Annotated in this window: 47 protein-coding genes (2 of these 47 cut by a window edge); 29 read left to right on the top strand and 18 right to left on the bottom strand. The window is 69.4% G+C overall.

Annotation, left to right across the window (positions count from 1 at the left end; genetic code table 11):
- Together hisC and cmk are read left to right on the top strand one after the other, a co-directional pair.
- Positions 1-1,073, top strand: partial view of a histidinol-phosphate transaminase gene (hisC, locus tag ACJ8AN_RS07620; protein ID WP_407754580.1) — the 3' portion only. It extends 22 nt beyond the left edge of the window; only the last 1,073 of its 1,095 coding nucleotides appear in the window; the start codon falls outside the window, past its left edge; the stop codon is at positions 1,071-1,073.
- The gene (gene cmk / locus ACJ8AN_RS07625) at positions 1,070-1,759 is read left to right on the top strand and encodes a (d)CMP kinase (RefSeq protein WP_407754581.1); all 690 of its coding nucleotides are present in this window, start codon (positions 1,070-1,072) and stop codon (positions 1,757-1,759) included. The genes hisC and cmk overlap by 4 nt, the downstream gene beginning before the upstream one ends.
- 21 nt (positions 1,760-1,780) lie before the next feature.
- On the opposite strand, the gene ACJ8AN_RS07630 is transcribed toward cmk, so the two are convergent.
- Together ACJ8AN_RS07630 and ACJ8AN_RS07635 are read right to left on the bottom strand one after the other, a co-directional pair.
- Entirely contained in the window at positions 1,781-2,272 is a 492-nt protein-coding gene (locus tag ACJ8AN_RS07630) for a GAF domain-containing protein (protein WP_407754582.1), read from the bottom strand.
- A 106-nt stretch (positions 2,273-2,378) separates the two neighbouring features.
- On the bottom strand, positions 2,379-4,082 hold the full coding sequence (locus ACJ8AN_RS07635; RefSeq protein WP_407754583.1) for a serine/threonine protein kinase: 1,704 nt from the start codon (positions 4,080-4,082) through the stop codon (positions 2,379-2,381).
- A gap of 211 nt (positions 4,083-4,293) precedes the next feature.
- On the opposite strand from ACJ8AN_RS07635, the gene ACJ8AN_RS07640 reads away from it, so the two are divergent.
- Positions 4,294-6,258, top strand: a complete 1,965-nt coding sequence (locus tag ACJ8AN_RS07640; RefSeq protein WP_407754584.1) for an ABC-F family ATP-binding cassette domain-containing protein — start codon at positions 4,294-4,296, stop codon at positions 6,256-6,258.
- A gap of 30 nt (positions 6,259-6,288) precedes the next feature.
- Here the strand turns inward: ACJ8AN_RS07640 and ACJ8AN_RS07645 are convergent, their stop codons facing one another.
- Positions 6,289-7,245, bottom strand: coding sequence for a hypothetical protein (locus ACJ8AN_RS07645; protein ID WP_407754585.1), 957 nt, complete (start codon positions 7,243-7,245; stop codon positions 6,289-6,291).
- 189 nt (positions 7,246-7,434) lie between these two features.
- Between ACJ8AN_RS07645 and ACJ8AN_RS07650 the strand changes: the two genes are divergently transcribed.
- Complete coding sequence (locus tag ACJ8AN_RS07650; RefSeq protein WP_407754586.1) at positions 7,435-8,667, top strand: dipeptidase; 1,233 nt, start codon at positions 7,435-7,437, stop codon at positions 8,665-8,667.
- 20 nt (positions 8,668-8,687) lie between these two features.
- On the opposite strand, the gene lnt is transcribed toward ACJ8AN_RS07650, so the two are convergent.
- Positions 8,688-10,337: an apolipoprotein N-acyltransferase gene (gene lnt, locus ACJ8AN_RS07655; protein WP_407754587.1), complete on the bottom strand. Its 1,650-nt coding sequence runs from the start codon at positions 10,335-10,337 to the stop codon at positions 8,688-8,690.
- Positions 10,334-10,951: a hypothetical protein gene (locus ACJ8AN_RS07660; protein ID WP_407754588.1), complete on the bottom strand. Its 618-nt coding sequence runs from the start codon at positions 10,949-10,951 to the stop codon at positions 10,334-10,336. The genes lnt and ACJ8AN_RS07660 overlap by 4 nt, the downstream gene beginning before the upstream one ends.
- Positions 10,952-11,054: 103 nt before the next feature.
- Between ACJ8AN_RS07660 and ACJ8AN_RS07665 the strand changes: the two genes are divergently transcribed.
- Positions 11,055-11,957 (top strand): hypothetical protein, encoded by a 903-nt coding sequence (locus ACJ8AN_RS07665; RefSeq protein ID WP_407754589.1) that lies wholly within the window; start codon positions 11,055-11,057, stop codon positions 11,955-11,957.
- A 12-nt stretch (positions 11,958-11,969) separates the two neighbouring features.
- Here ACJ8AN_RS07665 and ACJ8AN_RS07670 read toward each other — a convergent pair whose 3' ends face one another.
- Positions 11,970-13,055 carry an SGNH/GDSL hydrolase family protein gene (locus ACJ8AN_RS07670; protein WP_407754590.1) on the bottom strand — a complete coding sequence of 362 codons (1,086 nt, stop codon included), beginning with the start codon at positions 13,053-13,055 and terminating at the stop codon, positions 11,970-11,972.
- Positions 13,056-13,399: 344 nt separating this feature from the next.
- The gene (locus tag ACJ8AN_RS07675) at positions 13,400-15,649 is read right to left on the bottom strand and encodes an ATP-binding protein (protein WP_407754591.1); all 2,250 of its coding nucleotides are present in this window, start codon (positions 15,647-15,649) and stop codon (positions 13,400-13,402) included.
- A gap of 102 nt (positions 15,650-15,751) precedes the next feature.
- Here ACJ8AN_RS07675 and ACJ8AN_RS07680 point away from each other — a divergent pair, with 102 nt between their 5' ends.
- From ACJ8AN_RS07680 to ACJ8AN_RS07725, 10 genes are all read left to right on the top strand, one after another.
- Complete coding sequence (locus ACJ8AN_RS07680) at positions 15,752-18,160, top strand: transglycosylase SLT domain-containing protein (protein ID WP_407754592.1); 2,409 nt, start codon at positions 15,752-15,754, stop codon at positions 18,158-18,160.
- A 69-nt stretch (positions 18,161-18,229) separates the two neighbouring features.
- The gene (selA, locus tag ACJ8AN_RS07685; RefSeq protein ID WP_407754593.1) at positions 18,230-19,627 is read left to right on the top strand and encodes an L-seryl-tRNA(Sec) selenium transferase; all 1,398 of its coding nucleotides are present in this window, start codon (positions 18,230-18,232) and stop codon (positions 19,625-19,627) included.
- A complete protein-coding gene (locus ACJ8AN_RS07690) occupies positions 19,621-20,220 on the top strand; it encodes an HNH endonuclease (RefSeq protein WP_407754594.1) in 600 nt (199 codons plus the stop codon). Before selA ends, ACJ8AN_RS07690 begins: the two co-directional genes overlap by 7 nt.
- A 176-nt stretch (positions 20,221-20,396) precedes the next feature.
- On the top strand, positions 20,397-22,211 hold the full coding sequence (locus ACJ8AN_RS07695) for a hypothetical protein (RefSeq protein ID WP_407754595.1): 1,815 nt from the start codon (positions 20,397-20,399) through the stop codon (positions 22,209-22,211).
- A gap of 193 nt (positions 22,212-22,404) precedes the next feature.
- Entirely contained in the window at positions 22,405-23,289 is an 885-nt protein-coding gene (locus tag ACJ8AN_RS07700; protein ID WP_407754688.1) for a P-loop NTPase, read from the top strand.
- Positions 23,289-24,593, top strand: coding sequence for a helix-turn-helix domain-containing protein (locus tag ACJ8AN_RS07705; RefSeq protein WP_407754596.1), 1,305 nt, complete (start codon positions 23,289-23,291; stop codon positions 24,591-24,593). Before ACJ8AN_RS07700 ends, ACJ8AN_RS07705 begins: the two co-directional genes overlap by 1 nt.
- Positions 24,594-24,683: 90 nt before the next feature.
- Complete coding sequence (locus ACJ8AN_RS07710; RefSeq protein WP_043395375.1) at positions 24,684-24,947, top strand: hypothetical protein; 264 nt, start codon at positions 24,684-24,686, stop codon at positions 24,945-24,947.
- Positions 24,941-25,888 carry an RluA family pseudouridine synthase gene (locus ACJ8AN_RS07715; protein WP_407754689.1) on the top strand — a complete coding sequence of 316 codons (948 nt, stop codon included), beginning with the start codon at positions 24,941-24,943 and terminating at the stop codon, positions 25,886-25,888. Before ACJ8AN_RS07710 ends, ACJ8AN_RS07715 begins: the two co-directional genes overlap by 7 nt.
- Before the next feature lie 185 nt (positions 25,889-26,073).
- Positions 26,074-26,400, top strand: coding sequence for a quaternary ammonium compound efflux SMR transporter SugE (gene sugE, locus ACJ8AN_RS07720; protein ID WP_407754597.1), 327 nt, complete (start codon positions 26,074-26,076; stop codon positions 26,398-26,400).
- A gap of 40 nt (positions 26,401-26,440) precedes the next feature.
- Entirely contained in the window at positions 26,441-27,469 is a 1,029-nt protein-coding gene (locus ACJ8AN_RS07725) for an NAD(P)/FAD-dependent oxidoreductase (RefSeq protein WP_407754598.1), read from the top strand.
- Positions 27,470-27,484: 15 nt separating this feature from the next.
- On the opposite strand, the gene ACJ8AN_RS07730 is transcribed toward ACJ8AN_RS07725, so the two are convergent.
- From ACJ8AN_RS07730 to ACJ8AN_RS07775, 10 genes are all read right to left on the bottom strand, one after another.
- On the bottom strand, positions 27,485-28,798 hold the full coding sequence (locus ACJ8AN_RS07730) for an HD-GYP domain-containing protein (RefSeq protein ID WP_407754599.1): 1,314 nt from the start codon (positions 28,796-28,798) through the stop codon (positions 27,485-27,487).
- A 5-nt stretch (positions 28,799-28,803) separates the two neighbouring features.
- Entirely contained in the window at positions 28,804-30,567 is a 1,764-nt protein-coding gene (locus ACJ8AN_RS07735; protein WP_407754600.1) for a HEAT repeat domain-containing protein, read from the bottom strand.
- 163 nt (positions 30,568-30,730) lie between these two features.
- Positions 30,731-31,276, bottom strand: a complete 546-nt coding sequence (locus tag ACJ8AN_RS07740; protein WP_407754601.1) for a hypothetical protein — start codon at positions 31,274-31,276, stop codon at positions 30,731-30,733.
- Between the two features lie 362 nt (positions 31,277-31,638).
- Positions 31,639-34,104 carry an OPT family oligopeptide transporter gene (locus ACJ8AN_RS07745; protein ID WP_407754602.1) on the bottom strand — a complete coding sequence of 822 codons (2,466 nt, stop codon included), beginning with the start codon at positions 34,102-34,104 and terminating at the stop codon, positions 31,639-31,641.
- A gap of 127 nt (positions 34,105-34,231) precedes the next feature.
- Positions 34,232-35,122, bottom strand: a complete 891-nt coding sequence (locus ACJ8AN_RS07750) for an RNA polymerase factor sigma-32 (RefSeq protein ID WP_407754603.1) — start codon at positions 35,120-35,122, stop codon at positions 34,232-34,234.
- Positions 35,123-35,554: 432 nt separating this feature from the next.
- On the bottom strand, positions 35,555-37,585 hold the full coding sequence (locus ACJ8AN_RS07755) for a DUF3488 and DUF4129 domain-containing transglutaminase family protein (protein ID WP_407754604.1): 2,031 nt from the start codon (positions 37,583-37,585) through the stop codon (positions 35,555-35,557).
- The gene (locus tag ACJ8AN_RS07760) at positions 37,582-38,544 is read right to left on the bottom strand and encodes a DUF58 domain-containing protein (RefSeq protein WP_407754605.1); all 963 of its coding nucleotides are present in this window, start codon (positions 38,542-38,544) and stop codon (positions 37,582-37,584) included. The genes ACJ8AN_RS07755 and ACJ8AN_RS07760 overlap by 4 nt, the downstream gene beginning before the upstream one ends.
- The gene (locus ACJ8AN_RS07765; RefSeq protein WP_407754606.1) at positions 38,541-39,524 is read right to left on the bottom strand and encodes an AAA family ATPase; all 984 of its coding nucleotides are present in this window, start codon (positions 39,522-39,524) and stop codon (positions 38,541-38,543) included. Before ACJ8AN_RS07765 ends, ACJ8AN_RS07760 begins: the two co-directional genes overlap by 4 nt.
- A 72-nt stretch (positions 39,525-39,596) precedes the next feature.
- Positions 39,597-39,920 (bottom strand): STAS domain-containing protein, encoded by a 324-nt coding sequence (locus ACJ8AN_RS07770; protein WP_407754607.1) that lies wholly within the window; start codon positions 39,918-39,920, stop codon positions 39,597-39,599.
- A gap of 200 nt (positions 39,921-40,120) precedes the next feature.
- Positions 40,121-40,834, bottom strand: a complete 714-nt coding sequence (locus ACJ8AN_RS07775) for a lytic transglycosylase domain-containing protein (protein WP_407754608.1) — start codon at positions 40,832-40,834, stop codon at positions 40,121-40,123.
- Positions 40,835-41,112: 278 nt separating this feature from the next.
- Here ACJ8AN_RS07775 and ACJ8AN_RS07780 point away from each other — a divergent pair, with 278 nt between their 5' ends.
- The 14 genes from ACJ8AN_RS07780 (at position 41,113) to cglE (ending at position 57,378) form a co-directional block, all read left to right on the top strand.
- Entirely contained in the window at positions 41,113-41,256 is a 144-nt protein-coding gene (locus tag ACJ8AN_RS07780; protein WP_407754609.1) for a lmo0937 family membrane protein, read from the top strand.
- The gene (locus ACJ8AN_RS07785) at positions 41,253-41,816 is read left to right on the top strand and encodes a hypothetical protein (RefSeq protein WP_407754610.1); all 564 of its coding nucleotides are present in this window, start codon (positions 41,253-41,255) and stop codon (positions 41,814-41,816) included. The genes ACJ8AN_RS07780 and ACJ8AN_RS07785 overlap by 4 nt, the downstream gene beginning before the upstream one ends.
- A gap of 45 nt (positions 41,817-41,861) precedes the next feature.
- A complete protein-coding gene (locus tag ACJ8AN_RS07790) occupies positions 41,862-42,944 on the top strand; it encodes a HupE/UreJ family protein (protein WP_407754611.1) in 1,083 nt (360 codons plus the stop codon).
- An 82-nt stretch (positions 42,945-43,026) separates the two neighbouring features.
- Complete coding sequence (locus ACJ8AN_RS07795) at positions 43,027-43,482, top strand: hypothetical protein (protein WP_407754612.1); 456 nt, start codon at positions 43,027-43,029, stop codon at positions 43,480-43,482.
- A 32-nt stretch (positions 43,483-43,514) separates the two neighbouring features.
- Positions 43,515-44,288, top strand: coding sequence for a hypothetical protein (locus ACJ8AN_RS07800; RefSeq protein ID WP_407754613.1), 774 nt, complete (start codon positions 43,515-43,517; stop codon positions 44,286-44,288).
- A 143-nt stretch (positions 44,289-44,431) separates the two neighbouring features.
- The gene (gene rplC / locus ACJ8AN_RS07805; protein ID WP_407754614.1) at positions 44,432-45,106 is read left to right on the top strand and encodes a 50S ribosomal protein L3; all 675 of its coding nucleotides are present in this window, start codon (positions 44,432-44,434) and stop codon (positions 45,104-45,106) included.
- Positions 45,107-45,378: 272 nt separating this feature from the next.
- On the top strand, positions 45,379-46,194 hold the full coding sequence (locus ACJ8AN_RS07810) for an outer membrane beta-barrel domain-containing protein (protein WP_407754615.1): 816 nt from the start codon (positions 45,379-45,381) through the stop codon (positions 46,192-46,194).
- A gap of 14 nt (positions 46,195-46,208) precedes the next feature.
- On the top strand, positions 46,209-47,327 hold the full coding sequence (locus ACJ8AN_RS07815; protein WP_407754616.1) for an outer membrane beta-barrel domain-containing protein: 1,119 nt from the start codon (positions 46,209-46,211) through the stop codon (positions 47,325-47,327).
- 10 nt (positions 47,328-47,337) lie between these two features.
- The gene (locus ACJ8AN_RS07820; protein WP_407754617.1) at positions 47,338-48,888 is read left to right on the top strand and encodes a tetratricopeptide repeat protein; all 1,551 of its coding nucleotides are present in this window, start codon (positions 47,338-47,340) and stop codon (positions 48,886-48,888) included.
- Positions 48,889-49,131: 243 nt separating this feature from the next.
- Entirely contained in the window at positions 49,132-52,851 is a 3,720-nt protein-coding gene (locus ACJ8AN_RS07825; protein ID WP_407754618.1) for a tetratricopeptide repeat protein, read from the top strand.
- 47 nt (positions 52,852-52,898) lie between these two features.
- Positions 52,899-54,302 carry a tetratricopeptide repeat protein gene (locus ACJ8AN_RS07830; RefSeq protein WP_407754619.1) on the top strand — a complete coding sequence of 468 codons (1,404 nt, stop codon included), beginning with the start codon at positions 52,899-52,901 and terminating at the stop codon, positions 54,300-54,302.
- 177 nt (positions 54,303-54,479) lie between these two features.
- Positions 54,480-54,767: a hypothetical protein gene (locus ACJ8AN_RS07835; protein ID WP_407754620.1), complete on the top strand. Its 288-nt coding sequence runs from the start codon at positions 54,480-54,482 to the stop codon at positions 54,765-54,767.
- Positions 54,768-54,809: 42 nt separating this feature from the next.
- Positions 54,810-56,699 carry an AgmX/PglI C-terminal domain-containing protein gene (locus tag ACJ8AN_RS07840; protein WP_407754621.1) on the top strand — a complete coding sequence of 630 codons (1,890 nt, stop codon included), beginning with the start codon at positions 54,810-54,812 and terminating at the stop codon, positions 56,697-56,699.
- An 82-nt stretch (positions 56,700-56,781) separates the two neighbouring features.
- Positions 56,782-57,378, top strand: a complete 597-nt coding sequence (gene cglE / locus ACJ8AN_RS07845; protein WP_407754622.1) for an adventurous gliding motility protein CglE — start codon at positions 56,782-56,784, stop codon at positions 57,376-57,378.
- A gap of 80 nt (positions 57,379-57,458) precedes the next feature.
- Here cglE and ACJ8AN_RS07850 read toward each other — a convergent pair whose 3' ends face one another.
- Positions 57,459-57,671 carry the final stretch of an Rpn family recombination-promoting nuclease/putative transposase gene (locus tag ACJ8AN_RS07850; protein ID WP_407754623.1) on the bottom strand. The gene runs 840 nt beyond the window's last position, so 213 of the gene's 1,053 nt are visible here — the last part of the coding sequence; its start codon lies off the right edge, out of view; the stop codon is at positions 57,459-57,461.

Consider the following 57,671-nt stretch of genomic DNA (forward strand, 5'->3'; position numbering starts at 1 on the left):
ACATCGAGACGCTCAAGCCCTATGTCCCGGGCAAACCCATCGAAGAGACGGAGCGGGAGTACGGTCTCACCGGCGTCATCAAGCTGGCGTCCAACGAGAATCCGCTGGGGCCCTCGCCCAAGGCCATCGAGGCCATGCGCGAGGCGGCCCAGAAGGTCCACCTCTACCCGGACGCGAGCAGCTTCACGCTCGTGCGCCGGCTGGCCGAGCACCTCGGGGTGAAGCCCGAGGAGGTGGTGCTGGGCAGTGGCTCCAATGAGCTGATCGAGCTGCTCATCCGCACCTTCACGCTGCCCGAGGACGAGGTGCTGCTGTGCAAGGGCTCGTTCCCGGCCTACCGCATCTCCGTGCAGGCCCACGGCCGTCCCTTCGCCGAGGTGCCCATGCGCGAGGGGCACCGGTATGACCTGGAGGCGATGGCGAAGGCGATCACCCCGCGCACGCGGATGATCTTCATCGCCAACCCGGACAACCCCACGGGCACGACGTTCGGCCGGCAGGAGTGGGAGGCCTTCCTGGCGAAGGTGCCCGAGCACGTGCTGGTGGTCCACGACGAGGCCTACTTCGAGTTCGTGGACTGGTCCGAGTACTTCAGCGCGGTGGAGTACTTCCGCAAGTACCCCAACGTGGTGGCGCTGCGCACGTTCAGCAAGATCTACGGGCTGGCGGGCATCCGGCTGGGCTACGGGGTGATGGACGCGCGGCTGGTGGCGTACCTGCAGCGCACGCGGATGCCCTTCAACCTGACGATTCCCGCGCAGATGGGCGGGCTGGCGGCGCTGGACGACACGGAGCATGTGCGGAGCACGCGCGAGCTCAACAGCGAGGGGCTGCGCTACTTCGAGACGGAGCTGCCGAAGCTGGGCGCGCGCCTGACGAAGAGCCACGCCAACTTCGTGCTGGCGGACTTCGGCCGTCCAGGGCCGGAGCTGTACGAGAAGCTGCTGCGCAAGGGGGTCATCGTCCGGCCGGTGGCGGGCAACGGCTACCCCACGTCGCTGCGGATTTCCGTGGGCACGCGCGAGGAGAACGCGCGGTGCGTGGCGGCGCTGAAGGAGGTCCTCGCCTCATGAGCAAGCGCCCCTTCATCGTGGCCATCGACGGCCCGGCGGGAGCGGGCAAGTCGACCGTGTCGAAGGTGCTGGCGCGGCGGCTGGGCTTCGCGCTGGTGGACACGGGAGCCATCTACCGCTGCGTGGCGCTGAAGGTGCGGCGGGAGGCCATCGCGTTCGACGACGACGTGAAGCTGGACGAGCTGCTGGGCCGGGTGCACGTGTCCTTCCAGGTGGAGGGCGAGGACAACCACGTGTTCCTGGATGGAGAGGACGTCTCGGGGGAGATCCGCACGCCGGAGAACTCGATGGCGGCCTCGCAGGTGTCGAGCCGGCCAGTGGTGCGCGCGGGTCTGCTGTCCCTGCAGCGGCGGCTGGCGCTGGAGACGCCCAAGGGAGCCATCCTGGAGGGCCGCGACATCGGGACGGTGGTGTTCCCGGACGCGGACGCGAAGTTCTTCCTGGAGGCCAACCCGGAGATTCGCGCGCGGCGCCGCTACGAGGAGCTCTTCCAGAAGGGCGTGGAGCGCTCGCTGGAGGACGTGCTGGCGGATCAGATCAAACGCGACCAGGACGACGCCTCGCGAGCGGTGGCGCCGCTCAAGCCCGCGGACGATGCCATCCGGCTGGACTCGAGCACCATCCCGCTGTCGGAGGTGGTGCACCGCCTGGAGCAGGAAATCCTCACGAGGATGTCCAAGCGGTAGCGAGGGCTCACAGCGGCGTGACTACTTCCGCCGCGAGAACCACCCCATCAGGTCCTCGAGAGCGCGGCGATCCACGTCGTCGAAGGTGGCCTTGTGCTCGGAGTCGATGTCGAGCACGGCGATGAGCTCGCGGTTGGGGCCGAAGACGGGGACGACGATTTCCGAGACCGAGCGGCCGTCGCAGGTGATGTGACCGGGGAACGCGTGCACGTCCTCGACGACGACGGTCTCGCCCTTGGCGGCGGAGGTGCCGCAGACGCCCTTGCCAAAGCGGATCTCCAGGCACCCGAGCGTCCCCTGGTAGGGGCCGACGCGCAGCAGCTTGCCGGGCTCCACGACGCGGTAGAAGCCGGTCCACAGGTGACCGAAGGCGTGGTGGAGGAGGCAGCTCATGGTGGCCATGGCGGCCACGTCGTCGTTGAGGCCCTCCAGGACGGCCTCGGCGTGCTTCTTGAGCTCGGCATAGGCCTCGGCCTTGGGCATACCGCGCAGATCCAGGGTGACTTCAGCCATGGTGTGTAGTCCTCGAAACGGGGCCGGCGCGAGGTCGCGCCGACGTGCCGCGCATGTTTAACCTGAACCCGATTCCGCCGCGAGACCGGGAGGCGCCACCCCGGGGCTACTCGAAGATGGGGACGGAGTCGTCCTTGTCCTTGCCCTGTTTCGAGGGGCGCGAGGGCCGCGAGGAGGGCTCGGCCGGAGCGGCCTTCACGGGCTCCAGGGTGACGCTCACGTCCTGCGAGTCCGCCACCACGCCACTGAAGTCCAGCTTGTGCTTCAGCACCTGGTGCTCGGGGAGCTGGAAGGTGAGCTCATGGAGCTCGTTGCGGCGCAGCTTGCGGGCGAACGGCGTCGTGCCGATCTGCGTGTCCCCATCGAAGACGGAGGCGCCCGGCGGGCTCGAGCGGACCTGCACGAGGAGCATGTTGTCCACGGCGGGCTCGGCGGGCTGCCGCGGCTCGGGGGCGGGCTCCTTCTTCACCTCCACCACGGGAGCGGGGGGCTGGGCCGGGGTGGAGGGGCGAAGGGCGACGAACGCGCCTCCCGCGGCGATGAGCGCCAGCGGAATGGCCACGAGCGCGAGCTTCTTGCCCGACAAGCCGCCACTCCGCGTCTCCTCCGCGAGGGACTCGGTCTGCTGCGTCATCGTGGCCCCGGGACGCGGAGCCGGACCCGCTGGGCGAACGCCCGAAGCGGCCCCGCTGCCACCGCGAGCGGCACTCGGGCTGGACGGCTGGGAACCGCGGGACGCGGACTGCGCGCTCCGGGCCGCCGAGGGCTGGGAGGGTGCACCCGCGCGGGCCGCCGAGGGCTGAGAACCCCCGGTCCGCCCCGCCGGCGCGGGAGAACGGGCGCGCGAGTTGCTCGGAGACGAACGGCCCGGCTTGGACACACTGCGCTGGCTCGGCTTGCTGCCGCTGCCCGCGTCGGCGACCGAGTTGGTGGGGTGCGCGTCGAGCTGCTCGTCCGACAGTCCGTCCACCGCGTCCAGCATGGCGTCCACGAACTCCTGGGCGCTCTGGAAACGGTCCTCCTTCTCGCGGGCGAGGGCCTTCTGGAAGAAGTCCTCGAGCGCCTGGGGCACGGGCGCGCCCTGGCGCTTGGCGCCCACCGTGGGCGGAGGCTGCGTCAGCGCGGCGGTGAGCGCCTTGCGCACCGTATTGGCCCCGTACGGCGAGGTGCCCGTGAGGCAGTAGTAGAGGACGCCGCCCATCGAATACAGGTCGGAGCGGTGGTCCACGTGCTCGCCACCGGCCTGCTCGGGCGGCATGTACTGCGGCGTGCCGAGCACCTGGCCGGTGGAGGTGAGCTGCTGCTCGTCCTCCTGCTCGAGCGCCTTCACCAGGCCGAAGTCCAGCACCTTGACGAAGTCCCGCCCGTCGAGCTGCTGCACCATGATGTTGTGCGGCTTGATGTCGCGGTGGACGGCGCCCTGCTCGTGCGCGTGGGCCAGCCCGCGGCAGGCCTGCTCGATGACCTCCACCGCGCGGCGCAGGGACATGGGGCCGTCGCGCTTGACCATCTCGCGCAGGCTCTCGCCCTCGAGCAGCTCCATGACGTAATAGCAGGTGCCGTCCTGGGCCCGGCCGAAGTCGTAGATGGTGATGACGTTGGGGTGGCGCAGGCGGCTGGCGATCTCCGCCTCGCGCCGGAAGCGCTCGAAGAACTGGGGCGCGGCCGCCAGCGAGGGGTTGAGCGTCTTGACCGCCACCGGCCGGTGCACGGACGTCTGGGTGGCGCGGAAGACCATGCCCATGCCGCCCTGGCCGAGCACGTCTTCGATTTTGTAACGGCCATCGAGCACCTGGCCGATGAGCGCCATCTGGGAGGCGCTGCAGAGATGATCGGGACCTTCGGCGCTACCGCAGTGCGGGCAGGGGGGAGCCATCAGGGCGGCGAGTATAGGCAACCCGGGAGGCGGCGGGCAGGGGGACTGACGGGGGGCCTCCCCGGACTCCGGGTATGGGAGGGAGCAGGCGGGCATCTCCGTCGTTCCCGGAAGGCCCCCGGACTGTTACACCCCCGGACCCGACATGAGCCTCGTCATCGCCCAGGACATCTGCCTCTCCTACGGGAAGAAGGTTCTCTTCGACAACGAAAGCTTCACCCTCAGCCCCAAGGACCGCATCGGCCTGGTGGGCGCCAACGGCACGGGCAAGAGCTCGTTGATGAAGATCCTCGCCGGGGCGCAGCACGCTGACTCGGGGAGCCTCACCTACCGGCGCAAGGCGCGCATCGGCTACCTGCCCCAGGAGCTGGCGGGCCTGCCCGAGGGCTCGGTGGTGGACGCGGTGATGAGCACCGTGCCCGGCCGCGACTCGCTGGAGGCGCGCCTGCGGGAGACCGAGGAGGCGCTCGGCAAGGCGGCCACCGAGGAGGAGCAGCTCGAGCTGGCCCAGACGCTGGCGGACCTGCACACGGAGCTGGATCACTTCGAGGAGCACTACGGCCGGCACCACGCCGAGCGCATCCTCAAGGGCCTCGGCTTCCGCGAGGCGGACCTGGCCAAGCCCACCGGGGCGCTGAGTGGCGGCTGGCGCATGCGCGCGGCGCTCGCGGGCCTGCTGCTCCAGGACCCGGACCTGCTGCTGATGGACGAGCCCACCAACCACCTGGACGTGCCGACGCTGGCGTGGTTCGACGGCTTCCTCAAGCGCTCGAACAAGGCGCTGGTGCTCATCTCGCACGACCGCGACTTCCTCAACCGGCAGGTGGGCCGCATCCTGTCGCTGGAGGTGGAGGGACTGCGCTCGTACGTGGGCAACTACGACACGTACAAGCGCCAGCGCGCCGAGGAGATGGAGCAGCTCAAGGCCCAGTCCGAGCGCGTCGAGGCGCGCAAGGCGGAGCTGCAGGCGTTCATCGACCGCTTCGGCGCGAAGGCCACCAAGGCGCGGCAGGCGCAGAGCCGCGCGAAGATGCTGGAGAAGATGGAGGACGTGCAGGTGCTCGAGGAGCGGGCCACCATGCGCTTCCGCTTCCCGGAGGTGGAGCGCTCGGGGCGTGACGTGGTGACGCTCGAGGGCATCCAGAAGCGCTACGGGGACGCGGTGGTGTACTCGGGGCTGGACGCGCGGGTGGAGCGCGGGCAGCGCATCGCCGTGGTGGGCGCCAACGGCGCGGGCAAGACGACGCTCCTGAAGATCATCGCGGGCGAGCTCGTGCCGGATGGCGGCACGGTGAAGCTCGGGCACAACGTGGTGATGGGGTATTACGCGCAGCACCACGCGGACAAGCTGAACAAGCACAACACCATCATCGAGGAGGTGCGCCCGCTCGCGGCCGACAAGCCGGAGAGCTTCTTGCGCGGGGTGCTCGGCGCGTTCCTGTTCTCGGGAGACGACGTGAACAAGCCCGTGGGCGTGCTCAGCGGTGGAGAGCGGGCGCGCGTGGCGCTCGCGAAGCTGCTGCTGGTGCCCTCCAACCTGCTGCTGATGGACGAGCCGACGAACCACCTGGACCTGGACTCGACGGAGATGCTCATTGAAGCACTCCAGGGGTATGGGGGGACGCTGGTGTTCGTGTCGCACAACCGGAGCTTCGTGAACGGGCTGTCGACGCACGTCTGGGACGTGGTGGGCGGGAAGGTGGAGTCGCACCCGGGCAACCTGGACGAGTACCTCTACCACCAGGAGCAGCGGCGGCTGGCGGCGGAGGCCACGGGGCAGGGGGACAAGTCGTCGTCGGACAAGGCGTCCACGGCGGGGATGACGGAGAAGGATCGCAAGCGGATGGAGGCCGAGGCGCGGCAGAAGCGCAGCGTCGTGGAGGGTCCCATCAAGAAGGAGATCGCGAAGCTGGAGGAGGCGATCTCCAAGCTGGAGGCGGCGCAGAAGGAGCGCGAGGCGCAGCTCGCGGATCCGGTGCTCTACAACGACTTCGCGAAGGCCAAGCCGCTGATGGACACGCACCGCGCGGGCAAGGAGGAGCTGGAGCAGCTCTACGCGCGGTGGGAGGCCGCCCAGGAGAAGCTCGCCGAGGCCTCCGCCTCGCTCTGAGTCAGCCGGGCGCCTCCCGCCCGCGAAGTTCTACCGGTGATGCCGACCACCCCCGTGGCCACCGCCATGGCCACCCCCGTGGCCGCCTCCATTGTTTCCACCGTGGCCACCCCCGCCACCCTCGTGGTTGCCTCCGTGGCCACCCCAACCGCCCCCGTGGTTCTCATGGACGGGGCTCGCGTCGTGGTAGCGGGGGCCGCCGCGGTAATGCGGACGGTACGGGGCGGGTGCTCGCCAGCTTCCGTAGTAGCGGTGCACCATCGGGTAGCGCCGCCAGGTGTGGAAGAAGTAGTTGGGGTGCCCCCAGCGCACGGCGATGCCCGCGTGCCGGTACACCGGAACGACGACCCGCACCGAGCCGCGCAGCCCCCAGCCCCCATCCACGAAGATCCACGAGGGGCCTCGCCGCACCCATCTCGGTGCGATGAAGACCATGTTGGGCTCGGGAGGAGCCACCCAACTGCCCTCGACCCAGTCCCACGCGGCGCCGTTCCAGTACCAGTAACCGGGCGCCCACGTGAGGTTCGAGGCGGGCGCGGGCGGCGGAGTCTCCGCCCGGAGCTGGGGCGGCGCCTGGGTCGTCGCGACCTCCTCGCCGCTCACGTCGATGGGAATCTCCACCTCCGTCGAGCCATTGCGCGCCCAGCCACCGGAGATCCAGCGCCAGGCGTCTCCGTCCTGCTCCCAGTAGCCGTTGACGAACTGATAGCCCTGCATCCGAGCGATCCACGCCCCGGGCTTGAAGCGCCACTCGCCGCCGTCCCAGTACCAATGTCCCGAGGTCCACACCGCATCGGCGAAGGGGCGCGGCGTCGGCGTCTCCGCGGGCAGGGCCGGAGGCGGGGAGGGCGCCATGGGCTCCAGGTCCTCCGCATCCGCGTTCTCGGCGTAGTACTCGGAATCCTGCGCTGGGACCGGGGCCGTCTGCGCCTGCACCACCGGGGTCGCCAGACCAAAAACCAGACACACCAACCATCGAGGAGTCATCGAAGTCATCTCCCTCAACCAGGGCTCCATTCGAGGACGTTCATGGGCCCGGTTTATTCATGCCACCCTTCCTCACCGCCTGGAGGTTCAGGACAGGGGACCCGGCCCACCGCTCGTCTAGCCGCCTGCCGAGATGGCATGGGTCCGCGCTGGTGCGCTAAGCGGGGGGCCATGAGATCAACCCCCGCTTTGCTCAGCCTCGTCCTGCTCGCGGCCTCGGCCTGCACCCACGGCACGAACGTCCCGCAGACCCCTTCCTCCACGGACCTCGCCGAGCGTGGCCGCGCGCTCGCGAAGCGCTTCGTCATCGCCGATGGCCATGTCGACGTGCCCTACCGCCTCCACGAGAAGCTGGGGCCGGATGGTGAGCCCACCGAGGATATTTCTCAGCGCACCGCCGAGGGCGACTTCGACTACCCGCGCGCCCTGGAGGGCGGGCTCGATGTGCCCTTCATGTCCATCTACATCCCCGCCGACCTTCAGCAGAAGCCCGGGGCTTCGAAGGCGCTGGCGGACGCGCTGATCGACATGATGGAGAAGATCGCCGCCCGTTCCCCCGACAAGTTCGCCATGGCCCGCTCGCTCGAGGAGGCCCGGCGCAACGCGCAGGCGGGCAAGATCTCCTTCGCGCTCGGCATCGAGAACGGCTCCGCCATCGAGGACAAGCTGGAGAACGTCGCCCACTTCCAGCAGCGCGGCGTGCGCTACATCACCCTCACGCACTCCAAGGACAATCAGATCAGCGATTCCTCCTTCAACGAGGGCAAGCCCACCTGGAATGGCCTCAGCCCCTTCGGCAGGCAGGTCGTGGCCGAGATGAACCGCGTGGGCATCATGGTGGATGTCGCGCACCTCTCGGATGACGCCATCCGCCAGGCGGTGGAGCTGAGCCAGGTGCCCGTCATCGCCTCGCACTCCTCGTGCCGGCACTTCACGCCCGGCTTCGCGCGCAACATCAGCGACGAGCTCATCCGCGCCGTGGCCGCCAGGGGTGGGGTGGTGATGATCAACTTCGGCTCCGCCTTCCTCATCCAGGCCACGCACACCTACGAGCAGGAGCTCACCAGGAATGCCCAGGCCTACCAGGAGCAGCACGGGCTGACCCGCGAGAGCCCCGAGATGAAGACGTTCGTTCAGTCCTATCTGCGCGAGCATCCGGCGCCCCTGGCCCGGGTGGAGGACGTGGCCGATCACATCGATCACGTGGTGAAGCTGGTGGGCATCGACCACGTGGGGCTCGGCTCGGACTTCGATGGCGTGGGCCCCTCGCTGCCCATCGGACTCAAGGACGTGTCCCAGTACCCGAACCTCTTCCGCATCCTGCTCGAGCGCGGCTACAGCGAGGCGGACCTCGAGAAGATCGCCTCGGGCAACGTCTTCCGCGTGTGGCAGCAGGTCGAGGCCCACGCCGCGAGCCACTGAGCCGAGCGCCAGGCGGAACGTCAGGCGGATGCCGTCCGGGCCGCCTTGCGCCGCGACCGCAGCGAGGGCCCGAGGAGCAGTACCCCGCTCAGCAGCAGCGCGGTGGGCCGGAGCCAGTCACCCCAGGCCACCATGAGCGAGAACAGGTGCGGGCTCGGGGGGACCGTCATGGCCACGCTGCCCCGGTGGTCGTCGGGTACCTCGGTGAGCACCTCGCCCGTGGGGCTGATGAGCGCGGAGATGCCCGAGTTGGTGACGCGCACCTGCGGCAGCCGCGTCTCGATGCTGCGAAACACCGCCTGCATCAGGTGCTGCTTCGGCGCCGGCGTCCCCGAGAACCACGAGTCATTGGACAGCGTGACGATGAGCTCGGCGCCCCGGCGCGCCTCCTCGGCGACGTAGCCGGGGAAGATGGACTCGTAGCAGATGAGCGGCGCGATGGTGAGCGAGCGGCCCTCGCGCAGCGGGAGCGACAAGGCCCGCGGCCCGGGCCCGCGCTTCCAGTAGCCCGTCCAGGGCATCCACTCGCGCAGCTTCGGCGAGTCGATCAGCTCGGGGACCCACTCGGTGAGCGGGAAGAGCATCGTCTTGCGGTACGCCGAGCGCGCCAGCGTCCCGTCCTTGCCCAGGCCCAGGAACATGGCGGCGTTGTACTCGCGCTCCTGCTCCAGGTCGTACGTGCCGAAGAGGAGCGGGACGCGGCTGCGCGAGACGAAGTCGCTGATCTCCGCGTCGAACTCGGCGCCGGCCTCGCTCTTGGGCGTGCCGAAGGTGGTCGGGTACACCGTCTCGGGCCAGACGAGCAGATCCACCTTGCGGTTCTGGAGCAGCTCGGCCGAGAGCTTGTAGTGCGTGTCCAGGATCATCCGGACCACGTCGTACGTGCCCAGCTCCGCCGCGAGCTTCTCGTACCTGGTGATGTTCGCCTGCACGACGCCCACCACGAGCGCCGGCTGCTTCGCCTCGTGCGCGGCCACCTGCTGGAGGCGGAGCTGCCCGTACCCGAGCCCGCCCAGCACGAGCACCGCCAGCACGGCCAGGGGCGCCAGCGCGCGCCGCGTTCCCTCGCGGAGTCCATGGGCCGCGAGTGCCTTCCCGGCCGCGAGAATGCACTCATTGGCGATGATGATGACGAACGTGAGCCCGTGCGTGCCGGCGATGTCCGCGCCCTGGCGTAGGCGCTCGGAGCCGTAGAAGCCCTGCCCGAGCGTGACGGCGAAGAGCTTGGGGCACAGCCACTCGGTGCCCACGTACACGAGCGCGCCCGTGAGGGTGATGCGCCAGAAGGCCCAGGGGCCCTCCGGGACGGTGCGCCGCAGGTGGCAGCGCGCCATCGCGAAGGTGATGAACTGCAACTCCATGAAGGGCGCCAGGAGCAGGAAGCCGAGCCAGCACACCGCCATGGGTGCCTGCGAGTAGCTCTGGATGGACCCGGGGAACCACCCGAAGACGGTCCCGGTGAAGCCGATGCCCAGCGCCGCGCCCGCGAGCACGGCCTCGCGCTTGGAGGAGACGTGGTCCAGCGCCAGCAACCAGGGCACGAGCGCCACCCAGCCGACGGCCACCCAGCGTGCATCGAAGAGGCTGAAGAGCCACACCAGTCCCGTGGTGCCCGCGATGCCGAGCAGCAGGAGCGCCAGATGTCGCGCGCGTGCGGCACGTGGGCTCATGGAATGGGCTCCACACCCTCGGGACCCTCGGGCACCTCGAGGATCTCGATGGGCATGCCCGGGGGCGCCAGCTCGGGCGGGACGACGCGGTTCGAGGGCAGCTCGACGGGCTGGCCATTCGAGTCCACCGGCTTGTAGTCCGGATGGAACATGAGGATGGGCTTCACGCGCTCACCGTTGTCGGTGGTCTGGTAGTGGCGCACGTAGCCGGGAGGCAGCGGGAAGTCCTCGGGCACGATGATGCCCTGCTTGATGGGCTTGGTGCCCGGGCGGAACAGGTTGATGCCCTCGGCGGGTGCGGCCTCCCGTGGCGCGGGTGCCTCCTCGGGCGCGGGCTGTGGTGCGGCTTGCTGGGGCACGGGCTGGGCGGGCCGGGGAGCGATGACGGGCGTGGGAGTGGGGGAGTGCTCGGCGAGCCTCACGGGCGGAGGCGCCTCGGAGACCGGCACGGGGTCCGGCGAGGACACGAGCCAGGCACTCAGGAGCAGGCAGACGACGGTGAAGCCGAGCGCCAGCCCGACGATCCACATGCCGCCGCCCGCGCGCTTCTTCTGGATGTGCGTGACGCCGTCGCGGTCGATGCGCCGCTCGGGATTGGGAGGCTGCGAACCCATTGTGGCCCCTGTTCGTTCTCGGGCCTCGTATGCTACGGGCCCCCTGCTGCCCGGGCAATCCGCCGGGGTACCTGGTGGAAGACTCCTGCTCCCAGTGAATCCCATGCACGCTGCCGATGCGCCCGCCGAGACCTCCGCCGCTGGTCAGGCCGTTGCCCCGAGCTTCCACGTCCGTGCCTACGCGCTGGCGCCGCGGCTCCTCAGTGCCGTGTTCCAGGGGGTGATCGCCGCGGACCTGCTGCTGGCCTCGTACCTCGTGTTCAGCTTCACCTTCACCGGCGCGGCGAATCCCACGCCGCCCGTCCTGGCGGGGTGGCTCGTGGGGCTCGCGCTCGTCCTGTACGGCCTCCTCCAGCTCACCCGCTGGCTCTCCGCCGCGACCTTCTCCGTCGAGCCCTCGCGGTTCGTGCTGGAGCGCCGCGGCGATCGCTTCGAGATTCCCGTGAGCTCGGTGGAGTCCATCCGCGTCTGGCGGCTGCTGTTGCCGGGAGCGGGCCTGTCGTTGCGGATGAAGTCGGGGCGCACCTTCCAGTACTCCCCGCAGGTGGCGGATCCCCGGCCCCTGCTGGAGGCCATTGCCCGCGAGAACCCCACGCTCCCGGTGGAGACGCGGCATCCGCTCGCCGCCTTCGCGCACGCACGGGCCACGAGCTTCCACCGGCGCTGGTACTTCCGGGTGCTCGAGCTCGTGCTGTTCCCGCTGGTGACGGGCACCATCGTGTTCCAGCTCAACCAGCGCATCACCTTTGGTGGGCCGTTCGCGCAGTACCACATGCAGGGGCTCGGGCCGTACCTGCGCAGCTTCTTCACCTATTGGGCCGCGCTCACGTCGGCGCTCGTGCTGTTCGCCACGCCGTGGCGGGTGCTCGCCGAGCTGGTGTCGCTCGTGGGGGCGTGGATCTCCCCGCCGCACGCGCGGGGCGTGCGGCGGTTCGCGGAGATCGCCTGGCTGCTGCTCTACTTCGGGGGCTTCGCCGCGATCATGGCGCAGTTCATCGACTGGTGAGGCGCCCGAGGCTCACGGGGTGGTGGGATCGAGGGTGGAGATCGTCCAGCCCATCTTCTCGTGGCCCGACTTGTTCCACTCGGGGTTCTGGCCGTTGACGATCTGGGCGTTGAGGAAGCTCGCGGCGCCCGAGCCCGAGCCATTGCCGGTGAACCAGTTCAGGCCGATGGTGGACGAGGAGTAGTAGGTGGGGTGGGTGTTGTCCGACTGGATGTAGTCGTAGCTGACGGCCGAGCCGGCGAAGTGGCTGTTGGCGTCGCGCAGGGTGGAGAAGAGGGTGCTGGTGATGCGGGTGACGTAGTCGGCCTCGGTCTCGCCCGAGCGGTAGCGGAGGGCGTCGCGGTCGAGCTGCCCGTCACCGTTGGAGTCGTAGTCGGCGCCCATGAACTCGGCGAACGAGTCGGCGCACTTGAAGCCGTACTTCTCCGCGAGGTTGCAGGTGCGCCAGTTGCTCTTGGCGAGGTAGGGGATGAATTTGGTGCGCGTGTTGATCTTCGTGCCGGTGGTGGAGTCCGTGCAGTTGGTGAGCACGTTGTCCGCGTCGAAGCCGGGATAGTAGATGGTGGAGACGACCTTCACCTTGGCCGTGGTCGCGTACTGGTTGATGGCCTGCATGGCCTTCTCCGTGTACGAGGTGCAGTTGGCCAGGGCGGTGTCGAGGCCCGCGTAGCTGCAGGTGCCCGTCTGATCCTGGAAGGCCGAGCGCGCCTGGAGATAGTCGTTGCCGCACATCTCGAAGGTCACCACGCGGGTGTTGCTCGACTGCATGTACGAGCGCTCGGAGATGATCTTGTTGTTGTAGATGTCGCTGGCCACGGCGCCGGACTTGGTGCGGCGGATGACCTCCATGTTGGCGTTCCACTTCGTGGACAGGTACTCGCCGTCCACGAGCGGGGCGGCGCGCTTGCCGACGCTGAAGAGGTCGCCGTTGTAGCCGGCGTAGATGGAGTCACCGTAGGCCACGACCCGGTAGGTCGAGGTCGCGCCCGAGCGGGTGATGGTCCACGAGGTGCTCTGGTTGATGGTGCTGGCGGCGGCATTTCCGCCCACGAGGGCAGCGGCGGCCACGGCACAGGACAGCAGGGAACGAGAGGACATGCGCTTCTCCTTTTCACTCCCCATCACGGTCTGTGAGGGAATGGGGGAAACCCAGGTTACTTGTGGTCAAACAAATATCGATGAAAAATGGGAATACAGGTTTATCCTGAGGGGTGAGGAAGTGAGAAAATCTGCGTCTCGAAGGTGTTACGCAACCCGAGTGCAGCCGTGAAGCGACGCGATACGTCGGGTGGTGGACGTCGCGAGGGCTCAGCGCACGAGCGGGGTGAGCCGGGGTTCCACCGGGCTGGCGCCGACGGGAGCGCAGCTGCCGCACCACGTCCGCCTCGGTGGGAGGGGGAGGGGGAGAGTACCCCCGTCAGTTCTCACTCGCCCAGGTGGTTTCAGCTCGCGCGGCGCTTTTTCTCGCGCTTCGGCTTGCGCTCGGGTTTCGGCGGCGGGGTGGGTTCCGGTGCACCGCCTTCCGGCGGCACGGCCTCGGCGGGCCTGGTGGCGGGGAAGGGCGTCCCATCCACGATGACCGGCTCGGGCAACTGCACGGGCTCGGACGGAGGCGCGGGCAGGCGGATGATGAACGTGGCGCCCTCTCCCGGCTTGCTCTGCACCGACAGCGTCCCGCCGTGGTTCTTCACGATGCGCTGGCAGATGGCCAGCCCCAGCCCCGTGCCCTTCTGCTTCGTCGTGTAGAAGGGCACGAAGATGTGCTGCTGCTCCTCCTGCGGAATCCCCGGGCCCGTGTCCGTCACGTGCAGCTCCACGGACGCGTCTCCCGCGGACCGGAAGTCCGTGAAGCGATCCGGCCGCAGCGTCTTCACCGTGATGACTCCCCCGGCGTCGCCCATCGCCTGCATCGCGTTCTGCACCAGGTTGATGAGCACCTGCTTGAGCTGCTCGGCGTCCGCCTCCACGCGCGGCAGGGACTCCTCCTGCTCCACCTCGAGCCCGATGCTCGAGGGCAGCTCGTTCTGGATGAGCCGCACCGTGCGCGTCACCACCTCGTTCAAATCCGTGGGGCCGAAGGTCTGCTTCAGCGGGCGCGAGTAGTCGAGGAACGCCGACACCACCCCGTTGAGGCGGTTGACCTCCTCGACGATGACCTCCACGAACTCGCCCTCCTCACCGGGCAGCCGCTTGGGATCCAGGCACTGCGCCGCGCCCTTGATGGCACCCAGCGGGTTGCGGATTTCATGCGCCAGGCCCGCCGCCATCTCGCCCAGCGCCGCCAGGCGGTCGCGCTCGCGGATCTTCTCGTACAGCTTCGAGTTCTCCAGCGCCGTCGCCAGCCGCTCGGCCACCTCCAGGATGAGGGCGATCTCGTCCGAGGCATAGGCCTCTGGCACTCGCTCGTCCCACAGGTTGAGGAAGCCGATGACCCGGTCATTGCCCAGCAGCGGCACGGTGATGCCGGCCTTCATCTGCAGGAGCGCCGCGCGCGTGTCGTTGAGCCGCTTGAGCTCGTCGCGGAAGCGCTTGCCCTCCACGGCCTGCTGCCGCATCACCGCGCTGCGCCGCTCCACGTTCTCCAGCAGCACCGCCTTCTGTCCCGAGGCCACCGCGAACAGCACGCCGCGCGCCGCGCCCGTGTCCAGGAAGCTCACCGGCACCGGCCCTCGCGCGTCCAGCAGCCGGTAGCCCGGCCGGTCCTCCGCGAGCAGGTACAGCGAGGCGTGGGTGATGCGTCCCGACTCGTGCAGCGCGTCCAGCACCATCCGCGCCAGCTCGGAGATCTCGATGATGCCCGCCATCCTCGCGCGCGCGTTGCCGAGCACCCGCAGCAGCTCGAAGCGCTCGCGGAAGAAGATGGCCACCACCTGCTCCTCCACCTTCACCCGCAGGGGCTCCAGGAGGATGAGCACCACGAAGGCCGCCACCACCGTGTTGAAGACGAAGAGCGAGGTGTTGTTCTCGTCCACCCACACCGTGAGCAGGGTGAAGACGGCGGCCAGGATGGTGGCCAGCACCGTCTGCGAGGCGATCTTCCCCAGCAGCTCGTGCAGGTCCATCAGCCGCAGCCGCAGCAGCGTCTGGGCCAGGAAGAAGAGGTAGAGCGTGGTGAAGACCGGGCCCAGGGTGGGGAAGGGCAGCCCGTAGCGCTCCAGCAGGTCGAGCGCGGTGAAGAGGATGGCCGCCCCCGCGCCGGTGGCCAGGTACGTCAGGCGCAACCGTTCGATGCGCGACTCGGTGGTGCTCACCCGTCGGAGCAGCAACGAGACCGAGGCCAGCAGGGCGCCGAGCACCCAGGCGCCCATGGCCACCCGGGCCCAACGGTTCTGTGCCAGAGGCGACACCGCAACCGCCAGACCGAAGATGGCCGAGAGGACAGCGAGCCGCCGGCCGAGCAGGTGAGTACCCTTGCTCACCCCCAGGAATTCGAGGAAGAAGGCGACTGCCGCGCCCGGAACCAGCGAAGCCAGTAGAATGGCGGCACCCACCGCCACTCGCGTCACCCACGGGTACTCTCCGCGCGCGAACAGGCTGTGGAAGAAGCTGGAGAGGTAGTACCCGCCCACCGTCAACGCGAAGACGGAGTAGAGCGTGAGCACCCTGGGGCGTTGCGCCCTCAACAACATGGAAACCCCGAGCGCCAGCCCGATGATGGATGCGAGGAGCGCGCTCTGTGTCCGGATGTCCATGCGTGGTGGACAGTCTAACCTCCGTTCGTTCGTGGAAATTTTTTCCCTGCTTCCAGTTGTCTCTGAGGCTGCCCGGGCGCATCACCTGAGCACCCTTCCCCCATGAAAGCCTTCGTTCCCCTGCTCGCCGCCGCCGCCGCCGCCACCTCGCTGGCCTTCGCCCAGGCGCCGCTCTCCGAGGAGCCCTCCGCGGCTCCCCAGGCCCTGACGGGCAGCGCCCCGTCCGAGGCCCAGCTCTCTCCGCCTCCCGACTCGGAGAAGGTCCTCGTGCCCCCCGGGTACGTGGAGGTGCTCAATCCGGCGTTCCCGGATCCGCCGCCTCCCGCGCCCGCGCAGCCCAGGCTCTTCAAGGGCCGCGGCTACGGCCTGGACGACCTGTCCCCGTACTTCGGCCAGGGCAAGCTCAAGGAGGCCAAGGAGGCCTTCGACAAGGGCTTCTACTCGCGCGCCCGCGAGCTGCTGGAGAAGGAGGGAGGCGCGCTGCCCGTGCGCTACCTGCGCGCCCTGAGCGCCGTGCGCGCCGGGGACGACAAGCGCGCCGCCGAGGAGATGACCTCCCTGGCCGAGGACTACCCCGCGCTGCGCGACCGCTGCCTCACCCATGCGGGCGTGGCCCTCGAGTCGCTCGGGCGCTTCGCCGATTCGGCCGTGCTGCTCGCCCAGGTGCCCGACTCCTCCCGGCTGTACGCCGATGCCCGCCTGGCGCTCGGCCGCGTGCTGCGCAAGGCCAAGGACACCGAGGCCGCGCTCGCCGCGCTCGAGCCGCTGGTCAGCCGCGCCTCGCCGTCCTGGGGCCGCAACGTGGCGGCCGAGGCCCTCATGGCCAGCGCCGACATCGCCGCTGAGAAGAAGGACAAGACGCGCGAGCGCGAGTTCCTCTGGCGCCTGTGGGCCGGCCATCCGCTCACGCCCCTGGCCCAGCAGGCCGAGAAGCGCCTCAAGGGCCAGCAGGCGCCGCTGGACATGAAGGTGGTGCGCGGCGAGCAGCTCATCGAGCTCAACCGCAACAGCCAGGGCCTCCAGGTGCTCGAGCCGCTGCTGCCCAAGCTCAAGCTGCCGGACGCGCTCGCCTGCCGCGCGCACTTCGCCTACGGCAAGGGCATGCGCAAGGAGCGTCAGCACTCGAAGGCCATCTCCACGCTCACCCCCGTGGTGGAGAAGTGCCAGGACAAGGACTTGCTGCCGCGCGCCCTCTACGTGCTCGGCTCCTCGCGCTCCATCGTGGACCAGGAGAAGGGCCCCGAGACGTACGAGCGGCTCGCCCGTGAGTTCCCGGAGCACTCCTTCGCCGACGACGCGCTCTTCTACGCCGCGGACCTCTACGTGAAGACGGGCCGCCTGGAGCTGGCCTCGCAGCGGCTCGAGGAAGTCGCGAAGCTCTACCCCCAGGGCGACTTCCTCGGCGAGGCGCTCTTCAAGGACTTCTGGATCTCCCGCACGCTGAAGGCCGCGGACGGTGGGCTGCCCATGCTCGAGGAGATCGAGAAGCGCTTCGCCGACGCGGACGAGACGTACGACTTCGAGCGCGCACGGTACTGGAGGGCGCGCACCCTCCAGGACAAGGGCGACGCGAAGACCGCCGCGGAGCTCTTCGAGAACCTCGCGGTGGAGCACCCGGCCACCTATTACGGGCTGATGGCGCGCACGATGCTCGGCGAGCTGGAGCCGGCGCGCATGCAGCGCGTGGCGTCGAAAATCGACTTCACCCAGCAGGAGCGCCGCGCGCCCTGGCCGATGCACGCGGGGGCGATGGAGAAGGATCCGCACTTCACCGCCGCCGTGGAGCTCTTGCGCCTGGGCTTCCCCGAGGCCGTGTCCTCGGAGCTGCTCGCCGTCAACCGCACCAACCTGCCGTCGGAGAACGTCCGGTTGCTCGTGCTCATGCTGGCGCTGTCCGGCGACGAGCGCGGAGCGCATGCGGTGGCCCGCGTGGCGCTGCGCCGCGACCTGAGCGGCCGCATCACCCCGGAGACCCGGCCGGTGTGGGAGGTGGCGTATCCCAATGCCTTCCGCGAGCTCATCGAGAAGCACACCGCCGCGGCCGGTGTGGAGCCGGATCTGCTCCAGGCGCTGATGCGCGAGGAGAGCGCGTTGGACCCGAAGGCGCTCTCGTGGGCGGGCGCGCTGGGCCTCACCCAGCTCATGCCCTCCACGGCGCAGGCGGTGGCGCGGCAGCTCAAGCTCAAGAAGGTGACGACCCAGTCGCTGCTGGAGCCAGAGACGAACATCAAGCTGGGCGCGCACTACCTGGGCTCGCTGGTGAAGCGCTTCTCCGGGCACACCCCGTTCGCGGTGGGCAGCTACAACGCCGGCCCGCTGGCCATCGACCGGTGGCGCTCGGACAGGCCGGGGATGCCGCTGGACGCGTGGGTGGAAGAGGTGCCCATCGCGGAGACGCGCGGCTACATCAAGCGCGTGCTGCGCTCCTACAACACCTACCAGCTCCTCTACGGCCGTCCCGCCAAGGCGCCCGCCGTCCAGGCGGCCAGCCTTCAGGCGGCCAGCCGGTGATGTGAACCAGGAGTAAAGGGCAGGCGGGCTGGCTGGCGTGAGCGCCCCCGCCCCCTTACACTGGGGGCCGTGGGTACACCCTCGGCGAATGACGGAGGGAAGAACGCGCTGCTGCGAGCGCTCCCCTCCATCGAGCAGCTCCTGCGCCGTCCCTCCCTGGAGGCACGGCTGTTGGGAATCCCCCGGGCCCGGGCCGTGGCGGCATTGCGGCTCGCGGTGGACCGGGTACGCGGGCGGCTGCTGCGCGGCGAGCCCCGGCCCTTCGAGGACTCGGACGTGGATGAGGCGCTGCGCACCCTGGCGACGCCCCACCTGCGGCCCGTGCTCAATGCTACCGGCGTGGTGCTGCACACCAACCTCGGCCGGGCTCCGCTGGCTCCCGAGGCCGTGGCGCGTGTGGCCGCCGTGGCGCGCGGCTACTCCAACCTCGAGTACGACCTGGACGAGGGTGAGCGCGGCAGCCGCTATGCCCCCGTCGTGGAGCTGCTCACCCAGCTCACCGGGGCCGAGGACGCGCTCGTGGTGAACAACTGCGCGGGCGCGGCGCTGCTGGTGCTCGCCACGCTGGCGGCGGGCCGCGAGGCGATTGTCTCGCGCGGGGAGTTGGTGGAGATCGGCGGCGGCTTCCGGGTGCCGGACGTGATGGCGCAGTCCGGGGCGCGCCTGATGGAGGTGGGCACCACCAACCGCACCCGGCGTTCGGACTACGAGTCGGCGCTCACGCCGGACACCGGCGTGCTGATGAAGGTTCACCGCTCCAACTTCGCGCTGGTGGGCTTCACGGAGGAGGTGGAGGTGAAGGAGCTGGCCGGGCTCGGCCGCGCGCGCGGGGTGCCGGTGTTCGTGGACCTGGGCTCGGGGGCGCTGGTGCCGCTCACTGGCGAGGGCCTCACCGAGGAGCCCACCGTACCGGCCACCGTGGCCGCGGGCGCCGACGTGGTGGCCTTCTCCGGCGACAAGCTGCTCGGAGGGCCCCAGGCCGGCATCATCGTGGGCCGCGCCGCGCTGATGGCCCGCATCAAGAAGCACCCCCTCACGCGGGCATTGCGCATCGACAAGATGACGGTGGCGGCCCTGGAGGCCACGCTGGAGCTCTACCGGGACGGGCGGCCGGAGGCGGTGCCCACGTACCGGATGCTCACCTGGTCCCCGGAGGTGTTGAGCGCCCGTGCCGAGCGGCTGCTCGCCCTCCTGACAGTGAAGGGAATCAAGGCCCGGGTGGCCCCTACTTCGGGGCAGGTAGGCGGGGGAGCGATGCCCCTGGCCCGGTTGCCTTCCTTCGCCTGCATCCTCACTGTTGGTGAGCCAGCAGCCGTCCTGGAATGTCTTCGGGGGGCGGAAGTTCCGGTGATCGGGCGGATCTCGGACGGCGAGGTGGTTATGGACGTCCGGTGCCTGGCAGAGGAGGACATTGGCCCGGTCGCTGAAGCCGTTGCTACGGCCTCACAGGGAAGGCAGCCATGTTGAACAGCGCCGTTCTCGTCCTGAACCGGAACTATCAGCCGGTGCACGTCACCTCGGTGAAGCGAGCCGTCTCGCTGCTGTACCTCGGGGTGGCAAAGGCGATCGACTCGCAGTACCGCCTCTATGAGTTCGAGGACTGGGCCGCGTTGAGCGCCGCGGCCCCGCACGACAGCATCAGCACCATCGATCGGCGCATCCGCGTGCCCCGGGTGGTGGTGCTCTCCGCCTACGAGTACCTGCCGCGCGGCCGGGTGCGCTTCTCGCGCCTCAACATCTACGCGCGCGACCACGACACCTGCCAGTACTGCGCCCGGCAGCTCCCGCGCTCGGAGCTGAACCTGGATCACGTGGTGCCTCGCTCCCAGGGGGGCAAGACGAGCTGGGAGAACGTGGTGTGCTCGTGCGTGCCCTGCAACCTGCGCAAGGGCGGGCGTACGCCGGAGCAGGCGGGGATCAAGCTGCTGCGCGTGCCCGTGCGGCCCCGCTGGACGCCCTTCTTCCGCGGGGCCTCGCGCCGCATCACCTACCGCGAGTGGTTGCCCTTCCTGAACCTGGCCGACGCCTCGTACTGGAACGTCGAGCTGCTCGACGACTGACGGCCCCGGCTCCCCGGGGCTGTAGCTTTGCAGAGGACCTGTATTTCGTGGCCGTAACGGTCCTCGACGAGTCTCCCTTCGCCCGTGGCAGTATCGCGGTGCGTGTTCGGCATGGCCGGATCCTCGTCCCCTGGGGGGGGTGAGCCGGGGCCGGCCGTCACCCAAGGGAGTCACTCGTGATCAGAGGAAATCGGTTGCTGCTGCTGGGAGTCCTGGCAGTGGTTTTCAGTGTCAACGCCTGTGACTGCGGTCCGCAGCACACCGGGGATGACGCCGGCGTCGTGGACGACGGCGGCACCACGACTCCGGGTGACGATGGCGGCGGCAACACGACTCCGGACGCGAGCACCGATGGCGGGGTGATCAACCCGGGCGAGCCGGACGGCGGGGTGAACAACAACCTGCCGGACGGTGGCACCAGTGGGCTGGAGCTGGATGGTGGCCCGGGCTCCTACTGCGTGGCCGCGGGGGCCGTGTGCTCTCGCACCCAGGGCGCCGCCTGCTGTACGGGCGTGTGCGGGACGGACGGCCTGTGTCCCCAGCAGAACAACCTGTGCCACAGCGCCGGTACCACGTGCACGGTGGGCACCGAGTGCTGCAGCAACTCGTGCATCGGCGGCAAGTGCGCCACCACCCTGTGCCAGGACGTGGGCGCCACGTGCTCCACCGCCGAGCAGTGCTGCACCAGGACGTGCACTGGCGGCAAGTGCGCCCCGGTCCCGAACACCTCGTCCACGTGCGACGTGCTCGGCCAGTCCTGCTCGGCCTCGGCCGAGTGCTGCTCGCAGAACTGCCAGAACGGCGTCTGCACCCGCTCCTACACCTGCGCCGCCAACGGCGACATCTGCACCCGGAACGTGGAGTGCTGCGGTAACGCCTGCTCCGTGAATGATGGGGGCGTCGGCCGTTGCCTGAACGTGACCGGCGGTGGTGGCGGTGGCTGCACCCAGGACGGCAACCCGTGCTCCGGCGGCTCCGGCTGCTGCTCGCGCACCTGCGTGGACCTTGGCTACGGCGGGACCGTCTGCCAGCCCGTGGGAGGCTGCAAGCTGACGGGCAACTTCTGCACCGGTGACCCCTTCTGCTGCGGCGCCGACGCCTTCAGCAAGGTCCATTGCTCGGACGGCCGCTGCGACAACGGCGTGAGCTGCAACGGCACGGGCAACATCTGTGGCGCGGGCAAGCTGCCCGACGGCGGCGTCATCAACATCAACGCCTCGCAGAACTGCTGCGACGGCCAGAAGGACGTCTGCAAGGTGGACTCCTCCGGCGTGCCGCGCTGCTTCGGCGGCGGCAGCACCAAGTGCCCCGACGGTTACACCTCGACGGACCCCAACTGCTGCATCAAGACGGGCAACAGCTGCCAGTTCACGGATCAGTGCTGCACCGGCTCGCTGTGCATTCCGGACTCGACGGGCGTGCTGAAGTGTCAGGTTCCGGGCACGGGCAGCGGCGCGGATGGCGGCACGGGCGGTACGTGCGGCGCGCTGGGCACGTCGTGCGATGGGGACGCGGGCACCAGCTGCTGCCCGGGCACCGAGTGCCTCGCCACCTCGGAGCTGACCAAGGCCTGCCAGGTGCCCTTCACCCCGGGACCGGGGACCACGGATGGCGGCACGGCGGCGGACGGCGGGACGGGCGGTACCTCGGACGGTGGCTCGGGCGGCACCTGCTCGGCCAACGGTGCCACCTGCACCAGCGGCTCGCAGTGCTGCTCGGCCATCTGCTCCGGAAGCAAGTGCACCGCTCCGGCCGCCTGCCAGCCCCAGACGGGCGTCTGCACCACCAACGCGGACTGCTGCACGGGCCTGAGCTGCAGCGTCCCCCTGGGCAGCAACGTGGGCACCTGCGAGATGGGGTCTACCTGCTCGTCCAGCGGCCAGGCGTGCACGCAGGGCAACCCGTGCTGCACCGGCCTGTCGTGCCGCAATGGCTCGGGACTGGCGTGTGATGGAACCTCCGCGTGCGTCTGCGTGGTGCCCATCAACTGACCGTTTTGGCCAGGGAGTCGACGCGGAGCCCAGGACGGGTTTTGATACGGGTGCTTTGAGCTCCCCCAGTCCCGCTACCGCGTCGCAGCCCGCCCGTTCGTCCTCGCCCGCCCAACCCGCGGGCGGGGCCGCGCGCCCGGACCCCGATTCCCTGGGGCTCGGCGCGCGGGTCCGCCCCCACCGCATCATCGCGGTGGGCGGCGGTAAGGGTGGTATCGGCAAGTCGCTCGTCTCCGCCAACCTCGGTGTCGCGCTGGCCACGAGAGGCCAACGTGTGCTCCTGGTCGATGCGGACCTCGGCGGCGCCAACCTCCACACCTGTCTCGGCGTCGGCCAACCCACGGCCACCCTGTCGGACTTCATGCTGCGTCCCAAGGCGCGGCTGGAGGACGTCATCGTCCCCACGGGGGTGCCCAACCTGTCGCTGATCGCCGGCGCGCTCGACGTGCTGGACGCGGCCAACATCAAGTACGCCCAGAAGCAACGGCTGCTGCGCAGCCTGCAGACCCAGACGGTGGACTACCTCATCCTCGACCTGGGCGCGGGCTCGAGCTTCAACACGCTCGACTTCTTCATCATCGCCGACCACGGCTTGCTGGTGCTGCTGCCCGAGCCCACCTCGGTGGAGAACGCCTACCGCTTCGTCAAGGCCGCCTTCTACCGCCGGCTCCAGCAGGTGGAGTCGCAGTACGGGATAGAGCGGCTCGTGGAGAAGGCCCTGTCCACCCGCGAAGGCGCCGTGCGCACGCCCTTCGAAATCATCCAGCACGTGCGCCAGAGCAACGCCGCGCTCGCCGAGCGGCTCGAGAAGGAGCTGGCCGCCTTCCGCGTGAAGCTGGTGCTCAACCAGGCGCGCTCCGATGGGGACCTGAACGTGGGCGCCGCGGTGGTGTCCGCGTGGAAGAGGTTCTTCGGTCTGGAGATGGATGACCTCGGGGCCATCCGCTACGACGACGAGGCCTGGCGCGCGGTGCGCAGACGCCGGCCCATCGTCATCGACAAGCCCGAATCTCCAGCCGCCTTGGGTATCCAGAGCATCGCCGATCGCCTGTTGGCGCTCGACGGGGTGACGGGGTGATGTCCGCCATGAAGCACTTCGAGCAACAGTCCTATTACGAGCTTCTGGAGGTGCCCGTCACCGCCTCGGAAGACCAGATTCTCGACGCCTACGCGCGCGCGATGGAGACGTACTCGCCCGACTCCATCGCCGTGTACACGCTGGTGGACCCCGAGCAGCTGGAGGCCCTGCGCCAGCGGCTCACCCAGGCCATGGAGGTGCTCTGCGCCCTGGACCTGCGCCTGGAGTACGACCGGAAGATGGGCGTCACGCGCTCGGCCGAGGAGGTGGCCCGTCTGCGGGCGGAGTCCCTCAAGCGCGCCGCCGGCTCCGAGCCCGAGGCGAAGTCCACGCCGGACGCGCCGCCCGCGGCCGAGGTGAAGCCGCCCGTGGCCCAGGAGCCGGTGGAAGCGCGGCCGGTGGCCCTGGTGCAGCCTCCGGTGGTGGAGGCCCAGCCCGCCGTCCAGGAGCCGCCCGCGGTGGAAGCGCAGCCGGTGGCCCAGGCGCAGCCGGAGGAGCCGCCTCGGGTGGAAGCCCAGGCGCTTTCCGCCGCCGAGGAGGAGCCGCTGGACGAGGTGGTGGTGACCGAGGTGGAGCCGGTGTCCGAGGTGGAGCCGGTGTCCGAGGCGGTGCCGATCCCCGAGCCGGAGCTGTCGGCCGAGGCGAATCCTCCCGAGCCGCGGGCCCCCGTGACCCCGCCGCCGCCCCCGCTGGAGGAGCACGCGCCCGAGCCCGCCGTCCCGGTGGTGCCCATGGCGGCGAAGCCCGCCGGCTCCCGGCCTCTGAGCCGCTCCCTCACGCCGATGCCCGGCACCATGAGGCCGGCCGCCCATGCCCGGCCCACCGCTCCGGTGGCCCGCCATGGCGTGTCCGTGCCGCCCCCGTTGCCGCCGCGCAATGGCACCCGGTCGCCCTTGCGCGCGCCCAACGGGCAGCAGCAGCTCGGCGAGGCTCCCGTGCTCGCCCAGGCCTCGGCCATCGCCACCGCCGAGTCGGCGCTCGCCCAGGTGTCGGTCATGGCGCGCGACTCGCGCACCCGGCTCAAGGCGGTGGTGGACATCCCGTCCGACGCCGAGTTCAACGGTGAGCTGCTGCGCCGCGTGCGCGAGGGCCGCAACCTGTCGTTGCAGATGCTCGCGGACCGCACCCGCATCTCCTCGCGGCACGTGGAGAGCATCGAGGCGGACCGCTACGACACGCTCCCCGCGGCCGTCTACCTGCGCGGCATGTTGATGAGCATCGCCCGCGAGCTGGGGTTGGATCCGCTGCGGGTTTCCCGCAGCTACATGGGCCTGGTCGCGAACGGCGAGAAAGCCCGGCGCTGAGACGGCACTGAGCAGTCGGGGGCCCCCGGGGTGTGCATCTCCTGTCAACGAAGTTGACACCCCCGGGGGGGCTGCTTAGAAAGGTCCAGGATGACTGAAGAAGAAAAGATCAAGGCCATGCGGCTGGCCCGCGCGATTGCCTCGGATATCTCGCTCTACAACGAGCAGAAGATCATCAAGGGCATCGAGCAGGACAACCTCTTCGAGGTCCTCAAGGAGGAGCTCGAGGAGGGCCGCGAGCTCTACAAGAGCCGCGTGAGCCAGGAGATCTTCCAGAAGATGAATTTCTTCGAGCGGGCCATCAACGACATCGTCCTGCGCTCCAAGGCGCACGTGAAGTCGAAGATCTGGTGACCCCCGACGCGCGCGAGCACCGTGCCCCGCCCGAGGCCCGTGGCGAGCGGCTGGATCAATACCTCACGCGCACGTTTCCGGATCTGACGCGCTCGCGGATTCAGGGCCTCATCGAGGCCGGTCACGCGAGTGTCGACGGCAAGCCCGCCAAGGTCGCGCTGCGGCTCAAGGGCGGCGAGCTGCTCACCCTCACCATTCCCGCTCCGGTGGCGGCCGTGCCGGTGGCCGAGGAGCTGCCGCTGACGGTGCTGCACGAGGACCGTGAGCTGGTGGTGGTGGACAAGGCGGCGGGGATGGTGGTGCACCCGGGAGCGGGCCATGCGTCGGGGACGCTGGTCAACGCGCTGCTGCACCGGGTGAAGGATCTGGCCGGAGTGGGCGGCGAGCTGCGCCCGGGCATCGTGCACCGCCTGGACAAGGACACCACGGGCTGCATGGTGGTGGCCAAGCACGAGAAGTCCCTGGTGGCGCTGCAGAAGGCCTTCAAGACGCGCGAGGTGGAGAAGACGTACCTGGCGCTGGTGCACGGGGCGCCCAAGGCCGCCGAGGCGCGCATCGAGACGCTCTACGGCCGCCACCCGGTGAACCGGCAGCGCTTCACCGGCAAGGTGAAGGAGGGCAAGCCGGCCATCACCGTGTACCGGGTGCTCGAGACGTTCGACGGCGCGGCGCTGGTGGAGGTGGACCTGCTCACGGGCCGCACGCACCAGATTCGCGCGCACCTGGCGGAGGCGGGCCACCCGCTGCTGTGCGACAGCATGTACGGCGCGGGGCGCAAGGCGAAGGGCAGGGCGGACGAGGCGCAGGAGGTGCTGGGCCGCCAGGCGCTGCACGCGTGGAAGCTGGCCTTCCCGCACCCGCGCACGGGCAAGGTGCTGCACGTGGAGGCGCCGCTGCCCGCGGACTTCAAGGCGGCGTTGAAGGTGCTGCGAGGCCGCTAAGCCAGGTGGGGTAGGTTTCTGTCAGGGTGCTCTTGCTGCCAGGAGCGAGGCCCCTTCCGGTCGCGTTTCGTCCCGACTGGTACGACCATCGGACCAGTTGCGGGAAAACGCGCCCGGAGCCTCCACCCGCCAGGAGTTGTTTTGGATGGCTTGCCGGCTCGGGCGGGCCGTGGGGAGTGCATGTCATGGCGTGGGTACTGCTCGTCATCGCGGGGTTGCTGGAGATGTGCTGGGCCGTGGGGCTCAAGTACACCGAGGGCTTCACGCGCCCCCTTCCCACCGTGCTGACGGTGCTGGCGATCATCGCGAGCATGGTGCTGCTGGCGTTGGCGGCCCGGAGCCTGCCCATCGGCACGGCCTACGCGGTCTGGGTGGGCATCGGCGCCCTGGGCGCGGCCGTGCTGGGCATCTTCCTGTTCAACGAGCCCGTTACGCCCGCGCGCGTCTTCTTCCTCGCGCTGCTGCTGACGGCCATCATCGGCTTGAAGCTCACGAGCGGCGTGCAGTCGTGAGCCGTGCGCCCGCCGGGCCGCTCCGTTATGGAGGGCGGCCATGGCCTCCTCCCAGCCCTCGGATTCCTCCCGCCACTCGAGCACCGTGACGCCGCCCCGGGTGGCGGTCATCGGAGCGGGCCTGTCGGGCCTCACACTGGCGCGCTTCCTCACCGAGACGGGCTTTCCGGTGAAGGTGTTCGACAAGGGCCGGAGCCCCGCGGGCCGCATGTCCACGCGCCGCGGGGACGGAGGCACCTACGACCATGGGGCCCAGTACTTCACCGCGCGCGACCCTGGCTTCCAGCGCATGGTGCGCACGTGGGTGGAGCGGGGCATCGCCGCCGAGTGGCGCGGGCGCTTCGGCTCCCTGGAGGACGGCACGGTAACGCCCGGGAGCGAGGATCCCGTGCGCTACGTGGGGGTGCCCGGCATGAGCGCGGTGGCGCAGGGGCTCGCCTCGGGCGTGGACGTGCGCTGTGGCGTGCGGGTGGAGCACGTCCGGCGCGAGGGCGCTGCCTGGGCACTCGCGTCCGACGCGGGCGAGGCGCTCGGTACCTTCGAGGTGGTGGTGGCCGCCGTTCCCGCGCCGCAGGCCGTGCCGCTGCTCTCCGGAGCGCCCGGATTGGCGGCTCGCGCGGCCGGGGTCGTCATGGAGCCGTGCTGGGCGGTGATGATGGAGCTCGAGGCTCCCGTGCCCCTCCCACTCGATGGGGTGTTCGTCCAAGGCTCGCCGCTGTCCTGGGCCGCGCGAGACAGCAGCAAGCCGGGCCGCTCCGCCGGGGAGCGCTGGGTGCTGCATGCGGCGCCGGAGTTCACCCGCGAGCACCTGGAGGAGGCTCCCGAGGCCGTGGCGCCGCTGCTCGTCGAGGCGTTCTCTCGTGCGGCCCGCCTGGAGCTACGCCCTCGGGAAGCAGTGGCCCACCGCTGGCGCTACGCCCGGGCGGAACCTCCGCTCACCGAGGGGGCGCTCTTCGACGCGGAGCGGGGGCTGGGGGCTTGTGGCGACTGGTGCGCGGGCTCGCGGGTCGAGGGCGCCTGGTTGAGTGGCGTGGCCCTCTCCCGGAAGATCGCGCTGCTGCAACGCTGAACAACGGCGACGGGCTCAGAGCCCGCCCAGCGTCACCGTCTGCTGCCGCTTGCTGAGCACCTTCACCGGCTGGATGGCCATCACGCGCATGAAGACCTGGAGCAGCTCCGGATCGAACTTGTTGCGCATCTCCGTCCACATCAGCATCAGCGCCACCTCGGGGCCGTAGGCGTCGCGGAAGGGCCGCCTCGAGGTCAGTGCGTCGTACGTGTCGCAGATGGCGATGATCTTCGCGTACACCCCGAGGTTCGTCTTCGGGATGATCATCTCGATGTTGCCGCGCCCGTCGCGCACCGCGGTGCCGAAGTCCGCCTTGTGCTCGAACGTCGTCACCACGCGCAGCAGCGTCGAGCGCGAGAAGCCCTTCTCCATCAGGATGTTGCGGATGGACACGAGCGGCGCCTTCTGGATGAGCGCCTTCTCGTCCGCGCTCAGCGCCCCCTTCTTGGTGGCCAGCTCCTCGGGGATGGTGGCCATGCCCGCGTCGTGGAAGAGCGCGATGTAGCCCAGGTCCCGCAGCTGCGCCTTCGTCAGCCCCAGCTCCTGCCCGAACACGATGCTCATCAGGCACACGTTCACCTGATGGAACACGAGGTACTCCGCCTCGCGCTTCATCGTCGTCATGCCCAGGAAGTGCGTCGTCTGCTCGAAGGAGATGTCCACGAAGTCCTGGACGATCCGCAGCGCCTTCGAGGTGTTCAGCGGCTTGCCCTGCTGCACGGACTCCAGGTACTTCGCCAGGAAGAAGACCGCGCGCGCGTAGACCGTCATCGCGTACTTCTTGCGGTCCACCTTCTGATCATCCGGGTTGGCCAGCTCGTCGTTCTTGAGCTTCTCGCGCAGCCGCGAGAACTTGGCCACCTTCATGTTGAGCAGCTTGCGGCCCGACAGCCCATCCTCCTCGGCCGACGACGACTGCTCCTTGCTGAAGATCCAGATGAAGTTCTTCAGGTCCGGCACCGTGACGGGCTTGTTCAGCGAGATGCCGCCCACGTCCTTGGCCCGCATCTCCCCCAAGAGGTAGCGCTGGTTGTCGATGGAGTTGAGGTCCACCTTCACCAGCATGTTGTTGAGGTAGAACGAGTCCTTCACGCCCACCAGCTCCAGCCGGCCTTCCTTGGAGATGATCTGGTTGACGATGTCCTGGAGCTGCAGCAGCGGCTTCTCGAAGACGGCGTTCTCCGGGTCGTACATCTTCACCGAGCGGATCAGCATGTACAGGCCCGACACGAGCCCGCGCGCCAGCGTCTGCAGCTTCTCCGAGTAGCCGCGGCCGAACTCGCCGACGTTCTCTTCCTGGCCCTGGTTCACCTTCAGGTTGTCCAGCATGGCTTTCACGCCTCCTCGGTGGTGGCCGTCTCGCCGAACAGCGTCTTCTTCGTCTGGTACATGGCCTTGCGCGCGGCGTTGAGCACCTCGATGGGTTGGCTCTTGTCCTCGGACACGCCCTGCAGCGCCTTGTACCCCTGGATGGAGCCCGCCCCCGCCAGCCCGGCGACGGCCAGCAGCTTGTCCTCCAGCACCTTCTTCTTGTTGAGCAGCGTGGGCTTCACCGCGAGCATCTGTAGCAGCAGGGAGATCGCCCCCGGCAGCGCCGTGGAGCCGAGCGCGGTGTAGTAGGCCGAGCGCTCCTCGAGGCTCTTCTTCTCGAAGTTCGGATCCTTCATCAGGCGGATGAGGTCCACGTAGGCCTTGTCGCGGTCGATCTCCGGCAGCAGCCGCGCCGCGAGCATGCGCACCTGGGTGGCCGGGTCGTTGAGCGCCTCGACAATGAGCTTGCGCGCCTCGGGGGTGCGGCCGCGGGCGATGATGTTCATCACCTCCAGCTTCACCGCGAGGTTCTTGTTGAGCAGCACCAGGCCGAACATCTTCACCCGGTCCGGGTGGTTGCTCTTCTCCAGGATGTAGACCATGTCGCGCACCGTCTGCGGGCGCTCGGACTCGAGGCGCTGCACGAAGGGCTGCGGGTTCTCCTGGGCGAAGCGCGCCAGCACGTCGCACACCAGGACGCGGTTGTCCGGGATTTCAATCGTCTCCAGCGCGTTGAGCAGGGTGACGATGGTGGAGGCGTCCAGCGCCTGGAGGTAGCGGGAGATGTCCACCGGCAGCTTCGGGCGCGTCGTCTTGAGCGACTCCGCCACGCGCATCACGCGCTGCTCCTCGCCCATCTTCAGCACGAAGTGCTCGAGCAGCCGGGTGATGCTGTCCCCCGGATCGCGCTGCGCCATGGCGCGCATCTTGAGGACCATCTGGTTGATGGTGCCGTAGTCGTCCTGGAGGAGCATCGCGTCCAGCAGCTGCAGGAAGACCTCTTCGAGCAGCGCCGTGTCGTCCACGCCGCCTTCAATCACCTGGAAGATGGCGCTCACCAGCTTGGGGAAGAGCCGCGAGTGCTCCTCCTCCATGATTTCCCGCTGGAGCCGGGCCTTGAGATCGTCGGAGGCGTAGTTGCCCCCCACCACCAGGCCGCGCATCTGCTCCACGCCCTCGAGCTGCGAGTCCAGGTCGTCCGCGCTCACGCGCGCGAAGCGCAGGAAGTCGTCCGAGCCCGTCTTCAGGCGCGAGTAGAGGTAGCCCACCACCTTGTCCACCTCGACCTCGACCTCGGACTCGGCGACCTCGTCCATCTTGAAGCCCTCGACGACCACGTACTCGAGGTGCTCCAGACTGGCTCTCCACAGCTGCGCCAGCACGTCCTCGGCGCCACGGTCCGGATCGGACAGGGCGATGAGGGTGAACGTCACCAGCTCCCCGAGCCCGAGCCCCGGCCGGAAGATGAGCTGGCGGATGCCGTCCCGGTAGAACTTGTAGGGAAGGGGCGTGTCCTCGGAGAAGATGGGCTCGCCGTTCAGGATGAAGTTCTGCTGCTCCACCTTGAGCGACAGCGGGCCGTGCTTGTCCGTGTACGCGGCGATGGCCTCGTGGGCACGGCCGAGGAACTCGGGGAAGCGCGCCTCGTTGTGCCGGTACATGCCGATCTGCTTGATGCCCTTGAGCAGATGGAACGTGAAGTTGCGCGCCGCCTCCACCTTCTCCTGGACGGCGGGATCCATCGCGGATTCCTGGGAGGGGGTGCTGGCGGTTTGAGGCTGTGCCATGACGTCCTTGATGGGCGAGCCGGGGGAGGGGGGAGTTCAGTCTACCCCGTTTCTTCCCGTTTCGCCTCCCTGGGAGGTACTGGAAACCCCCTAGGACTGTCCGGCCCGGGCGGGGAGGGGCGACCCGGGATGTAGGGTCCGGGCGCCCCTCCTCGGCTGTCGGTCAGGTGCCGGTCTGGCGCAGCGGGGCGAGCGCCGAGGAGGCGTTGAGCTGCTTCTGCCCGGGCTGGGATTCCGTCATCAACCGCTGGACGATGGCGCACACGCGGCGGCCCTGCTGCTCGTTGATGTTCTGGCCCTCGATGACCGAGCGCTTGAACTCGATGCCGCTGAGCACGCCCGCGTTCTCGATGACGCCCAGGCTGAGCGTCTTGTTGAGGAAGTAGTAGAGCGGGCCGACGATGAGGCCGAGGCCCATGAAGGGCGCGAGCATCAGGCCGATCGCCAGCGCGGTCTGCCACGGCTTGGCGTAGCCGAAGTACGCGGAGCTCAGGCTGGACAGCGGAATGACGCGCTGCTGGAAGCCCGCCAGCGAGCCCGCCTCGAAGTAGACCGTCTCACGGTCGATGCGCAGCGTCGTGGTCGCGTCGATGCCCATCACCGACAGCAGCCAGGAGATGAAGCCCTCCTGCCGGCCCACGATGGAAACGTAGATGCCATCCGCGTCCGGAGTCTCGGTCGCGGTCCACGACTTGATGACGAGTGCCATGAAATCCCCCTCTCGCCCACGGGAGCGTGAGCGCGGGGCTCCCATAACCGTCCCGTCCGGCATGTGTCAAATACAGGTCAATCTGCTTCAACGGGGCCAGCGTCGAGGAGTGCCACATCCTGCTGCGCTACCTGGCGCTGTACGCGGAGCAGAAGCGGTTCCTCGGAGAGCACGAGCGGTACGCGGACTTCCTGCGCAAGTGCGAGCGACACTTCCGGGGCTATGCCGACTACCTCTCGTCCCCCGGGCAATACGCGAGCTACGAGGATTACATCGCGAAGCGAATGGGCGGGGAGGAGTGAGGCTCCACGTCTCCAGGCGCGAGGCGCACGGCCCCTGGAGGCGTTGGAAGCCCGAGTGAGCTACTTCGCGGGCGGGGCCGCCTGTGCGCCGCTTTCGCCCTTGAGGCCCGTGTAGAGCAGCAGGGCGGTGAGGACGGCGAAGAAGCCCAGGCCCCACACGTCCGACTCCCGCAGGAAGCGTGAGAAGGGCGTGTCACCGAGCAGCTCGGGAATGTCGATGGCGCGCGTCCAGGCGCCGATCTCCAGGATGGCCAGGAGCACTCCCGCGATGGCGCCGCCGGCGATGTAGCCCGAGGAGAGCAGGGTGCCGGGGGAGAACTCGGCCTCGGCGGCGGTGCCTCCGCGCGCCTTATCAATCACATAGCGCACCATGCCGCCCACGAAGATGGGCGCGCTGCTGGAGATGGGCAGGTACACGCCCACCGCGAACGGCAGCGAGGACACGCCACACAGCTCCAGCATCAGCGAGATGAACACGCCCACCAGCACCAGATCCCACGGCAGCTTCTGCGTGAGGATGCCGTCGATGATGAGCGCGAACAGCTGTGCCTTGGGGGCGGGGAAGCGCGTGCGCGTCTGTCCCTCGTAGCTGGTGACGCGGCCACCGATGCCCGGGTCCACCAGGTAGTGGATGCTCCCCGCGTCATCCAACAGGTACGTCCCCGTGGGCACCGGCGTCTCCGCGCCCCGGACGTAACCCACGCGCCAGAGGCGCTCCGGGCCCGCCGTCACCGCGCCCAGCTCGGCCACCTTCACCGTCTGCCCCGAGCCCACGTGCAGGCTCACCGCCCCCACGCCCTCCGCCGACAGCTCCTTCCAGCCGTGCAGCTCGAGCCCACCACCCGGCGCCGGCACCACCTCCAGGCCTTGCGACCACAAGGGGCCCTTCTGCTCGGCGAGCTTCACGCCGCGCGCCGCCAGTTGCTGCTCCGACACGGCCCACGCATAGGTGTGCTGCGTGCGCGTCTTGTCGCTCAGCACGCTCACCTTCTGGCCCGGGTGGGACTCGGGGATGATGGCGGTGAAGGCCTGGTTGAGCACCACCAGCACCAGCCCGATGAAGATCGCGCTGGTGAGCACGCCCACGAAGAGCGCCACCTGCTGTCGCCTCGGCGTGCCGCCCACCAGGAAGGCCGTCTTCAAATCCTGCGCGGTGGTGCCTCCGTTGGAGGCGGCAATCCCCACGATGGCCGCCGTGGTGAGCGCCATGAAGCGATCCTCGGAGCTCGTCCACCCCAGCCCCAGGTACACCAGGCAGGTGATGAGCAGCGTGGCCACCACCATGCCCGAGATGGGATTGGACGAGGAGCCAATCTCTCCCGTGATGCGCGCGCTCACCGTCACGAAGAAGAAGCCGCACACCACGATGAGCACCGCGGAGATGAAGTTGACGTGCAGCGGCGGCGCCAGCCAGATGGCCAGCACGAGCAGCGCGCTGCCCCCCAACACCACGGTGATGGGCAGATCCTGCTCGGTGCGCAGCATCACCGGCGCGGGCCCCTTGCGCCTCGAGGCCAGGAAGGTGTCCAGCCCGCGCCGGAAGGCGTTGACGATGGTGGGCAGCGAGCGGATGAGGCTGATGAGCCCTCCGGTGGCCACCGCTCCCGCGCCGATGTACAGCACGTACGCGTCGCGCACCGTGTCCGGATCCATGTCCCGGATGAGCACGCCCTCGGGTTGCAGCAGGGGGTGCTCCAGCCCGCTGCCGAAGAAGGTGATGAGCGGGATGAGGATGAGGTAGCTGAGCACGCCGCCCGCGAAGGTGATGGCCGCCACCTGCGGGCCGATGATGTAGCCCACGCCGAGCAGCTCCGGGCTCACCTCCATGGACAGCGAGCCACCCGTATAGCCCACGCGCCGCACCGCCCCGGCCGCCGTCGTCCTCACCCAGCTCAGCGCCACCCCGACGATGTCCTTGAAGAGGTGCATGCCCTGGTAGGCGATTTTGTAGAGGCCTCCCACCGCGAAGCCGAGGATGACCGTGCGCGCGTTCGTCCCCCCCTCCTCGCCGACGACGAGCACGTCCGCCGCGGCGGTGCCCTCGGGGTAGGTGAGCTTGCCGTGCTCGTGGACGATGAGGCCCTCGCGCAGGGGAATCATCATCAACACGCCCAGCACGCCGCCCAGCGACGCCACCAGGAAGGCGTGGACCAGGTCGATGTCGTAGCCCAGCAGCAGCAGGGCGGGCAGCGCGGCGGCGACTCCGAACGCGAGCGACTCGCCGGCCGAGCCCACCGTCTGCACGATGGTGTTCTCCAGGATGTTGGAGCGGCCCAGGGCCCGGAAGAGGGCGATGGACAGCACCGCCACCGGAATGGAGGCCGACACCGTCAGGCCCACCTTCACCGCGAGGTACACCGACGAGGCCCCGAAGACGATGCCCAGTACGGAACCCAACACCAGCCCGCGCACGGTGAGCTCCGGGCGCGACTCGGTGGCGGGGATATAGGGCTTGTGGACGGGGGCCGGGGTGGCCTGGGCGACGGGGACGCGGTCCTCGGAGATCGGCGGTTGGCCGTGGGACACGGGGGTTCTCCTCGCTGCGTGCGGGAACCCGGCCCTTGTAGCAAAAAAACCGAGGCGCCCCACTCCTCATCGGAGTGAAGCGCCTCGGCGAGAGCGTCCCCCCGGACGCACCAGACATATCTAAGCACTACTGCGCGGCAGCGGAAGTATCTGGATCCACTTCGGCCATCAGCGCGGCCAGTTCCGCCTTCAGCTTGTCCTTGGCGCGGATCTCCAGCTGGCGGGCGCGCTCGCGCGAGAAGCCGAAGTGTTCACCCAGCTCCTTGAGCGTCATCGGGCGCTCGTTCATCACGCGCTGTTCGATGATGAACCGCTCGCGGGGATCCAGCCGCATCAGGGCCGTGCGCACCCGGGCGTTGATGAGGCCCGCCTCTTCCTTGTCGGCGAACTCGTCGTCCTGTGGCGCGCTCGCGCTCACCACGAAGTCCACGTGGCTGTTGCCGCCGTCCTCGCCCATCGGCGCGTCCAGCGACAAGTCCCGCCCGCCCATGCGCTGCTCCATCTCGCGCACCTCGCCGGGCTTCACGTGCAGCTTCTTGGCGATCTCATCCACGTTCACCACCGAACCGTCCGCGTCGCCGAGCTTCTCCAGCTCGCGGCGCGTGCGAGCCAGGCTGAAGAACAGCTTGCGCTGGGCTTGCGTGGTCCCGAGCTTCACCAGGCTCCAGCTCTTGAGGATGTAGTTCTGGATGTACGCGCGGATCCACCACACGGCGTAGGAGATGAGGCGGATGCCCTTGTCCGGGTCGAACTTCTGCACCGCCTTCATCAGGCCGATGTTCCCCTCCTGGATGAGGTCGGACATCTTGATGCCGTAGGAGCGGTACTCGTAGGCGACCTTCACCACGAAGCGCAGGTTGCTCGTCACCAGGCGGTGGCCCGCGGCCAGATCGCCCTTGATGAAACGTCGGGCCAGGGCCTGCTCCTCATCCACCGAGAGCAGGGCGTACTGGTTGATCTCCGAGAGGTACATCGCCAGCGAGCCCGAGTTGGAGGATTGCTCAGTAGAGAGCTGCATGGATTCTCCCGAGTGGCCTCGCGCCGAGGCCGGTGAGAAGTGATTTGGGTCCGCGTGACAACGGGATGGAGGGTGCCTAGAGCAACGCATGTGCCACCCTCGCACGCGGGATTTCACCAGTCGCAACGCATACTTGGCCGATGCGACCGCACTGCGGTGGACGGAAGCCCGTAAGCGTTACAGGCCCGGATCGGCTCCACCTGTCGACGGAGGAAGTAAATAATTCGCCTCAGTCCTCAAATGGCCTCCTGGTGCCCTGCTCGCCATTGAACTGACGGCCAAGGACTTCGAGGGAGGAGGTGGATCGTCTCCCTTCGTCCCAACGGGTAATGGGCGCGCCACCCATCCTCACCCTCCTCGAAGGGAGGGGGGCGAGTGTCGCGCCGGAGGGCGGGCAGGGAGACGGGGCCTCGCTGGGACGCGAGGAAGGACTCAGGAGGCGCGGGCTCTCGGGGTCTGCTGCTTGTGCACGGCGATCGCCTGCTCGAGCTGCTTCAACAAGCGGGCGGACTCACCGGGCTCCAGCGGACGCTGGCCGAAGCGGGCCTCGAGGTAGCGGCGCGTGAGGGGGGAGACCGCGGGCGCCAGCGGATGCGCCTCGCGGGTGAGCCGCGCGGACACGTCCTCGAGCAGCTCGCCGTCCTGGGGGCGCAGGCCCACCGCCGCGAGCCGGCGCTCCACCGCGTCCACGAAGCGCGTGGCCTCCCGGGTCCGCGCCCGGGGCTTGCGCCGCGAGTAGGCGAGCCACCCGCGGTACACGCCCCAACCCACCACCAGGGCCGCCAGCCAGGCGCGCAGCGGCGGCAACTTCATGCGCTCCTGCTCCTCGGGCTGCTTGGGCGGGCGGGTCAGCTCGCGCATGAAGTTCATCTGGTCGCGGAATGAGTAGTCGACCACCGACGTACGCCACGCCGACTCAATCGCCTCGTAAAGGGAGATGAGCGACTCGAGCATCTGCGGCGACTGGTTGGCGCGGAACGCCGGAGGCGTGGCGTCCACCGTGACGAAGCCCCGCCCGGGCACCAGCACGTGCGTCCAGGCGTGCGCGTCTCCGGCGCGGACGATGTACTCGTCTCCCACGCGCTCGCCGCCGAAGAAGCCCGTGGCGAGCCGCGCCTCGAAGCCCTGGGTGCGCAGCATCAGCGTGAGCGCCGTGGCGAAGTGCTCGCAGTGGCCCGCCTTGCGCACGAAGAGGAAGTCCACCAGCGGATCCGCCACGTCCCCGCCCAGCTCGAGCGTGTACGTGTACTCGCGCTGCAGCCAGCCCGAGAGCTTGTTGGCCGCGGCCAGTGGATCCTTCTCGTCGCCCACCACCTGATGGGCCAGCTGCTCCACGCGCGGATCCAGGTTGTCCGGCAGGGCCAGCAGCTGATCCATCTCCAGCTGAGCCAACTTGCCCGGATCGGCCTGGACGTCCGGCGGCAGGCTGTACACCTCGTAGGCGTAGCCGAGCCCCTCCACCACGAAGCGCAGCTCGTCGCCGCCCAGCTCCTGCAGCTGGGTGCGCTTGTCGCCCGTGGACGTGTGCACCAGCGCATTGCCCAGCTTCGCGGGGGTCTCCAGGGCGATCAGCGTGCGGCTGCCGTAGGCGGGCAGCAGCTCTATCCGCTGGTACACCTGCTTCTCCGCGCCCGGGCGCAGCGTCACGCGCGTACGGCTGCGCTTGCTCGGCGCGCCGATCGTCGACCACTCCTGCCCATCGAAGGTGTCGTAGGTGCGGCCCAGCCAATAGGAGCCGAGCTGCTCGGTGGCGACGGGGTCCGGCGTCAGCTTCGCCCGCAGCACCACGCGGGGGTTGCTCTTGAGGGTGCCCGAGCCGCCCAGGCGCACGGTGTCGGCGAAGCCACTGGTGGCCGTGCCGAGTCCCGGAGAGGCCCGGCGCACGCCCATGTTCCAGTTGAGGCGGGGGAAGAGGACGAAGAAGGCCACCGCGCCCATCATCGCGATGACGGTGCCCCTCGCCAGCGGGCGCATCACCTGTGGCACCGGCACCGGCTCGCCCGGGGGCACCGCCGCCTCCACCACCCCCAGGCCCAGCGAGAGGCTCGCCAGCACCGCGAAGGCCAGCAGGCACACCGCGAAGAGCAGCTCACCGGAGAGTGCCGCGCCGCCGGCGATCATCAACAGGCCGGCCAGCAGCACCTGCCCGTCCGTGGAGGGGCTCGTCTCCGACAGCATCCGCTGCGAGGCCACGAGGCCCGCGAAGGAGCAGGCGGCCACCACCAGGTCCATCTGCCCCGCGGCCACCGCCAGGTACAGCGCGCCGGCCACCGGCAGCAGCAGCGCCGCCGTCAGCCGGGGTGCACGGGCAAAGGGGCGCCGGCCCAGCAACGCCGTGAGCAGCGCCACCCCCACGAGCCCGAGCGCCCAGACGGGCACCAGGCCGGACACCGCCATGGAGGCGAAGGCCGCCCCGGTGCCCAGGTCCCTCAACAGGAGTCGCAGCCGGTGGGGCCGGTTCATGCCGCCTCCTCGCGCTGCTCCTCGAAGCCCAACCACGCCAGGGCCCGGAGGAGGGTGCGCTCCTGCCCGCTGCCCGCGCCCGGACGCAGCCGCTGGCCGGGCACCTCCAGCCCCACCTCATGGCCGGCCTCGAGGAGACGGTGGGCCTGCTCGGCCACCTCCTCGCAGCGCCGCTCCAGCGCGTCCCCGGCCAGCCCGGCCTTCACGTCGAGGATGTACGTGCGGCGCTCCTCGCGCTCGCGCTCCACCTTGAGGAGCTTCCCCGCCGAGGCGCTCTTGAGCCAGTGCACCCGCCGGGCGTCCTCGTGCTCGCCGAGCTCGCGCAGGCCCGCCACGTCCCCGGTGCCGTCCTGCCGGTGGGGGTTGTTGGCCTCGCCCACGTGCCCCACGGCCGCTTCCCCGGGGTCCGCGCACCCGAAACCGCGCCGCGGGTAGACGAGCAGCGTGCCCTCCAGTGGCAGCACGCGCGTTTTGGCGAAGAGGCCCAGCGGCCAGGTGGTGGTGATGCGCACGCCCGTGAGCTTCACCGGGCCGCGCCGGGGCGCCGTGAGGTCCGCCCGCACCACGTGCTCCACGCCCGCGGGCAGGTAGCCCACGCCGCCCTGGCCGCTCAGCGGCGAGTCCTCCTCGGAGAAGGTGAGGGCGAAGGCGTGCCCCTTCTGGCGTGTCACGCCCCAGCGGAAGGCGAAGGGCTCACCCGCGAACGCTCCGTCCGTGCCGACGCGCCGCACCTTCAAGTCCCGGAGGCAGCGCTCGGAGAGCACGCCGGAGAGGATGATGACGCTCAGCAGCAGGCCGAGCACCAGGTACAGCAGGTTGTTGCCGGTGTTGAGCGCGCCCAGGCCCACGCCGAACGTCACCACGAGGTAGGTGCGGCCCATGCCCGTCACCTTGAGGGTGCGGGGCGGACGGAGGGCGGCCTTCAGGCGCCGCCACCACGAGGCAGGCGGAGGGCTCACCGGGGCGCCGGGACCTTCCGGGAGACCTCCTCGAGCAGGTGGGCCGCCTCGTCACGGGTGTAGGCGCCCTGGGTGGCGCTGCGCAGCAGGAGCCGGTGGGCCAGGCACGGCCCGAGCACCGCCCGCACGTCCCCGGGCGTCACGAAGTCCCGCTCCTCCCAGAGCGCGTGGGCCCGGGCGGCCATGCCCAGCGCCAGCACCGCGCGGGTGGAGGCGCCGCGTTCAATATCCCCATGGGCGCGCGTGGCCTGGGCCAGCCGCACCACGTACTCGGCCACGGCGGCGTCCAGGCGCTGCGCCGCCACCTGGGCGCGCAACTCGCTCAGCTCCTCGGGGGTGCTCACCGCCGCCAGCGCGTCCATGGGCGAGTGGGCGTCGCGGGTGGTGAGCAGGCGGGCTTCCACCTCGGGCGAGGGGTGGCCCAGCGACAGCCGCATGAGGAAGCGGTCCAACTGCGAGTCCGGCAGCGGATAGGTGCCGGAGAAGTCCACGGGGTTCTGCGTGGCCACCACCGTGAAGGGGCGGGGCAGGGCGTGGGTGGCGCCGTCCAGGGACACCTGGCCCTGGGCCATGGCCTCCAGGAGCGCGGACTGGGTGCGCGGCGGGGCGCGGTTGAGCTCGTCGGCCAGCACCAGCTGCCGGAAGAGCGGGCCGGGCCGGAAGGTGAAGGTGGCCGTCTGGGCGTGGAACACCTGGGCGCCGAGGATGTCGGCCGGCATCAGGTCCGCGGTGAACTGGATGCGGGAGGCGGAGAGGGCGAAGGAGCGGGCGAGGGCTTCCACCAGCGTCGTCTTGCCCACCCCGGGGACGTCTTCCAGGAGCAGGTGACCACCGGCCACCACACAGGTGACGGCGATGCGGACCTCCTGCTCCTTGCCCTGCACGGCCAGCGAGAGATTGGCGGCCACGCGCTCGAGCGTGGTCCTCGCACTGGCGGGGGAGGGAAGGGGAGTGAGGGCTGCTCGGGCAGGGGCGTTCATCTGGGCCGCCACTCTACCCCAGCCATGCCGTCCCGGAATCCCCCCTCACGGGACGGCACTACCGCGCATTGCTCAGGCCAGAACTTCTTCTGGCGTGTAGTACGCGCGCGGCGGCGCGACACTGCCCAGGCTCATCCCGAAGTAGCGGAACATCCGCTCGTGGTGCCCGGCCAGCCCCCGGAACTGGACCTTGCGGTCCTCCAGTCCGTGGGTGATGACGGCCACCGCGGAGTCACGGAATTCGCGCAGGTGGGTGAAATCCACCACCACTTCGCGCGAACCCAGTTCCTCCAGCGAGCTGCGCAGCAGCGTCGCGGTCCGGCCATCCAGCGTGCCCGTGAGTCGCAGGGTCAACCGCCCCGCGAGTTCTTCCCGTTGAATCTCCAGCCCCGCCATGGTTCGTCTCTCTCCATTGAGCCGCATGCGTCCCTCGGAGCCGGGCAGTGTCGGGCAGCCCGGTCCGGGGTGGAACCACCCACCCCGGCGCACAAAACCGGCCAGCGCACAGTGCGTCCAATTCGTTGGGAAAGACAGTCACATCCCTGAAAAAGCCGACTTACTGTCTGACACAGGGCGCACCCCGTGTTGGCCAGTCATCATCCCGGGTCGCCCACTGTCTTCTTCTGCTCTTCCAGCCGGGTCAGCTCGCGTGCCTGCTGGGCCTTCAGGCGGCGGAACTCGCGCATCACCTTGGCCGGGTAGCCCTGCATGAAGCGGTCGCGCACGTCGCGCTTGGCGAGGATCTTCTTCGCCAGCCCCGGGCCCGCGTTGTAGGCCACCAGCGCCCGCTCCGGCGAGCCGAAGCGCTCGATGAGGTCCGCCAGGTAGGCCGTCCCCAGCTCCACGTTCGTCTCCGCGTCGAAGAGGTTGGTGTGGCGCTGCAGCTTGAAGCCCGCCTTGTCCGCCAGGTAGATGCCCGTGTCCGGCATCACCTGCATCAGCCCCATGGCCCCCACGTTCGACTGCGCGTAGTTGTTGAAGGAGCTCTCGCAGCGGATGACCGCCACCACCAGGAGCGGATCCACCCCGTTGCGCCTGGCCTCGCGGACGATCGCGATGGAGAGCCGCCGCTGCTGGCGCTCGGGCAGCTGCGAGGCCTGCACCGCCGCCGTCACCCCCATGGCCTCGGCCTCCGCGTAGAGCGTGGCCTCCTCCTCCAGCCGCGCCAGGTTGGCCTCCTGCTCGGCCAGCTTCGCGCGCAGCTCCACCATCTCCTGACTGTTCTGCCCCGGGAAATAGGGCTGGAAGGCCGACGCCGCCGTCCCCACCAACACCCCCGCCATCACCATCGCCACCGTCCACCCTCTCATTCAACCCTCCCCACGCACGCCCAACGGGCCGTGCGTCCCTTGTGTGGCCGATGCCGCCGCACAAAGCAGTCACCGTGCCATGCGGGCAACCTCCTGGAATCACGAAGGGCGCCGGCGCGGTGGGAAGGGGCCTTCCGGAAAAAAAGTCCGGATTGGGAACGGCACTGCCCACAACGGGACTGTCGAAACGAGGGGTTGCCGGGGCCAGCCGGGCGACCCAGCTTTGCGCCCGGTCCCCGCGGGCTATGGGGAGAGGAGTGGGCGGCGTGTACTGGACGATGAGTGCGATCCTGTTCGTGCTGTGGGTGCTCGGCCTGGTGAGTGGCTCCACCGAGGGACGGTGGGTCCACCTCTTATTGATCTTCTCCATGGTGACCCTCATCCTGGCCCTGGCTCGCCGGGGCCGCGGGGCGCTGGCATGAGCCGCCGGGTCCCCGCAATCATCGACTTGGAGCTGCCTCGGGACGCGAGCGGCTTCGTGCGGCGCGAGTGCCCGCAGTGCCGGCGCGACTTCAAGACGCGCCCCTGCCGCCACGACGCGAGCATCCTCCAGCGGCGCCTGGCCTCGCTCTTCCCGTTCGAGAACGCGCACGAGAGCTTCGACGAGGTGCACGACGGGTGGTGCCTCTACTGTGGCCACCGGGCGCCGGGGGACGAGTGGCTCACCCCCGCGCAGCAGGCCCACGTCGAGGCCCTGGCGCGCGCCTGGGCCAACCACGTGCGCTACGAGCAGCTCGCCTACGTGTCGCGCACCCTGTCGCTCAACCCGCGGCCCACCTTCGTCAGCGTGGAGCCGGAGGCGCTGCCCGGGCCCATGCCCCAGGACACGGATGACCTGCGGATCCTCCCCCTGGTGTGCTGTGGCGAGGAGGTGAAGGCGCTCTGGGACTGGGAAGGTCCGCTCTACTGCCCGCGCTGCGGCTCCCGGCACGGGGGCTTGAGCGGCCGGCAGCAGATCCACCTGCAATTCGTCGAGGAGTAGGCACGGAGTGGACGCGGGCGGGGCACCCGGGCAGGCTCGGGGCCCATGTCGCGAACCCTCCACTGGGGCGTGCCGCTCGCCCTGCTGCTCGTGGCCTCGAGCGCGGGCGCGCACGACGCGGACATCCTCTACGCCCAGCTCTGGCGCCCCCAGGCGGGCGGTGCCGAGGTGCGCGAGCGCCTCACCCTCACGGCGGACACGCTCGCCCGCCTCATCCCCGCGGACGCGGATGGGGACGGGGTGCTCACCCAGGCGGACCTGGACGCGCGCGCCCCGGCCCTCGCGGTGGGCATCTGGGACGCCCTCCCCCTGAGCGCCGGGGGCCAGCCCTGCACCCGCACCGGCGTCACCGCCCTCGCGCGCGAGTCCTACGTGGAGCTCGGCGCCACCTTCTCCTGCGCCCCTGGAGCGCTCCGCCAGCGCTTCTCCCTGCTGTCCCTGCTGCCGTCCCAGTACCGGGTGGTGCTCGGCAGCGACGTGCAGGGCGAGCAGGGGCAGACCTTCGCGGATGCCTCCCAGCCCACACTCGTGGTGTCCGAGCCCGGACAGCCGGAGCGGCAGGCCGTCTCGGGGCTGCTCGACTGGGTGGGCCTGGGTCTCACCCACATCTTCGGGGGGATGGATCATCTGGCCTTCCTGCTGGCCCTGCTCCTGGTGGGCGGGAGCTGGCGGCGGGTGCTGCTGCTGGTGACGGCCTTCACCGTGGCGCACTCCCTCACCCTGGGGGCCACGGCGCTGGGCTTCATCCCCCTGGACGAGGCGCGCGCGCGCTGGGTGGAGGCCGCCATCGCCGTCTCCATCATCTGGGTGGCGCTGGAGAACCTGGTGCTGCGCGAGCACCGCCACCGGGCCCTGCTCACCTTCCTCTTCGGGCTGGTGCACGGCTTCGGCTTCGCCAGCGTGCTGCGCGGCTATGGCCTGGGGGACTCGGTGGTGACGGGCCTGTTCGGCTTCAACCTGGGCGTGGAGCTGGGACAGGCGGCGATCGTCGCCGTGCTGCTGCCCGTCGTCTGGCTGGTGCAGCGCCGCCCCGTGTTGCACCGCAGGGCGGTGCGCGCCCTGTCGCTCCTCATCCTCTCGGCCGGAGGGTATTGGCTGATGGAACGCGCTCTGGGGCCGATCGGTTGAATCCTGGCGCCCTCGTCCCTAGGTTCCTCCCGGGATTGGGGGCAGGACCTGGGGAGGGCCGATGGGTGCAAGGCATACCCGCTTGGCTGCGGCACTGGCCGCGGCGTGGGAATCCGAGGTGGTGTCGGCGCGGCGCATGACGATGCTCGCCGAGCGCCTGGGCGATAGCCGCGGGCGGGCGCGGCTGATGGTACTGGCGGCGTTCTGTAGAGCACACGCCTCCCGGCTCCTGGCCCGGCTGGCGGCGCTCGGGCGCGGGCCCCTGCCCGTTCCCCCCGAGGAGATCAGCCTCGACGACGACACCGTGCTGGAGCTGCGCCGGGAGGGGGCCTTCGCCCGCGCCTCGGCCGCCCGGTACGAGTCCACCGCCGAGCTGGCCCGCCAGCACGCGGACCTGTCCAGCGCCTGGGTCTGCGAGCTCAACCGCACCGAGGAGCAGGATCGCTCCCGGGAGCTCTTCGCCCTGGCCGAAGGGGCCGCCCAGGCCGCCGCCGAGGGGACGACAGCCTCGATGGCCGCCGCTCCGGCGGATAGCTGACAGCCCGCTCGCCTTGGGCGTAAAAAGGGGGCATGCCCAAGGCGGAGAGCTACAACGATCTGATCTTCCAACTCGGCGACCTCGCGAGGGATCGCCTGGCGGGCAAGCCGAACTGCCCCCGCACCATGGACCGCGTCTACCGCGCCGAGGCGGCCCTCGTGGCCCGGCGCGACGAGCTGGCCGCGCTCGAGCAGCAGATGAATGACGAGGACGCGGCCTTCCAGGACTTCGTCGCCCAGTGTGACGAGGAGCGGGCGGGCCAGCTGGAGATCGTCAAGAAGTGGAAGAAGGCGGTGGACGCCGTGGAGGGGCAGACGAAGACCCTCCGCAAGACGCTGACCAACCGCCGCGCAGACCTGCGCTACGCCCAGGACGCCCTCAAGCAGCTCGAGAAGAAGCTGGCCGACGTGGAGCTCTCCACCACGGATGCGTCCAAGCTCGCCCTGGGCCGCGACAACCTGAAGAAGAACCGCATCCAAGCCATGCGCCTGGCGCGCGAGGTGGAGGACTTGGAGCGACAGGTCGAGACGGCCCTCACCCCCAAGCCCGGCCAGCCCGGCTCACCCGGCATCCTGGCGCACAAGCGCATGCTGGAGCTGGAGGACGAGCAGACGGCCCGCAAGGAGGCGCGCGACCAGGCCATGGCGGAGCTCGACCAGGCGATCGCCGAGAAGGAGACCGAGGTCCAGGCCGCGGAGGATTATCTGGACCAGGCGTTGTTCCTGCTCGGCGAGGACGTGTACGCGCAGCGCATCCAGGACGCGCAGCTCGTCCCGCTCTACCCGCGGTTGGATCGCGCGCAGTGAAGCACCCCCCCTCCCTGCGTGCTTGACGGTGGGGGGCAAGCTGCTACATTGCGCCGCTTCCTGGCGTCCGGGGACTGAAGTCGGACGCAAACCGTTGAAAACATTGATGTTTTCGTGCGAGACGCACGAGTTGTGAGGACGACGTGAAGGGTCTGATTGGTAAGAAGATTGGGATGACCCAGGTGTGGAACGACGAGGGCAACCTCGTTCCCGTGACGGTGGTCGACGTCAACACCTGCCAGGTCGTGGGCAAGCGCACCCCCGAGAAGGACAAGTACTCGGCGGTGACGCTGGGCTTTGGCGTGGTCCGCGAGAAGAGCCTGACGAAGGCCGACGTGGGCTTCTTCAAGAAGAGCGGCGCGCAGCTGCGCCGTCACCTGAAGGAGTTCCGCGTGTCTCCCGAGGAGGCCGCCGGCTTCACCGTGGGCGAGGCCGTCAAGGCGGACCTGTTCACCAAGGGCCAGCTGGTCGACGTCACGGGCGTCACCAAGGGCCGTGGCTTCCAGGGCGTCATGAGGCGCTGGAACTTCAAGGGCACGCAGACGAAGACGCGCGGTGCCCACGAGTACCGCCGTCACCCGGGCGCCATCGGTCAGCGTAAGACGCCTGGCCGCGTGTACCCCAACAAGAAGCTGCCCGGTCACTACGGCGTGGAGCAGGTCACCACCCAGAACCTGGCCGTGGTGGACGTGGACGTGGAGAAGGGCCTGCTGCTCATCAAGGGCACCATCCCCGGCCACAACGACGGCATCATCATCGTGCGCCCCAGCATCAAGGTGGCGCTGCGCGAGCAGCACAAGGCGGCTCGCACCAAGTAAGCCGTAAGCCCTGTGTGTGCTCCCTCCCTCGATGAGGGGGAGGGCCGGATCATCGTCCTACCGCGACTCCAGGCACCGCCACAGGGTTCCTCTGAACGCCCCGCTCCGGCTACCCACCGGGCGGGGCGTTCGTGTTGCGGGCCACGGAAGCAGGCCCGAAACGTTGGCCAGCGGGCGCTGCGAGGGCGTGTGCATTCGAAAGCACACGGGCGGTGAAGCCTGGTCCCTTGCTCCCGGGTGATCGCATGCCCACATGGATGCGCCACACGGCCATGACTCAACGCTTCCTTTTCCGTTTCGTTTCGCTCGCCCTGGGACTGACGGCGCTGACGGCCTCCGCCCAGGAGCAGGTGCTGGAGCCCACCGCCGTGCGCCACCGGCTCTTCTCTCCCGAGGAGCACCTGGAGGCGTCCATCACGGTGGGCCTGCCCGCGCGCGAGTACCTCACGGCGCACTACAACCTCAACGTCGGCGTCGCCTACAACCTCTTCAACACGTTCGCCCTGGAGGGACGCGCCGGCTACGCGCTCAGCCGCCACACGGGACTGGCGCGCTCCCTCTCCGAGAGCTTCCTCGCACGCGAGGACAAGAAGATCACCGACGAGCTCGAGGACATGTGGGAGATGGGGGCGCACGGCGTGCTGGGGGCCCGCTGGGCACCCATCTACGGCAAGTTGTCGCTGCTGGCCGACCAGACGGCGCACTTCCAGGCGTACCTCTGGGCGGGCGGCGGGCTGGCCTCGCTCAAGCGCCAGTCCGTCATCCAGTGCACGCAGGTGGTGAACCGCGACCTGGGCATCTGCGACAACCGCACGAACCCGGACGACGCCTCCACCGCCACGCAGTCCTACTGGCGCACCGAGTCGCGCATCGCCCCGGTGGTGTCGGGCGCGGTGGGCTTCCGCTTCTTCGTGTCGAGCGGGCACGCCGTCCGCTTCGAGCTGCGCGACTGGGTCTTCGCGGACCAGTACCGCGTGAACGTGTCGCGCGAGGACTGGGAGGCGGGGCGGGAGAGTGGTGCGCCCGCGCGCAACCCCGGCCTCACGCACCTGGTGCAGTTCGACCTCGGCTACTCCTTCCTCTTCTGAGGCTCACGTCTCACATGCGATCGACTTCGCTCTTCGCGTTCCTCCTGGCCGCGGCCGCCGCGCCGGCGCTCGCCCAGGCTCCCGCGTCCGAGAAGCCCACGCCCTCGGAAACGGCGCCCATTCCCGTGAAGCCGGAGCCCCGGCAGCAGCGGCCCATCGAGCCCGAGCAGCCCGCTGCGGAGCCCGCGCCCTCCGTCGAATCCCAGCCGCCGGTGGCGCCGCCGGTGGCGCCGCTGGCCACCTCCGAGCCCACCGGGCTCCAGCCGGTGTCCGCTCCCGAGGAGCAGGTGCTGGTGAACGGGGCTCCGCTGCACAACCCGAACGTGTCCGTGCACGTGGTGCAGAAGAAGCGCTTCGCGGACGAGGGCCGGCACGAGCTCACGCTCTACCCGATGGTGGCGCAGGTGAATGGCCGCTTCACCGAGCACTTCGGCACCGCGTTCCACTACACCTACCACCTGCAGGAGAACTTCGGCCTGCAGCTGTCCACCCAGTACAACTGGTACTCGAACGAGAGCCTCTTCAACCTGGAGCTCATCGACAAGGTGCGCGAGCAGGCGCAGGCGGCCTCGGCGCTGTTGCTGCTCTGGGGCGTGCAGGCGGGCGTGGAGGTGACGCCGCTCTACGGCAAGTTCGCCTTCTACGACAACCACCTGTTGCAGTTCAGCCTCGTGCTCAGCGGCGGCGCGGGCCTCGGCTCCACGCGCGTGCTCGTCCGCCCCGAGGTCTCCAACGAGGTGGACGGCAAGACGTTCACCGTCCCGGCGCGCTTCGGTGACACGGGCTCGAAGTTCCTCGGCTCGGTGGGCGGCGGCTTCCGCGTGCAGTTCGGCGACTCCATGGCCCTGCGCCTGGAGGTGCGCGATCAGGTCTACACCGCCCGCGTGGACCGCGTGGACGGGTGCAGCCTGCAGGACTTCCAGAAGCTGGAGGACGGACGGAGCAGCGGCACGCCCTTCTCCGAGCTGGGGCTCACCGGGAGCTGCCAGTACCAGCGGTTCGACGGCGTGGACCCGAAGACACACAAGAACTACCGCGAGGACATCGTCCTGGGGAAGGACCTGGTCGGCAACCCCTCCTCGGACGTGCTCAACAACCTGAGCTTCTACGGTGGCTTCTCCCTTCTCTTCTGAGGCCCGCGCCATGCACCGATTGATTCTCGCCACCTTCGTTGTCTTCGCGCCGCTGGCCGCTTCCGCGCAGCAGCACGACATGAACGCGTACAACCAGGCGCTCGCGTCCCTCAACGCGGGCAAGCTGGAGGACGCCGCCTCGCGCTTCTTCGAGCTGGCCTCCAACGCGACGGACTCCGACGTCCGGGACCGCTCCGAGCTCTATCTGGCGCAGGCCTTCGCCCGGAAGGGCATGCACGTCAGCGCGCTCGTCACCTACGCGCAGATCGTGAAGGCAGGCCCCACGCACCCCTCGTACCTCCAGGCGGTGGAGGGGCTGGTGGACGTCCAGCAGAAGCTCAACGAGCAGAACCTCGTGCCCAACCTCCTCGACAAGGCGTACACGCCCGAGGTGGAGAACCAGTTCGTGAAGTTGCCCCGCGAGGTGCTCGCGCGCGTCAACTACCAGGTGGCCACCATCCGCCAGCGCCGCGGCAAGTTCGAGGAGGCCCGCGCGCTGCTCGAGTCGGTGCCGTCCGACAGCCGCATCTACGCCCGGGCGCGCTACCTGCTGGGCGTGGTGCTGGCCGACCCGCACTTCCCGGGCCGCCCCACCGAGGCGGAGAAGCTGGACGCCGACGCCCTGGCCGCCTTCCATGCCGCGCTGGACGCCAAGGGCCCGCAGCTCGGCCATGACGAGGTGAAGCAGCTCGCGCAGCTGGGCCTCGGCCGCCTGCACTACGGCCGCCACGAGTATCCGCGGTCGGTGGCCGCCTACGAGGCCGTGCCGCGCTACGCCCGCTTCTGGGATCAGGCCCTCTTCGAGAATGGCTTCGCCCGCTTCCAGGGCGAGGACTTCGGCGGGGCGCTCGGCAGCCTCCAGGCGCTGCACGCTCCCCAGTTCGAGGGCGCCTTCCAGCCCGAGTCGTGGATCCTCAAGGCGACCGTCTACTACTACAGCTGCCTCTTCGACGAGGTGAAGACGACGCTCGCCGCCTACGAGAAGCTCTACGAGCCCATGGCGAAGCAGCTCGAGCCGTTCGCCGACGAGAACATGGAACTGCTGAGCGCCTACAACCTGGTGGCGGCGGAGAACCGGCGCCTGCCAGGCCCCGTGTACCTGTGGATCCGCAACAACGAGCGCATCCAGGACGTGATGCGGATGATCGCCCAGGTGGACGCGGAGAAGCGCATGGTCAACGAGGAGAGCATGTGGCGCGGCACCGGGATGGCGCCGGAGATGGGCTCCTCGCTCGAGGAGGTGCGCGGCACGCTGATGCAGATCGGTGGCGCCTTCGCCAAGAGCCGCCTGCTCGAGGCCGCGCAGAACCTCCGCACCTTCGCCGACCAGGCGGAGATCATCCGCGTGCAGACGGCGCTCGACGAGAAGGATCTGCTGCTCGCGGGGGTGGACCAGAAGGCGCTGCTCAAGAGCCAGTCCATCTATCGGCCGAAGATGCCCGGGGCCGCGTGGAACTACTGGAAGTTCCAGGGCGAGTTCTGGCGCGACGAGATCGGCTACTACCAGTACACGCTCAAGCGCGGCTGCCCGGCGAAGCTCCAGGGCCAGGCCCAGAAGTAGCGCCGGCTGAACAATGACAAACACTCGAGGGGCGGGCCCGCGCAATTCCGCGCTGGGTGCCGCCCCTCAGCACTTCTCATTCCAACACCGCGTTTCTACTTTGCGGTGTCCCTTTCGGTGGGTGGTGAGGGAGGCGATGGGGGCGACCCGGCTTCATCTGGAGCTCGGGGCGGATGGGACGCGCACGTCGCGGACCTGCCGCCGGGCGCCCTCGTTTCAATTGGACCCACCCCAGGAGCTCGCATGAAGGCGGTCCTTCGTTTCGGTGCGCTGGCGGTGGGTGTGGCGCTCACCGCGGGCGGAGCAGGGGAGGCGGCCCAGCCCTCGCGCAAACCCGCGCAGGCGGCGGAGTCCCGCAAGGGCGGCAAGGGCGCGGCGCGTCCGGGGGCCTCCAAGCAGGAGTCCTCGAAGCCGGAGGCCGCCCGGCAGGACGCCGCGCGTCCGGAGTCCGCGGCACGCCAGGAGTCCTCGGAGCGCGAGCCCGAGCGGCAGGGGCCGGCCCGCATGGGTCCCGCGCGCATCGGCCCCTCGTCCTCGGACAACACGCCCCGCATCGCCGACGCCCAGAAGGACGGGCTGGCCGATCGCAAGCGCGACGAGGCCATCGAGGGCTTCAAGCGCCTCATCCCCAAGCTCCAGGAGGGCTCGCACCGCCGCGCGGACATGATGTACCGCCTGGCCGAGCTCTACTGGGAGAAGTCCAAGTACCTCTACCAGCAGGAGATGAACCGCTACCTGACGGCGGAGAAGGCCTATGACGCCGCCACCGCCCGGGGCGAGAAGCTCGACGCGCCCCAGCAGGAGCACCGCGACAGCGAGCGCTACCGCGCCGAGACGATGCACATCTACGAGGACCTGCTGCGCGACTACGCGGACTGGCCCCAGCGCGACGAGATCCTCTTCTACCTCGGCTACAACCTGCAGGAGCTCAACAAGCGCGACGAGGCGGTGAAGCGCTACCTGCAACTGATCGAGGAGTTCCCCCAGTCGCAGTTCGTCCCGGACACCTACGTCCAGCTGGGCAACCACTTCTTCGACAACAACAAGCTCAAGGAGGCGCGCGACTACTACGAGAAGGCCCGCGCCTCGAAGGTGCCCAAAATCTACGCCTACGCCGTCTACAAGCTGGCGTGGTGCGACTACAACGCGGGCGCCTACGACGAGGGCCTCGCCCGGCTGCACGAGGTGGTGGACTACGCCGGGCAGCGCGGCGAGGAGATGGGTGACCTCCGCACCGAGGCGCTCAACGACGTCATCGTCTTCTACGTCAAGCTCGACAAGGCGAAGGAGGGCATCGCCTACTTCAAGCAGAAGGCTCCCGAGAAGCGCCAGGAGCGGCTGATCTCCAAGATGGCCGCCCAGCTCATGGACGTGGGCCTCTACGACAGCGCCATCGAGACGTACCGCGTCCTCATCCACGACAAACCCATGGGCCCCGGCGCGCCCGACTACCAGCAGTCCATCGTCCGCTCCTACGAGGGCCTGCGCCAGCGCAACCAGGTGCGCGCCGAGATGAAGCACATGGTCGAGCTCTACCGGCCCGGCAGCGAGTGGTGGGAGGCCAACGCCGGCAACAAGCCCGTGCTGCGCAACGCCTTCAGCGTCACCGAGGAGGCCATGCGCGTGATGGTGACGGACTACCACCAGGAGGCGCAGAAGACGCGCCAGGTGGAGACGTACCGGCTCGCCCGCGACATCTACAAGGAATACGTCGACACCTTCGCCACCAGCGAGGATCCCGAGTTCGTCTCCGACTCCGCCTTCAACATGCGCTTCTTCTACGCGGAGATCCTCTGGGCCCTCGAGGAGTGGGAGGCCGCCGCCGCGCAGTACGACGCCGTCGTGGCCTTCAAGATTCCGGACCGGGACTCGGCCCGCGAGGTCGCCAACGAGCAGTACCGCAAGAGCGCCTCCTTCGCCGCCATCATGGCCTACGACAAGCTCGTGAAGATCGAGCGCGGCCAGCTCACCAGGAGCGACCTCAAGGACGGCCAGAAGGTCGACGAGAACAAGTCCAAGGGCCAGATCGAGAAGAAGGGCCGCATCACCAAGAAGGACACCGACCAGGCCGAGGAGCCCCTCACGCGCTTCGAGGACCGGCTCGTGGCCGCGTGCGACACGTACAACCGCCTCTTCCCGGACAACCCGGATGAGATCGATCTGCGCTACCAGTCCGCCCTCGTCGTCTACGACCGCCACCACTACATCGACGCGGCCCGGCGCTTCGGGGAGATCATCAACAAGTTCCCCGCCGAGCGTCGCTCGCGTGACGCGGCCGACCTGACCATGTACGTGCTCGAGTCCCGCGAGGAGTGGCTCGAGCTCAACAAGCTGTCGCGGCAGTTCCTCGCCAACGACAAGCTGCTCAAGCCCAGCCCCGAGTTCGCCGCCCGCGTGGCCCGCGTCGTCGAGGGCTCGCAGTACAAGTGGATCCACGAGGTCGTCTACCAGAAGGAGAAGAACCCGGCGAAGGCCGCCGAGCTCTTCCTCGACTACGTGAAGGAGTTCCCCAAGTCGGAGAACGCCGACCGCGCGCTCACCTCGGCCATGGTCATCTTCCAGGAGGCCGGGCAGATCGACCGCGGCGTGACCGCTGGCGAGCGCGTCCTCACCGACTACCCGGCCAGCATCTTCGAGCCCAAGGTGCGCTACACGCTCGCGCGCCTCTACGAGAAGGTCGCCGAGTTCCGCAAGGCCGCCGCCATGTACGCCGCCTTCGTGGACGCCCAGGACGCCGCCTCCCGCGCCGTGGAGGCCCGCAAGGCGAAGGCCCAGGCCAAGGCCGAGCCCAGGAAGGGCAAGGACTCGGGCAAGGACGCGAAGGACAAGGAGTCCATGTCCGGTGGCGTGCCGAGCGCCGACGAGGCCCGCGCCCACAAGGACGAGGAGCGCCGCGCGCTGCTCGCAGAGTCCGAGAAGTGGGTGCCCGATGCCCTCTTCAACGCCGGCCTCTGGTGGGAGGGCGTCGGCGAGTCCGACAAGGCCATCTCCGCCTACCGCTCGTACATGAGCCGCTTCAAGGACCGGCCGGACGTGCCGCAGCTCGCCTTCAACATCGGCCTCGTGCTGGAGAAGGACGGCAAGACGGCCGAGGCCGCGCGCGCCTTCGACTCCTTCGCCGAGACGTACGGGCGCGACTCGCGCACCGCGGGCGGACAGGTGTACCTGGCGCGCTACCGGCAGCTCATCGCCTACCGCAAGCTGAAGAACGCGCGTGACACCGAGCGCGTCCAGGGCGAGCTCGTCCGCAACTGGGCGAAGCTCTCCCCGCAGGAGCGCCAGAAGCCGGAGCTCCTCAACGCCTACGGCCACGCGCGCTTCCTCGCCGTGGAGCCCGACTGGCAGCGCTACGTGGACATCCGCTTCAAGCGCGTCGCCACCATCCGCCGCGATCTCGCCGCCAAGCAGCAGGCCATCCAGAAGCTGGAGAAGGCCTATGTCGACGTGCTCGCCACCGGCTCGGGCGAGTGGGGCATCGCCGCGCTCACCCGCATCGGCCTCGCCTACGCGGACTTCGCCCGCAACATCACCGAGTCGCCAGACCCCGCCGGGCTCGACGAGGACCAGCTCTCCATGTACCGCGGCGAGCTGGAGAACCTCGCGCTCCCGCTGGAGGACAAGTCCAACGAGGCGCTCGAGAAGGCGCTGACCAAGGCCTATGAGCTGTCGCTCTACAACGAGTGGACGCTCGCCGCGCAGGAGCAGGTGAACCGCTTCCACCCGGGCGCCTACGCCCAGGTGCGCCAGGTGCCCTTCCGCGGCAGCGAGTTCTTCGTCACCGCCGACATGGCCAGGGACCCGGGGATTCCCGACACCAGCCAGGCCGGGGTTACTCCGGCGCCCGCCGCTCCGGCCACGCCCTCCGCTCAGGAGCCCGCCGCTCCGGCGGCTCCCGGGTCCGCTCCGTCCACGACGGGCGCGGCGCCCTTGCCGACCACCGCTTCGGGGGAGGCCCAGCCGTGAAGGTGACGCACATGCATCCGCGTGATTCCGCAGGGAGGACGACGTTCATGGCGTTCCGCCGCACCCTCGCCGCCGCCACGCTGGCCCTCACGGCCGCGTGCGCCACCACCTCGCAGCAGGTGAAGCCCACGACGACCGTGGCCACCGCGGCCCCGGTGCCCGCCGCACCGGCTCCGGAGCCTCAGGCCGCTCCCGAGCCTCCCAACCGCAAGGACGAGCAGGCCCGCGCGCTCTTCGTCGAGGCCGTCGCCGCCTACGAGGCTGGCGACTACGCCAAGGCCGAGCAGGGCTTCCGCGCGGTGCTCGAGAAGGCCCCGCAGAGCCTCAATGCCCAGTTCAACCTGGGCGTCATCGCCGAGCGTCAGGGGCGGCCCGCCGACGCGCAGGCCGCCTACGAGAAGGTGCGCTTCCTCGAGCCCGGCCATGTGCCGACCCTGCTCAACCTCGGCCGGCTCTACCGCGTGCAGGAGCGGTACGCGGACGCCATCGCCCTCTACGAGACGGGCCTGAAGTCGCCAGGCCATGAGCACGAGGCCTCGCTGCTCAACAACCTCACCGTGGCCTACCGGCTCGCCGGCAAGCACGAGCTGGCCGAGGCCACCGCCCGCCGCGTGCTCGCGCGCCACCCCGACGACGCCGAGGCCTACAAGAACCTCGCGCTCGTCTACTACGACCAGGGCAGGTACCGCCTCGCCGAGCTGGTGCTCGCCAACGCGCGCAAGCTCGATGAGAAGGACCCCGGCATCTACAACAACCTGGGGATGATCTACCTGAAGCTGGAGGATCGCGGCCGCGCGCTCGCCCAGTTCCAGAAGGCCGTGTCGCTCGACGAGCGCTTCGCCCCCGGCCACCTCAACCTCGGCGCCATGGCCCTGGCCTGGCGCGACTACGCCGGTGCCGAGCGCTCCTTCTCCAAGGCCGTCGAGCTGGAGCCCGGCTCCTCCGAGGCGTGGCTGTATTACGCGTACTCGCTGGACGGGCAGAAGGGCAGGGACGCGCAGAAGGGCCTCAAGGCGGGCGAGGCCTTCGAGAAGGTGCTCTCGCTGCGCGCCGATCAGCCCGAGGCCCTCTGTGGCGCGGGCTGGGCCTACGCCGTCGAGCGCACCGGCTGGGACAAGGCCGAGGGTTTCCTCCAGCGCTGCAAGGAATTGGGCTCCACGAGTGCCCAGGACAAGCAGATGATCGACGCGAAGCTCCAGGGCCTCGCCGCCATGCGCAAGAATGCCCCGCCCCAGCCCGCGGCCGAGGAGAAGCCAAACACTGACAATCCGGCGGCGGTCGGGGGGAGTGGTTCGCTGCTCGACAAGGTGTCCGACGAGGCGGCGCAGCAGGAGGGCGTTCCTCCCCAGGAAGCCGCGCCGTCGGGTGAAGCCGCGCCCGAGCAGAACCCGCCGAACACTTCGGGCGGGCCTGCGGCCGAGCCTTCGTCCGAGGCTCCGCGGGCCGAATAACCTACCGGTCCCAGTGGGAAAATTTTTCCACTCACTGGGGCCTCGCGGGGGGGTGGTGGGCACGCGCTGCTGGGATTTCGCGGCCTTCCACAACCCCAGACGTTGGTGCAGGGCGTGCAAGGAAGCATGGGGGAACCTCTCCTGGGACCCGCTGTCCCACCCGACGAGGAGGCTGACATGAGACGACTGGCAGCGGCAGTGGCGGTGGTGGCGTTGTGGGCGGGGCCGGCGCTCGCGGAGGACGAGCCGAAGAACCAGACCCAGGTGAAGGTCATCCAGGAAGAGGACAAGGTTGTCGTTCGCAAGAAGACAACCATTGATTTCACCGACATGGCGGTGGAAGGCGAGCTCACCAAACCGGAAGGCTCGTACGTCCTCAACCGCAAGAAGACGGACTTCCAGAGCCTCATCCGGGTCCGCGACAACTTCAATCCCGAGCTGCAGAAGTCGGTCGACAACCTCTAAAGGGCGGGCATGGGAACGGGAAGGGAGGAGGAGGGATCCTCTATGGCGGCGGGGAAGAAGAACGGATTGACGCTGCGGATCACCGGGCCGGACGGCTCCGTACACGAGGCGGTCTCCGAGTCGGAGAGCGTCATCGTGGGCTCGGGAGCGCAGGCGGCGGTGAAGATCCTGGACCCCAGGGTCTCGAACCTTCATGTGATGTTGAAGGTCGAGTCCACCGGTTCGGTGACGGCCATTGATCTCGGCAGCGAGAGTGGCACGGAGGTGGGGGGCCAGCGGGTGGTGGGACCGCGGACGCTCTCCCCAGGTGACGTGCTGATGGTGGGCAGCTCACGGGTGGAGGTGGTCTTCGGAGACTCGGGGCCCGCGGGCGCGGAGGTGAACGGCGGGACGCTGCAGGGCTCGGTATTGCATCCGCCCGCGCAGGTGGAGCCCGCCGCGCCCAGGGCCCCGGAGAGCATCACCCGGGCCACGCCTCCCGGTCTGCGCACCCGCGCGGCTCCGGGCAACACGGCGGCCCGGCGTGCGAGGCCACGTGTCGCGGCGCACATGCAGGAGCCGCTGCCGCCCGAGGCGCTGCCCACCCAGGACTCCAAGGTCCTCCAGGTGCAGCTGAGCTGGGGCGACCAGATGCTCGGCGTGCAGCACTTCCGCGACGGCGTGCCGGTCACCATCGGCGAGGCGAAGAAGAACTTCTTCCACGTGTATGACTCCGACGTCGGAGCCCGTCACGTGCTGGCGGTGGCGCGCGGCGAGCTCTTCGAGCTGCACGTCCCTGAATCCGCCGGCGTCATCGTCACCCGCAACGGGGACGTGCGGACGAAGGACAGCCTGCGCGCCGAGGGCAAGCTGACGATGTCGGGCCGCGAGCACGCGTACACGCTCGGTCTGCATGATCGCGCGGAGGTGTCGCTCGGGACGCTCACCTTCGTGGTGCGCTACGTGAAGCCCTCCCCCATGGTGACGGTGAACACCCTGGAGGACGCGGACTACAGCTGGTTCAAGATCCTGAGCTTGAGCCTGGTGGCGGCCGGCGCGGTGGTGGCGGCCATGCTGCTCATGCCGCGCTCCGAGGGCGTGTCCGAGAACGACATCTTCCAGAGCCAGCAACGCGTGGCGAAGTTCCTCGTCCAGCCCCAGAAGAAGATCGAGACCAAGCGTCTGGATTTGAAGGGCGTGGAAGAGGGCGCCAAGGCCAAGGACGAGGAGGGCAAGTTCGGCAAGGAGGAGGCCAAGAAGGCCGAGGCCGATCCCTCCAAGCCGGGCACCAACGTCGTCGACAAGAACAAGCGCGAGAAGGATCGCCAGGTGGTCGGCAAGGTGGGCCTGCTCGGCGCGTTCAAGGGTCTCAAGGGCGGCGCCTCGGATGTCTTTGGTCCGGGCGGCCTGGGCACCGGCATCAACAACGCGCTGGGCGGCCTCAAGTCCGGTGCGGGTGTCGGGGATGCGCAGGGCGTGGGCGGGCTCGGCTCGCGCGGCGGTGGCACCGGGGGCGGCGGCACCGCGCTGGGTCTGGGCGGCCTGGGCACCAAGGGCAACGGCCGGGGCTTGGGTGACGCCGGCGGCATCGACCTGTCCGGCCGCGGCAAGACGATCACCAAGATCGTCCCCGGCAAGACGACGGTGGTTGGCGGCCTCGACAAGGACGTGATCGCCAAGATCATCCGGAGCCACCAGAACGAGATCAAGTACTGCTACGAGACCGAGCTGAACAAGAACCCGAACCTGCAGGGCAAGGTGGCGGTGGCCTTCACGATCGACCCGGCGGGCGCGGTATCGGAGGCGAACGTGACGGAGACCACGCTGAACAGCTCCACGGCCGAGGCGTGCATGCTCTCGCGCATCCGCCGCTGGAAGTTCCCCGAGCCCAAGGGCGGCGGTGTGGTGGCGGTGACGTACCCGTGGCTCTTCTCGCCCGCGGGTACCGAGTAGCCGCTCGCGTCTGTCTGGAGTTCCACGTGCAGAACCCCTCTCCCCTCCGGGGGAGAGGGCCGTTTTCGAGGATTGCCCCGCCATGAAGAAGCCGCTGCTGGTCGCCGTGCTCGCGATGCTGCCCACCGCCGCCCTGGCGGCCACCCCGCCCGAAGGAGTCCCGCTCGAGGTCCGCCGCGGCTTCTTCACCGAGGCCGACATCGGGACGTTCTTCACGCTCGGGGGCGAGAACGTCTATTCGAATGCACAGACGTACCTGCAGCTCGGCGTGGGGTATGACCTGACGGACAAGGTCTCGCTGGGCGTGCACTTCGGACTGGGATCGTCGGCGGCGAACTGCTTCGCCGGGTACCTGCCGGGCACGGACATGTGCAGCATGTCCGATAACTTCACCGTGGCGTTCGCCGACGTGACGGCGGCGTACATGGTGCCGCTCGCCGATCGCCTCTACCTGATGCCGAAGGTGGCGGCGGGCCTGTCGCGGTTGGACCCGGCGCCGGTGGGCAGTGGTGATCCGGGACAGGCCCTGACGGCGCCGAACGCGGGCGTGGGCATCGGCATCGAGTACGCGACGCCGATGGACCACTTCTCCGTGGGCGCGGACTTCCTGGCCCGCTACCTCATCGGGCCCAACATCCCGACCTTCGCGCTGTTTCCGCGAGTGAAATACACCTTCTGAGCCAGACGGTTCGAAGCCCGGCAGAAACACAGACACAGAGGCCGGAAGCTGCTGATTCCCAGCGGCTCACGGCCTTGGTGTCATGAGTCCTTCCGCCGAGGCGTCTGTGTCCCGCCGTCCAGCACCTCCGAAATGCTCGTGGCCTGGAGGGCCCGGTCGAACCAGCGGTCGAGCGTTTCCAGCTCCGTGCAGTCGAGGATGCGCTGCCGGGCCGCTTCGTCGACTTGAATCCCCCGGAGGGTGAGGATTCGCACGATGCTCTCGGCACGCCCTCGTGCCAGACCCTCCTCCCT

The organism is Archangium sp. (genome assembly GCF_045802675.1).
Taxonomy (GTDB): Bacteria; Myxococcota; Myxococcia; order Myxococcales; family Myxococcaceae; genus Archangium.

Bases quoted from the DNA above. Each gene is read 5' to 3' on its own strand.
- ACJ8AN_RS07680 (WP_407754592.1), top strand. From the start codon at position 15,752: ATGAAAGCCTTCGTTCCCCTGCTCGCCGCCGCCGCCGCCGCCACCTCG.
- ACJ8AN_RS07705 (WP_407754596.1), top strand. From the start codon at position 23,289: ATGTCCGCCATGAAGCACTTCGAGCAACAGTCCTATTACGAGCTTCTG.
- ACJ8AN_RS07775 (WP_407754608.1), bottom strand. From the start codon at position 40,834: ATGAGAGGGTGGACGGTGGCGATGGTGATGGCGGGGGTGTTGGTGGGG.
- ACJ8AN_RS07645 (WP_407754585.1), bottom strand. From the start codon at position 7,245: ATGACTCCTCGATGGTTGGTGTGTCTGGTTTTTGGTCTGGCGACCCCG.
- ACJ8AN_RS07725 (WP_407754598.1), top strand. From the start codon at position 26,441: ATGGCCTCCTCCCAGCCCTCGGATTCCTCCCGCCACTCGAGCACCGTG.
- cglE (WP_407754622.1), top strand. From the start codon at position 56,782: ATGAAGAAGCCGCTGCTGGTCGCCGTGCTCGCGATGCTGCCCACCGCC.
- ACJ8AN_RS07635 (WP_407754583.1), bottom strand. From the start codon at position 4,082: ATGGCGCTCATCGGCCAGGTGCTCGATGGCCGTTACAAAATCGAAGAC.
- cmk (WP_407754581.1), top strand. From the start codon at position 1,070: ATGAGCAAGCGCCCCTTCATCGTGGCCATCGACGGCCCGGCGGGAGCG.
- ACJ8AN_RS07640 (WP_407754584.1), top strand. From the start codon at position 4,294: ATGAGCCTCGTCATCGCCCAGGACATCTGCCTCTCCTACGGGAAGAAG.
- lnt (WP_407754587.1), bottom strand. From the start codon at position 10,337: ATGAGCCCACGTGCCGCACGCGCGCGACATCTGGCGCTCCTGCTGCTC.
- ACJ8AN_RS07790 (WP_407754611.1), top strand. From the start codon at position 41,862: ATGTCGCGAACCCTCCACTGGGGCGTGCCGCTCGCCCTGCTGCTCGTG.
- ACJ8AN_RS07820 (WP_407754617.1), top strand. From the start codon at position 47,338: ATGCACCGATTGATTCTCGCCACCTTCGTTGTCTTCGCGCCGCTGGCC.
- ACJ8AN_RS07670 (WP_407754590.1), bottom strand. From the start codon at position 13,055: ATGTCCTCTCGTTCCCTGCTGTCCTGTGCCGTGGCCGCCGCTGCCCTC.
- ACJ8AN_RS07660 (WP_407754588.1), bottom strand. From the start codon at position 10,951: ATGGGTTCGCAGCCTCCCAATCCCGAGCGGCGCATCGACCGCGACGGC.
- ACJ8AN_RS07770 (WP_407754607.1), bottom strand. From the start codon at position 39,920: ATGGCGGGGCTGGAGATTCAACGGGAAGAACTCGCGGGGCGGTTGACC.
- ACJ8AN_RS07750 (WP_407754603.1), bottom strand. From the start codon at position 35,122: ATGCAGCTCTCTACTGAGCAATCCTCCAACTCGGGCTCGCTGGCGATG.
- ACJ8AN_RS07825 (WP_407754618.1), top strand. From the start codon at position 49,132: ATGAAGGCGGTCCTTCGTTTCGGTGCGCTGGCGGTGGGTGTGGCGCTC.
- ACJ8AN_RS07755 (WP_407754604.1), bottom strand. From the start codon at position 37,585: ATGAACCGGCCCCACCGGCTGCGACTCCTGTTGAGGGACCTGGGCACC.
- ACJ8AN_RS07835 (WP_407754620.1), top strand. From the start codon at position 54,480: ATGAGACGACTGGCAGCGGCAGTGGCGGTGGTGGCGTTGTGGGCGGGG.
- ACJ8AN_RS07630 (WP_407754582.1), bottom strand. From the start codon at position 2,272: ATGGCTGAAGTCACCCTGGATCTGCGCGGTATGCCCAAGGCCGAGGCC.
- ACJ8AN_RS07810 (WP_407754615.1), top strand. From the start codon at position 45,379: ATGACTCAACGCTTCCTTTTCCGTTTCGTTTCGCTCGCCCTGGGACTG.
- ACJ8AN_RS07780 (WP_407754609.1), top strand. From the start codon at position 41,113: ATGAGTGCGATCCTGTTCGTGCTGTGGGTGCTCGGCCTGGTGAGTGGC.
- ACJ8AN_RS07735 (WP_407754600.1), bottom strand. From the start codon at position 30,567: ATGGCACAGCCTCAAACCGCCAGCACCCCCTCCCAGGAATCCGCGATG.
- ACJ8AN_RS07665 (WP_407754589.1), top strand. From the start codon at position 11,055: ATGCACGCTGCCGATGCGCCCGCCGAGACCTCCGCCGCTGGTCAGGCC.
- ACJ8AN_RS07730 (WP_407754599.1), bottom strand. From the start codon at position 28,798: ATGCTGGACAACCTGAAGGTGAACCAGGGCCAGGAAGAGAACGTCGGC.
- ACJ8AN_RS07710 (WP_043395375.1), top strand. From the start codon at position 24,684: ATGACTGAAGAAGAAAAGATCAAGGCCATGCGGCTGGCCCGCGCGATT.
- ACJ8AN_RS07815 (WP_407754616.1), top strand. From the start codon at position 46,209: ATGCGATCGACTTCGCTCTTCGCGTTCCTCCTGGCCGCGGCCGCCGCG.
- ACJ8AN_RS07785 (WP_407754610.1), top strand. From the start codon at position 41,253: ATGAGCCGCCGGGTCCCCGCAATCATCGACTTGGAGCTGCCTCGGGAC.
- ACJ8AN_RS07765 (WP_407754606.1), bottom strand. From the start codon at position 39,524: ATGAACGCCCCTGCCCGAGCAGCCCTCACTCCCCTTCCCTCCCCCGCC.
- sugE (WP_407754597.1), top strand. From the start codon at position 26,074: ATGGCGTGGGTACTGCTCGTCATCGCGGGGTTGCTGGAGATGTGCTGG.
- ACJ8AN_RS07840 (WP_407754621.1), top strand. From the start codon at position 54,810: ATGGCGGCGGGGAAGAAGAACGGATTGACGCTGCGGATCACCGGGCCG.
- ACJ8AN_RS07830 (WP_407754619.1), top strand. From the start codon at position 52,899: ATGGCGTTCCGCCGCACCCTCGCCGCCGCCACGCTGGCCCTCACGGCC.
- ACJ8AN_RS07740 (WP_407754601.1), bottom strand. From the start codon at position 31,276: ATGGCACTCGTCATCAAGTCGTGGACCGCGACCGAGACTCCGGACGCG.
- ACJ8AN_RS07690 (WP_407754594.1), top strand. From the start codon at position 19,621: ATGTTGAACAGCGCCGTTCTCGTCCTGAACCGGAACTATCAGCCGGTG.
- ACJ8AN_RS07675 (WP_407754591.1), bottom strand. From the start codon at position 15,649: ATGGACATCCGGACACAGAGCGCGCTCCTCGCATCCATCATCGGGCTG.
- ACJ8AN_RS07800 (WP_407754613.1), top strand. From the start codon at position 43,515: ATGCCCAAGGCGGAGAGCTACAACGATCTGATCTTCCAACTCGGCGAC.